This window comes from Micromonospora sp. NPDC047557, assembly GCF_043205095.1.
Classification (GTDB): Bacteria; Actinomycetota; Actinomycetes; order Mycobacteriales; family Micromonosporaceae; genus Micromonospora.
This window is the reverse complement of record NZ_JBIDDK010000003.1, coordinates 394281-451951: the sequence shown is the minus strand read 5'-3', so window position 1 is coordinate 451951 and position 57671 is coordinate 394281. Positions and strand designations below refer to the sequence as shown.

General features: G+C 72.4%; 48 protein-coding genes and 1 tRNA gene (2 of these 49 cut by a window edge). 20 read left to right on the top strand and 29 right to left on the bottom strand.

The window, feature by feature from the left end; genetic code table 11:
- From polA to ACGGAQ_RS12500, 8 genes are all read right to left on the bottom strand, one after another.
- A protein-coding gene (polA, locus tag ACGGAQ_RS12535) for a DNA polymerase I (RefSeq protein ID WP_393047772.1) crosses the window boundary here: on the bottom strand, positions 1–2158 show its 5' portion. Its footprint begins 542 nt before the window's first position; 2158 of the gene's 2700 nt are visible here — the first part of the coding sequence; the start codon lies at positions 2156–2158; its stop codon lies off the left edge, out of view.
- A gap of 135 nt (positions 2159–2293) precedes the next feature.
- Positions 2294–3007, bottom strand: a complete 714-nt coding sequence (locus tag ACGGAQ_RS12530; protein ID WP_393047770.1) for an ABC transporter ATP-binding protein — start codon at positions 3005–3007, stop codon at positions 2294–2296.
- Positions 2994–3935, bottom strand: a complete 942-nt coding sequence (locus ACGGAQ_RS12525) for an ABC transporter ATP-binding protein (RefSeq protein ID WP_393047768.1) — start codon at positions 3933–3935, stop codon at positions 2994–2996. The genes ACGGAQ_RS12530 and ACGGAQ_RS12525 overlap by 14 nt, the downstream gene beginning before the upstream one ends.
- Entirely contained in the window at positions 3928–5085 is a 1158-nt protein-coding gene (locus tag ACGGAQ_RS12520) for a branched-chain amino acid ABC transporter permease (RefSeq protein WP_393047765.1), read from the bottom strand. The genes ACGGAQ_RS12525 and ACGGAQ_RS12520 overlap by 8 nt, the downstream gene beginning before the upstream one ends.
- The gene (locus tag ACGGAQ_RS12515) at positions 5082–6065 is read right to left on the bottom strand and encodes a branched-chain amino acid ABC transporter permease (RefSeq protein ID WP_393047763.1); all 984 of its coding nucleotides are present in this window, start codon (positions 6063–6065) and stop codon (positions 5082–5084) included. The genes ACGGAQ_RS12520 and ACGGAQ_RS12515 overlap by 4 nt, the downstream gene beginning before the upstream one ends.
- Positions 6066–6131: 66 nt before the next feature.
- Positions 6132–7283: a branched-chain amino acid ABC transporter substrate-binding protein gene (locus ACGGAQ_RS12510; protein WP_393047761.1), complete on the bottom strand. Its 1152-nt coding sequence runs from the start codon at positions 7281–7283 to the stop codon at positions 6132–6134.
- A 355-nt stretch (positions 7284–7638) separates the two neighbouring features.
- Positions 7639–8826, bottom strand: coding sequence for a hypothetical protein (locus ACGGAQ_RS12505; protein WP_393047759.1), 1188 nt, complete (start codon positions 8824–8826; stop codon positions 7639–7641).
- Positions 8827–8884: 58 nt separating this feature from the next.
- The gene (locus ACGGAQ_RS12500; protein WP_234584542.1) at positions 8885–9508 is read right to left on the bottom strand and encodes an ANTAR domain-containing response regulator; all 624 of its coding nucleotides are present in this window, start codon (positions 9506–9508) and stop codon (positions 8885–8887) included.
- 83 nt (positions 9509–9591) lie between these two features.
- Between ACGGAQ_RS12500 and ACGGAQ_RS12495 the strand changes: the two genes are divergently transcribed.
- The 3 genes from ACGGAQ_RS12495 to ACGGAQ_RS12485 all read left to right on the top strand — a co-directional run bounded on the left by ACGGAQ_RS12495 (position 9592) and on the right by ACGGAQ_RS12485 (position 11267).
- A tRNA-Leu gene (locus ACGGAQ_RS12495) sits at positions 9592–9674 on the top strand.
- Positions 9675–9706: 32 nt separating this feature from the next.
- Positions 9707–10456: a transcriptional regulator gene (locus ACGGAQ_RS12490; RefSeq protein ID WP_393047756.1), complete on the top strand. Its 750-nt coding sequence runs from the start codon at positions 9707–9709 to the stop codon at positions 10454–10456.
- A 160-nt stretch (positions 10457–10616) separates the two neighbouring features.
- Positions 10617–11267 carry an NAD-dependent epimerase/dehydratase family protein gene (locus ACGGAQ_RS12485; RefSeq protein WP_393047754.1) on the top strand — a complete coding sequence of 217 codons (651 nt, stop codon included), beginning with the start codon at positions 10617–10619 and terminating at the stop codon, positions 11265–11267.
- Here the strand turns inward: ACGGAQ_RS12485 and ACGGAQ_RS12480 are convergent, their stop codons facing one another.
- The gene (locus ACGGAQ_RS12480; protein ID WP_393047752.1) at positions 11268–12446 is read right to left on the bottom strand and encodes a trans-sulfuration enzyme family protein; all 1179 of its coding nucleotides are present in this window, start codon (positions 12444–12446) and stop codon (positions 11268–11270) included.
- A gap of 83 nt (positions 12447–12529) precedes the next feature.
- Between ACGGAQ_RS12480 and ACGGAQ_RS12475 the strand changes: the two genes are divergently transcribed.
- Both ACGGAQ_RS12475 and ACGGAQ_RS12470 read left to right on the top strand, forming a co-directional pair.
- Positions 12530–13009: an Lrp/AsnC family transcriptional regulator gene (locus ACGGAQ_RS12475; RefSeq protein WP_393047749.1), complete on the top strand. Its 480-nt coding sequence runs from the start codon at positions 12530–12532 to the stop codon at positions 13007–13009.
- Between the two features lie 33 nt (positions 13010–13042).
- Entirely contained in the window at positions 13043–14065 is a 1023-nt protein-coding gene (locus ACGGAQ_RS12470) for an LLM class flavin-dependent oxidoreductase (RefSeq protein WP_393047746.1), read from the top strand.
- Between the two features lie 199 nt (positions 14066–14264).
- Here ACGGAQ_RS12470 and ACGGAQ_RS12465 read toward each other — a convergent pair whose 3' ends face one another.
- The gene (locus ACGGAQ_RS12465) at positions 14265–16550 is read right to left on the bottom strand and encodes a cellulose binding domain-containing protein (protein ID WP_393047744.1); all 2286 of its coding nucleotides are present in this window, start codon (positions 16548–16550) and stop codon (positions 14265–14267) included.
- Between the two features lie 240 nt (positions 16551–16790).
- On the opposite strand from ACGGAQ_RS12465, the gene ACGGAQ_RS12460 reads away from it, so the two are divergent.
- Entirely contained in the window at positions 16791–18230 is a 1440-nt protein-coding gene (locus tag ACGGAQ_RS12460; protein WP_393047741.1) for a pyridoxal-dependent decarboxylase, read from the top strand.
- Positions 18231–18417: 187 nt separating this feature from the next.
- On the opposite strand, the gene ACGGAQ_RS12455 is transcribed toward ACGGAQ_RS12460, so the two are convergent.
- Entirely contained in the window at positions 18418–19422 is a 1005-nt protein-coding gene (locus tag ACGGAQ_RS12455; protein ID WP_393047739.1) for a sulfite exporter TauE/SafE family protein, read from the bottom strand.
- A gap of 426 nt (positions 19423–19848) precedes the next feature.
- A complete protein-coding gene (locus tag ACGGAQ_RS12450; protein WP_393047736.1) occupies positions 19849–20313 on the bottom strand; it encodes an RrF2 family transcriptional regulator in 465 nt (154 codons plus the stop codon).
- 234 nt (positions 20314–20547) lie between these two features.
- Between ACGGAQ_RS12450 and ACGGAQ_RS12445 the strand changes: the two genes are divergently transcribed.
- Positions 20548–21210, top strand: coding sequence for a YceI family protein (locus ACGGAQ_RS12445; RefSeq protein ID WP_393047734.1), 663 nt, complete (start codon positions 20548–20550; stop codon positions 21208–21210).
- Between the two features lie 46 nt (positions 21211–21256).
- On the opposite strand, the gene ACGGAQ_RS12440 is transcribed toward ACGGAQ_RS12445, so the two are convergent.
- The 4 genes from ACGGAQ_RS12440 to ACGGAQ_RS12425 form a co-directional block, all read right to left on the bottom strand.
- Entirely contained in the window at positions 21257–22141 is an 885-nt protein-coding gene (locus ACGGAQ_RS12440) for an acyl-CoA thioesterase (RefSeq protein WP_393047731.1), read from the bottom strand.
- Positions 22138–23586: a pyruvate kinase gene (gene pyk, locus ACGGAQ_RS12435; RefSeq protein WP_393047728.1), complete on the bottom strand. Its 1449-nt coding sequence runs from the start codon at positions 23584–23586 to the stop codon at positions 22138–22140. The genes ACGGAQ_RS12440 and pyk overlap by 4 nt, the downstream gene beginning before the upstream one ends.
- 199 nt (positions 23587–23785) lie before the next feature.
- A complete protein-coding gene (locus tag ACGGAQ_RS12430; protein WP_393047725.1) occupies positions 23786–25168 on the bottom strand; it encodes an FAD-binding oxidoreductase in 1383 nt (460 codons plus the stop codon).
- A gap of 131 nt (positions 25169–25299) precedes the next feature.
- Positions 25300–25665 (bottom strand): YciI family protein, encoded by a 366-nt coding sequence (locus tag ACGGAQ_RS12425; protein WP_357576150.1) that lies wholly within the window; start codon positions 25663–25665, stop codon positions 25300–25302.
- Between the two features lie 296 nt (positions 25666–25961).
- On the opposite strand from ACGGAQ_RS12425, the gene ACGGAQ_RS12420 reads away from it, so the two are divergent.
- Both ACGGAQ_RS12420 and ACGGAQ_RS12415 read left to right on the top strand, forming a co-directional pair.
- Positions 25962–26276, top strand: a complete 315-nt coding sequence (locus tag ACGGAQ_RS12420; protein WP_393047721.1) for a hypothetical protein — start codon at positions 25962–25964, stop codon at positions 26274–26276.
- Positions 26273–26830: a hypothetical protein gene (locus tag ACGGAQ_RS12415; RefSeq protein WP_393047718.1), complete on the top strand. Its 558-nt coding sequence runs from the start codon at positions 26273–26275 to the stop codon at positions 26828–26830. Before ACGGAQ_RS12420 ends, ACGGAQ_RS12415 begins: the two co-directional genes overlap by 4 nt.
- Before the next feature lie 140 nt (positions 26831–26970).
- On the opposite strand, the gene ACGGAQ_RS12410 is transcribed toward ACGGAQ_RS12415, so the two are convergent.
- On the bottom strand, positions 26971–31011 hold the full coding sequence (locus ACGGAQ_RS12410; protein ID WP_393047715.1) for a CHAT domain-containing protein: 4041 nt from the start codon (positions 31009–31011) through the stop codon (positions 26971–26973).
- Between the two features lie 213 nt (positions 31012–31224).
- On the opposite strand from ACGGAQ_RS12410, the gene ACGGAQ_RS12405 reads away from it, so the two are divergent.
- Positions 31225–32097: an aldo/keto reductase gene (locus tag ACGGAQ_RS12405; RefSeq protein WP_393047712.1), complete on the top strand. Its 873-nt coding sequence runs from the start codon at positions 31225–31227 to the stop codon at positions 32095–32097.
- A 58-nt stretch (positions 32098–32155) separates the two neighbouring features.
- Here ACGGAQ_RS12405 and ACGGAQ_RS12400 read toward each other — a convergent pair whose 3' ends face one another.
- Both ACGGAQ_RS12400 and ACGGAQ_RS12395 read right to left on the bottom strand, forming a co-directional pair.
- A complete protein-coding gene (locus ACGGAQ_RS12400) occupies positions 32156–32965 on the bottom strand; it encodes an esterase/lipase family protein (protein WP_393047709.1) in 810 nt (269 codons plus the stop codon).
- Between the two features lie 505 nt (positions 32966–33470).
- A complete protein-coding gene (locus tag ACGGAQ_RS12395; protein WP_393047706.1) occupies positions 33471–34046 on the bottom strand; it encodes a TetR/AcrR family transcriptional regulator in 576 nt (191 codons plus the stop codon).
- A gap of 216 nt (positions 34047–34262) precedes the next feature.
- Between ACGGAQ_RS12395 and ACGGAQ_RS12390 the strand changes: the two genes are divergently transcribed.
- The 4 genes from ACGGAQ_RS12390 to ACGGAQ_RS12375 all read left to right on the top strand — a co-directional run bounded on the left by ACGGAQ_RS12390 (position 34263) and on the right by ACGGAQ_RS12375 (position 37959).
- The gene (locus ACGGAQ_RS12390) at positions 34263–35729 is read left to right on the top strand and encodes an MFS transporter (protein WP_393047703.1); all 1467 of its coding nucleotides are present in this window, start codon (positions 34263–34265) and stop codon (positions 35727–35729) included.
- Positions 35730–35829: 100 nt separating this feature from the next.
- A complete protein-coding gene (locus ACGGAQ_RS12385; protein ID WP_393047700.1) occupies positions 35830–36807 on the top strand; it encodes an SEC-C domain-containing protein in 978 nt (325 codons plus the stop codon).
- Positions 36808–37016: 209 nt separating this feature from the next.
- Positions 37017–37484: a nitroreductase family deazaflavin-dependent oxidoreductase gene (locus ACGGAQ_RS12380; RefSeq protein WP_393047697.1), complete on the top strand. Its 468-nt coding sequence runs from the start codon at positions 37017–37019 to the stop codon at positions 37482–37484.
- A gap of 67 nt (positions 37485–37551) precedes the next feature.
- Positions 37552–37959: a hypothetical protein gene (locus tag ACGGAQ_RS12375; RefSeq protein ID WP_393047694.1), complete on the top strand. Its 408-nt coding sequence runs from the start codon at positions 37552–37554 to the stop codon at positions 37957–37959.
- Between the two features lie 162 nt (positions 37960–38121).
- On the opposite strand, the gene ACGGAQ_RS12370 is transcribed toward ACGGAQ_RS12375, so the two are convergent.
- From ACGGAQ_RS12370 to ACGGAQ_RS12360, 3 genes are all read right to left on the bottom strand, one after another.
- On the bottom strand, positions 38122–38568 hold the full coding sequence (locus ACGGAQ_RS12370) for a hypothetical protein (RefSeq protein ID WP_393047691.1): 447 nt from the start codon (positions 38566–38568) through the stop codon (positions 38122–38124).
- 318 nt (positions 38569–38886) lie between these two features.
- Positions 38887–39150, bottom strand: coding sequence for a DUF6244 family protein (locus ACGGAQ_RS12365; protein WP_354861022.1), 264 nt, complete (start codon positions 39148–39150; stop codon positions 38887–38889).
- 318 nt (positions 39151–39468) lie between these two features.
- Positions 39469–39687, bottom strand: coding sequence for a winged helix-turn-helix domain-containing protein (locus ACGGAQ_RS12360; RefSeq protein ID WP_393047688.1), 219 nt, complete (start codon positions 39685–39687; stop codon positions 39469–39471).
- Positions 39688–39989: 302 nt separating this feature from the next.
- Between ACGGAQ_RS12360 and ACGGAQ_RS12355 the strand changes: the two genes are divergently transcribed.
- The 4 genes from ACGGAQ_RS12355 to ACGGAQ_RS12340 all read left to right on the top strand — a co-directional run bounded on the left by ACGGAQ_RS12355 (position 39990) and on the right by ACGGAQ_RS12340 (position 42448).
- Positions 39990–40211 carry a hypothetical protein gene (locus ACGGAQ_RS12355; RefSeq protein WP_355067187.1) on the top strand — a complete coding sequence of 74 codons (222 nt, stop codon included), beginning with the start codon at positions 39990–39992 and terminating at the stop codon, positions 40209–40211.
- 16 nt (positions 40212–40227) lie between these two features.
- Complete coding sequence (locus ACGGAQ_RS12350; RefSeq protein WP_393047684.1) at positions 40228–40842, top strand: hypothetical protein; 615 nt, start codon at positions 40228–40230, stop codon at positions 40840–40842.
- The gene (locus ACGGAQ_RS12345) at positions 40839–41309 is read left to right on the top strand and encodes a hypothetical protein (RefSeq protein ID WP_393047681.1); all 471 of its coding nucleotides are present in this window, start codon (positions 40839–40841) and stop codon (positions 41307–41309) included. Before ACGGAQ_RS12350 ends, ACGGAQ_RS12345 begins: the two co-directional genes overlap by 4 nt.
- Before the next feature lie 89 nt (positions 41310–41398).
- Entirely contained in the window at positions 41399–42448 is a 1050-nt protein-coding gene (locus tag ACGGAQ_RS12340) for a phosphotransferase family protein (protein WP_393047679.1), read from the top strand.
- 49 nt (positions 42449–42497) lie between these two features.
- Here ACGGAQ_RS12340 and ACGGAQ_RS12335 read toward each other — a convergent pair whose 3' ends face one another.
- Both ACGGAQ_RS12335 and ACGGAQ_RS12330 read right to left on the bottom strand, forming a co-directional pair.
- On the bottom strand, positions 42498–43496 hold the full coding sequence (locus ACGGAQ_RS12335) for a hypothetical protein (RefSeq protein WP_393047677.1): 999 nt from the start codon (positions 43494–43496) through the stop codon (positions 42498–42500).
- Positions 43497–43498: 2 nt separating this feature from the next.
- Complete coding sequence (locus tag ACGGAQ_RS12330) at positions 43499–46078, bottom strand: FtsK/SpoIIIE domain-containing protein (protein WP_393047674.1); 2580 nt, start codon at positions 46076–46078, stop codon at positions 43499–43501.
- A gap of 190 nt (positions 46079–46268) precedes the next feature.
- On the opposite strand from ACGGAQ_RS12330, the gene ACGGAQ_RS12325 reads away from it, so the two are divergent.
- Positions 46269–47810, top strand: a complete 1542-nt coding sequence (locus ACGGAQ_RS12325) for a M1 family metallopeptidase (protein ID WP_393047671.1) — start codon at positions 46269–46271, stop codon at positions 47808–47810.
- Positions 47811–48080: 270 nt separating this feature from the next.
- On the opposite strand, the gene ACGGAQ_RS12320 is transcribed toward ACGGAQ_RS12325, so the two are convergent.
- The 3 genes from ACGGAQ_RS12320 to gltB form a co-directional block, all read right to left on the bottom strand.
- Positions 48081–48620, bottom strand: coding sequence for a hypothetical protein (locus tag ACGGAQ_RS12320; protein ID WP_393047668.1), 540 nt, complete (start codon positions 48618–48620; stop codon positions 48081–48083).
- Between the two features lie 254 nt (positions 48621–48874).
- Positions 48875–50410, bottom strand: coding sequence for a glutamate synthase subunit beta (locus ACGGAQ_RS12315; RefSeq protein WP_393047665.1), 1536 nt, complete (start codon positions 50408–50410; stop codon positions 48875–48877).
- Positions 50403–55094, bottom strand: a complete 4692-nt coding sequence (gene gltB / locus ACGGAQ_RS12310; protein ID WP_393047903.1) for a glutamate synthase large subunit — start codon at positions 55092–55094, stop codon at positions 50403–50405. Before gltB ends, ACGGAQ_RS12315 begins: the two co-directional genes overlap by 8 nt.
- Positions 55095–55268: 174 nt before the next feature.
- Here gltB and ACGGAQ_RS12305 point away from each other — a divergent pair, with 174 nt between their 5' ends.
- Positions 55269–56105, top strand: coding sequence for a GNAT family N-acetyltransferase (locus ACGGAQ_RS12305; protein ID WP_393047900.1), 837 nt, complete (start codon positions 55269–55271; stop codon positions 56103–56105).
- Positions 56106–56190: 85 nt separating this feature from the next.
- Here the strand turns inward: ACGGAQ_RS12305 and ACGGAQ_RS12300 are convergent, their stop codons facing one another.
- Positions 56191–57378 carry an FAD-dependent monooxygenase gene (locus ACGGAQ_RS12300; RefSeq protein ID WP_234587996.1) on the bottom strand — a complete coding sequence of 396 codons (1188 nt, stop codon included), beginning with the start codon at positions 57376–57378 and terminating at the stop codon, positions 56191–56193.
- Between the two features lie 15 nt (positions 57379–57393).
- Positions 57394–57671, bottom strand: partial view of a prolipoprotein diacylglyceryl transferase gene (lgt, locus tag ACGGAQ_RS12295; RefSeq protein ID WP_393047662.1) — the 3' portion only. It continues 913 nt past the right edge of the window; only the last 278 of its 1191 coding nucleotides appear in the window; the start codon falls outside the window, past its right edge; it ends in the stop codon at positions 57394–57396.

The following is a 57671-nucleotide window of genomic DNA, read 5'->3' as shown; positions in this document are numbered from 1 at the left end:
TGACCTCGTCGACCGGCACGCCGAAGACCGACGAGGCGGTGGCGGCGTGGAAGTCGGCCCCGGAGTTGAACGCCTCGATCAGCGCGTCGTCCGAGGAGAGGTGCGCCATGATCCGCATTTCGATCTGGCTGTAGTCGGCGGTGAGCAGGCACTCGTACCCCTCACCCACCACGAAGGCCCGGCGGATGCGCCGGCCTTCCTCGGTGCGGATCGGGATGTTCTGCAGGTTGGGCTCGGTCGAGGAGAGGCGCCCGGTGGCCGCCACCGTCTGGTTGAAGGTGGTGTGGATCCGGCCGTCGTCGGAGACGGACTTGAGCAGGCCGTCCACCGTCGACTTGAGCTTGGCGACGTCGCGGTGGCGCAGCAGGTGCGCCAGCACCGGGTGCGGCTGCTGCGCGTAGAGCCACTGCAGGGCGTCGGCGTCGGTCGTGTAGCCCGTCTTGATCTTCTTGGTCTTCGGCAGGCCCAGCTCGGTGAAGAGGATCTCCTGCAACTGCTTGGGCGAGCCGAGGTTGAACTCTCGGCCCACCGCCTCGTACGCACCCTGCGCGGCGGTCTTGACCTCGCCGGCGAAGTGCGCCTCCAACTCGTGCAGGTAGTCGTTGTCGGCGGCGATGCCGGTGCGCTCCATGCCCGCGAGCACCCGCATCAGCGGCAGCTCCACCCCGGCCATCAGCCGCGCGGACTGCTCACCGTCACGGGACAGCTCGGCGTCGATCGCGTCGGCGAGGTCGAGGGTGGCGCGGGCCTGGAGCATGAGGTTCTGCTCGGCCACGCTCTCGTCGCCCAGCCCGTCGAGGGTGAGCTGCCCGGTCTCGGGCGCGTCCACCCGCAGCTCGCGGTGCAGGTAGCGCAGGGCCAGGTCGGTCAGGTCGTAGGACCGCTGGTCGGGACGGGCCAGGTACGCGGCGATCTGGGTGTCGCGGACGATGCCGGCCAGCTCCCAGCCGTGTGCGGCGCAGGCCAGCACCGCCGGCTTGCTGTCGTGCAGCACCTTGGGCCGCTGCGCGTCGGCCAGCCAGGCCGCGAGGGCGCTCTCGTCGGAGGCGTCGAGCCCGGTCGGGTCCACCCAGGCGGCCGCGCCACCGGCGCTGGCCAGCGCCAGGCCGGTGATCGAGGCGGTGTGCCGGCGGTTGGGGCCGGTGTCGAGCTTGACCGCGAGCCCGACCGGGGTGCCGGTCGGGGCGTGCGTGCCCAGCCAGGCGGCGAGCCCACCCGGCTCGGTGAGCACCTCACCGGTCAGGTCGAAGCCCGACTCGGCCTCCGGCTCGACGGCCTCCAAATATTGGTAGAGGCGGTCGCGCAGGATGCGGAACTCCAGCGTGTCGAAGACCTGGTGCACGGCCTCCCGGTCCCAGCCGGCCCAGCGGGTGTCCTCCGGGCGCAGCGGCAGCTCCAGATCGGACACGAGCCGGTTGATCTCGTAGTTGCGGATCACGTCGGCGAGCCGCTCGCGCAGGCTGTCGCCGGCCTTGCCCTTGATCTCGTCGGCGCGGGCGATCACGCCCTCCACCCCGCCGTACGTGGTGATCCACTTGGCGGCGGTCTTCGGGCCGACGCCGGGGATGCCGGGCAGGTTGTCGCTGGTCTCGCCGACCAACGCGGCCAGGTCCCGGTATTGCTGCGGCCCGACGCCGTACTTCGCCTCGATCGCCGCCGGGTCCATCCGGGCCAGGTCGGAGACGCCCTTGCGCGGGTAGAGGACGGTGATCTGATCGTCGACGAGTTGGAACGCGTCGCGGTCGCCGCTGCTGATCAGCACCGACATGCCCTGGTCGCGGGCCTGGCAGGCGAGCGTCGCGATGACGTCGTCGGCCTCGAAGCCCTCCATCTCGACCACCGGGATCTGCAGCGCCGCCAGGACCTCCTTGACGAGGCTGACCTGGCCCTTGAAGTCGGTCGGCGTCTCGCTGCGGCCGGCCTTGTACTCCGCGTACTTCTCCGTGCGGAAGGACCGGCGGGAGACGTCGAAGGCGACGACGATGTGGGTGGGCTGCTCGTCGCGCAGGACGTTGATCAGCATCGAGGTGAAGCCGTACACCGCGTTGGTCGGCTGACCCGTCGTGGTGGAGAAGTTTTCCACCGGCAGGGCGAAGAACGCCCGGTATGCCAGGGAATGTCCGTCGACGAGGAGCAGGCGCGGCGTCGTAGCTGTCACGGCAGCGACTCTAGTCCGTCGCACCGACAACCCCGGGTGGCGGCACCGCGCCGCCGGCGCGAAAACACCCACCACGGCACGTACGCCGACGGCCGGCCGCCCGCGAGGGGACGACCGGCCGCCGGATGCGGTGGCTCAGGCCACGCCGAGGTACGCCTCCTTGACCGACGGGTCGTGCAGCAGGTCCTGGCCGGACCCCTCCTTCACGATCCGGCCGGTCTCCAGCACGTAGCCGCGGTGTGCCCGGGAGAGCGCCTGCTGGGCGTTCTGCTCGACCAGCAGGATCGTGGTGCCCTGCTGGTTGATCTCGGTGATGATGTCGAAGATCTGCCGGATCACCAGCGGTGCCAGACCCATCGACGGCTCGTCGAGCAGCAGCAGCTTCGGACGGCTCATCAGCGCCCGACCGACCGCGAGCATCTGCTGCTCGCCGCCGGAGAGGGTGCCACCGGCCTGCTTGCGCCGCTCGGCCAGCCGGGGGAAGAGGGTCAGCACCCGTTCCAGGTCGGCGGCGATGCCGGCGGAGTCCCGCCGGGTGTACGCCCCCATGTCCAGGTTCTCCATGACCGTCATGCCGGGGAAGATCTGCCGCCCCTCCGGCGACTGACACAACCCCCGCACCACCCGCAGGTCGGCCCGGAGCTTGCTGATGTCCTCACCGTTGAACGTGATCTTCCCGGTGCTGAGCGCCCTGGTCCCGGAGATGGCCCGCATCGTGGTGGTCTTACCGGCGCCGTTCGCGCCGATCAGGGCCACCACCTCACCCTCGTTGACGGTGAGGCTGATCCCGTGCAACGCCTCGATCCGGCCGTACGCGACGGCGACGTTCTCGAGCTCAAGCAGGCTCATCGGCGGGCTCCCCCAGGTACGCGGCGATCACCTTCGGATCGCGGCTGACCTCCGCGGGCGCACCCTCGGCGATCTTGCGGCCGAACTCCAGCACCACGATCCGGTCGGTGACACCCATGACCAGCCGCATGTCGTGCTCGATGAGCAGGACGGTCAGGCCCATGTCACGGATCTTGCGGATCAGGGTGAGGAGCTCCTCCTTCTCCGCCGGGTTGAAGCCGGCGGCCGGCTCGTCCAGGCAGATCAGCTTCGGCTCGGTGGCCAGCGCGCGGGCGATCTCCAACCGGCGCTGGTAGCCGTACGGCAGGTTGCGCGCCTCGTCGTTGGCCCGGTCGGCGATCCCGACGAAGCGCAGCAACTCGAGCGCCTTGGCCTCCGCCGCCCGCTCCTCCAGGATGTGCCGGGACAGGCCGAAGATCTTCGCGGCCGACAGGCGCACCTGCTGCCAGGTCCGGGCGATCCCGGACGCGGCGGTGACCTGCGGCAGCTCCTCCGGCTTGGGTCGCACCCGGTAGAGCCGGAACAGCGCCCCCGGCACGCTTGTCTTGTGCCGGGAGTCCGTGCCGACCATGACGTTCTCCAGCGCCGTCATCTCCGGGAAGAGACGGATGTTCTGGAACGTCCGGGAGATGCCCAACTGGCTGATCTGGTGCGGCTTGCGGCCGGTCACCTTCTGGCCCCGGAACCGGACCGCGCCCGACGTCGGCTTGTAGACCCCGGTCATCACGTTGAAGCTGGTGGTCTTGCCGGCGCCGTTCGGCCCGATGAGGCCGAGGATCTCGCCCTCGTAGATCTGGAAATTGATCTTGTCGAGGGCGACCACGCCGCCGAAGCGGAGCGTGACGTCGTCGACTTCGAGAAGCACCTGCCGAGGCCCCGGCTGAGTCGGGATCTTCGGCGCTGACGTGCTGGTGGTCTGGTCAGACATGAGCGGGCACCTCCTCTGCCTCTTCCGCGCGGTCCTTGAACTCGCGGGCACGCCGCCGGCTCGGGACCAGGCCCTGCGGACGCAGGATCATCACCAAAACCATGGCCAGGCCGAAGACCAGCCACCGGTAGTCGGCGAAGTCGCGGAACCGCTCCGGCAGGTACGCCAGCAGCACCGCGCCGAGCGAGACGCCGATCATGTTGCCGGAGCCACCGACCACCACCATCGCGACGAAGAGGATGGACAGGTTCGCGTTGAACTGGGTCGGGTCGATGAACGCGTTCCGGCTGCCGAAGAGGAAGCCCGACAGGCCGCCGAGCGCCGCGCCGATGGCGAACGCCCAGAGCTTGAACTTGAACGGGTAGACACCCATCACCGCGGCGGCGTCCTCGTCCTCGCGCACCGCCAGCCACGCCCGGCCGACCCGGCTGTGCTCCAGCCGGCGAACCAGGAACACCATGATCAGCACGAACGTGATCGCCAACCAGTACCAGGGCTTCGCGTCGATCAGGCCGAAGACCTTGTTGTCCGGCGACGGCGCACCCTCCGGACCGGGGATGGCCGAGATGCCCACCGGGCCGTTGGTCAGACCGGTGGCGTTGCGGGCCACGATCCGGATGATCTCGCCGAAGCCCAGCGTCACGATGGCCAGGTAGTCACCGCGCAGCCGCAGCGTCGGCCAGCCCAGCAGCACCCCGGAGATCATGGTCAGCACGATCGCGATGAACAGGCAGATCGCCCAGGTCACCGCCCACGTCGGCGGGAGGTTGAACTCCTGCTGGATCCACTTCACCACCGGGGAGTTCACCGAACCGAACAACGCCACGCTGTACGCGCCGATGGCGAAGAAGCCGATGTAGCCCAGGTCGAGCAGGCCGGCGAGACCGACCACCACGTTCAGGCCGATCGCGACCAGCACGTAGATGGCGCAGACGAAGAGCACGCCCGCCCAGTTGTTGCCGCCCTCGATCGAGTCGGTACGCAGCCAGGTCAGGCCCGGAATGCCGAGGAGCGGCAGGTAGTAGAGGATCGCCACGAAGGCGGCCAGCCCGAGGGCCTGCTGCCACTTCGTGAGCGCCCGCCAGCGGTCGCCGATGCCGGTCAGCAGCGTCACCCGCCGCTGATCTGCGGAGCGAATCTTGTTGATCATGCGCGGGCCCTCCCGAGCGACTCGCCCAACAGACCGGTCGGCCGGAACATCAGCACCACGATCAGCACCACGAAGGCGATGACGTCCTCCCAGTTGGACGCGAAGAGCGTGGCGCCGTAGACCTCGACGATGCCGAGGAAGAGGCCACCCAGCAGCGCGCCGCGCAGGTTACCGATGCCGCCCAGGACCGCGGCGGTGAACGCCTTCAGGCCGAGCACGAAGCCGATGCTGTTCTGGGTGAAGCCGAACCGCATGCTCCACAGCAGCGCGGCCGCGCCGGCCATGATGCCACCCAGCACGAAGATCAGCATGATGACGCGTTCCTGGTTGACGCCCATCAGCGCGGCCGTCTCCGGGTTCTGCGCCACCGCGCGCACGCCCCGGCCGTACCGGGTGCGGTTGATGAACCAGTCGAGCAGCGCCATCATCACCACGGCCGCGACGAACACGATCACCTGGATGTTGGTGATCCCGGTGTTGCCGATGGTGAACAGGGTTTCCTGCTGGATGATCGTCGGCATACCGACGATCTGCCGGGGCCGGCCGAACACATCCGGCAGCGCGCCGCCCAGCAGCTTGGGCAGCACCTGCCCGAAGAGCTCCACGAACACCAGCGAAAGACCGATCGCGGTGATCAGGAAGATCAGCGGCGGCGCGTTCTTGCGCCGCAGCGGCCGGTACGCGACCCGTTCGAGCGCCAGAGCCGTACCGCCCGAGGCGACCGCCGCGACGATGAGGCCGAGCACCAGGAACAGGATCGCCTGGCCGACAGGGGGGTTATTTTCCACGCCGAGCTGGTTCCACAGGATCAGCACCGCGAAGGTGCCGACCATGAAGACCTCGGAGTGCGCGAAGTTGATCAGACGAAGGACGCCGTAGACGAGTGTGTAACCAAGGGCGATCAGGGCGTAGATAGCGCCCTTGGAAAGGCCATCGACCGTGTGCTGGCCGAGATGACCGATCAGTTCATCGAAATGCACCGGGGGTCTCCTTGAATCGAGTGCGGCCGGGGTGAGACACCCCGGCCGCACTCCATCGCCATGGCGTCAGCTGAGCTTGAGCTCCTGCAGCGGCTCGATGGCCTCGCCCTTGATCTGGTAGGCCCAGATGACGACCTTCGACGGGTCGACGTCGCCCTTGGAGTCGAACTTGATGTACTTCGACACACCCTGCTTGTCGTACGCCTTCACGTACGCCAGGATGTCGGCCCGGGTCTTCTTGCCGTCCTTGAAGGCGTCCAGGTAGATCTTGGCGGCGTCGAAGCCCTCCGCACCGTAGGAGCCCGGCGCGATGCCAAACTCCTTCTGGTAGTCGGCGGAGAAGGTGCCGCCAGCCTTGTCGGCCGGGAGGCACGGGCAGGTGATGATCGCGCCCTCGGCACCGCCGGAGGCGCCCTTCGGGAACGCCGGGTCGTACAGACCGTCCGGGCCGACGAACTTGGCCTGGACACCGGCAGCGCGCATCTGCTTCACGAGCGGGGCGGCCTCACGGGTGTAACCGCCGTAGAAGACGTAGTCCGCCTGCGCGGCCTTGATCTTGGAGATGGTGGCGTCGAACTGCGCCTGCCGCTCCTGGATCTTGTCCTTGTTGACCACCAGCGGGCCGAGCTGCTTGCCCAGCTCGTCGGTGATGCCGGCACCGTACGCGCTGGCGTCGTCGATCATGAAGACCTTCGCGGCGTTCTGCGCCTTCAGGTAGCTCGCCACCGCGCCGGCCTGCGTGCCGTCGTTGCCGACGACCCGGAAGAAGGACGTGTTGCCCTTCTGGGTCAGGTCGGTGCGGGTGGCCGACGGGGCCACCATCGCCAGGCCCGCGGCCTGGTAGATCGGCATGGTGGCATCCGACTCACCGGAGAAGTGACCACCGATGACACCGAGGAACGAGTTGTCACCCGCGATCTGGTTCGCGAACGGGGTCGCGACAGCCGGGTCACCCTGGGTGTCGAAATCCTGCATGGTGACCTTGCAGTTCGGGTTCGCCTCGTTGAACTGCTTCACGGCGAGCTTCGCGCCGTTGAGCGACGGGATCACCAGACCCGCGTTGTCACCGGTGAACGCGCCGAAGATCGCGATCTTGCCACCGCAGTCACCGGACGCGGTCCCACCGTCGCCGCCACCGGAATCCTGGCAACCTGCCGCGACCACCAGGGTCGCGGCGAGCGCAACGGTGCCCAGCGCCCGTACATAGCTTCGCCTCACGGCTTCCTGACCTCCTCCAGATGCGGACGCGACTGACCCGTAGTGACGGCGACAGCACGCAGACCGCAGATCCACCCACCCCGCAGGGACGCCCCCTGCGTAACGGCTCGTGATGGCGGAGCGTACCGACACCGCATACCGTCCCGGAAGGCCTGAACGCGGGGTCTGCGAAACCGTTACGAAGACGCGGGCAATCCTGTCGATGCGCGTAACAGGTGAATCCGTCGATCGGTCCTTAAGCCCACGGTCGGTCTGAGCGCCCGCCCACCCACCCGGACCGACGGAGCCCACCGAAAAGACAATCTGACCTGCGCAAACAATCCGACAGTCGGCCGCCCGGCCACCGGCCCCACCCTCAGGTGCCCACCCCGCCCGCCCACCACAACCCGGACCGCGAACCGTCGTCCACCGCCAGCCACCACCGGTCACCCACCGCGACCAGCGCCACGTCCCGGTCGGCACCCGCCGCCACATCGAGTGGCATCGCGGCCTCCCGCCACGATCCACCCCGATCCGTCGACACCCACACCGAGTAACGCGCACCGTCCGTCACTGCGGCGAACAGCCGATCACCGGAGGCCACCAGCGACGCCACCTGCGGCACCCCCGCCGCGGACCGCCGACCGAACGCCCCCGCCGCCACCCAGCCCGCCGCCTCCTGACGCCACGCGCCGAACGTCGCCCCCCGCAGCCCGACGGCCACCGGCACCCCGCCGGCCAGCACCACGCGCTGCAACTCCTCGTACTCCGGACCACCCGGCAACACCGTGCGCTGCCACGACCGCCCGTCCGGCGACGACCACACCGCCGGGTCCCGGTCGATCCGGCCCGCCGGCAGCAGACCACCCACGGCCAGCCAACCCGACGACGTCGCCGCCGCGTCGAACGCCCAGGTCACCCCTGTGCTGTCACTCGCCAGCCCCGGCGCGCCCTCCACCAGCGCGAACTCCGCCGCCTCCGGTGACGACACCCAGGAGGCCGCACCCGCCGAACGGTTGCCCACGATCAACCAACCCGACGGACCCGCCGCCAGGCGGGACACGTTCACCGCCTTCGGCCCGCCGTACGTCTCGAAGGACGCCTGCACCTCGACCAGCGCGCCGTCGGCCACCTGCCGCCATGTGCTCACCCGCGGGTAGCCGTGCGCCCCGCCGACCTTCGCGCCGATCACCGCCGCCCGGCCGTCGCGGCACGCCACCGACGACAGCACGTTCTGCTTGCCGTAGAACGAATCCGCCCGCACCGGCAGGACCGTCCACGCCGTACCGTCCACGCTGGTCCAGACCGCCGGGCGCGTGCCGCCAGCGGCGTCCGCGACCCCGCCGACCAGGAACCACCGGCCCGCGCACGCCGCCACGTCGCGTACCAACAGGCGGCCCGCGCCACCCGGCGGCGCCGGCAGCGTCAACGCCTGCCACGCCGGCCGCAGCATGGGCGCGGCGGCAGCGGACGACCGCTCACCGGTCGGCGCGGCCGGCCCGTCACAGCCGGCGAGCAGCAGCGCGAAGAGGCCGAACACCGCGATCACCCGTCGGACGGACACCCGTCGATGCTAACCACCGCCCGTCGTGCGCGGTGACCCCCGAGCTGGGCAGACCCGCTCAGACGGTCGGCTGCTGCGCCACCTCGCCGCCGGCGGTCTCCGCGAGGATCCGCTCGGCGACCTCCTTCATGGTCATCCGGTGGTCCATCGCCGTGCGCTGGATCCACTTGAACGCCTGCGGCTCGGTCATCCCGTACGTCGTCATCAGCGCGCCCTTGGCGCGCTCGACCGTCTTGCGGATCTCCAGGCGGTCGGTCAGGCTCGCGACCTCGGCCTCCAGGGCCGCGACCTCCGAGTAGCGCGACAGCGCGATCTCCACCGCCGGGACCAGGTCACTCTTCTGGAAGGGCTTCACCAGGTACGCCATCGCGCCCGCGGCCCGCGCCCGCTCCACCAGATCCCGCTGGCTGAACGCGGTCAGGATGATCACCGGAGCGATCCGGGCGCCGGCGATCCGCTCGGCGGCGGCCAGCCCATCCATGATCGGCATCTTGATGTCGAGGATGACGAGGTCAGGCTTCAGCTCCTCGGCCAGGCGCACGGCGGTCTCGCCGTCGCCGGCCTCCCCCACCACCTCGTAGCCCTCTTCGACCAGCATCTCGGCGAGGTCCAGCCGGATCAGCGCCTCGTCCTCGGCGATCAGTACGCGCCTGCGCTCGGCATCCGTCGGCATCTCAGCCACCAGCCCTACCCCCACCATCGATCACTGCACGGCTACCACCCATGCTCCCGCATGAGAGTAGTCGGGTACAGTAGGCGCCACCCGCCGGGATGGTGGAACGGCATACACGGAAGTCTCAAACACTTCTGCCCGAAAGGGCTTGCGGGTTCGAATCCCGCTCCCGGCACACTTGTCATACAGCTGTTCGACGATGTGGACGTGCATCCACCGCAGATGCGGGCACAGGCCCGCGCACTCCGCGTTCGCGGACACAGCATTTCTTCCGTAGCTCGGAAGCTCTCGTTGCCGTACGCAACCGTCTGGCACTGGTGCGTCGACCGACCCGAACCGGCGCGGCACGGCACGGAGCTGCGCTGCTTCCGATGTCGGCCGGATATCGACAATCCGACCAACCCCGCGGCCTACGCCTACCTGCTCGGTCTCTACTTGGGCGACGGCCACCTGGTGACGACGGCGCGTGTTCCGGTGTTGCGCATCTACTGTTCCAATGACTGGCCCGGGCTGATCGAGGCGTGCGATGTGGCCATGCGAGCCGTGTTGGCCTCGAAGGTGCAACGGGTCCAGAAGCAGGGTTGCGTGGGCGTACAGAGTTACGGCCTTCACTGGCCCTGCCTGCTCCCGCAGCACGGTCCTGGCAGGAAGCACGAGCGACCGATCGTCCTCGCCGACTGGCAAAGGCCGATCATCGAACAGCACCCCGGCGACTTCCTGAGAGGGCTGTTCCACTCCGACGGCTGCCGCGTCGCCAACCGGGTGACAATGCGCGGCAGGGACTACGTCTACCCGCGCTACATGTTCACCAACGAGTCGACCGACATCATGGGGCTCTGCCAGTGGAGCCTCGACCTGCTCGGCGTCGCCTGGCGGATGAACCGCCGCAACTCCCTCTCGGTGGCGCGGCGCAACGCGGTCGCCGCGCTGGACCGGCACGTAGGCCCCAAGTCCTGACCCGCCGCCAGGTCACCCGCCCAGCCCTGGTGATCATGAAGTTGTTGCGCCGACACGCCGACATCGAGGGCAATAGCTTCATGATCGACCGGCGGAGTGGGTGGCGGACGTGCCGTGCGTGGGAGCCTGTGCGGGTGTTGACGACGGAGGGCGGGTACTGATGCGGGTGGTCATCTTCGGTGCGACCGGGATGGTCGGCCAGGGCGTGCTGCGGGAGTGTCTGCTCGCCGAGGACGTGCGGGAGGTGCTCACCGTCGGCCGGAGGCCGACCGGTCGGCAGGATCCGAAGCTGCGGGAGCTGACGGTCCCCGACGTGGGTGACCTGGAGGCGGTACGCGCGGAGCTCACCGACGTCGACGCCTGCTTCTACTGCCTGGGCGTCTCGTCGCTGGGTCTGGACGAGGCGGCGTACACCCGGATCAGCTTCGACTATCCCCTCGCTGCGGCGCGGGTGTTTGCCGAGGTGAGTCCGCAGGTCACGTTCGTCTACGTCTCGGGTGTGGGGACCGACTCGACCGAACAGGGTCGGGTGATGTGGGCGCGGGTCAAGGGCCGTGCCGAGAACGCGATCATCGACCTGCTGCCCAACGGGTATGCCGCGCGGCCGGGCTTCATCCAGCCGACGCACGGGGCGGTGTCGAAGACGCGGTGGTACCGGTTGGGGTATGCGGTCACCCGTCCGCTGTTCCCGCTGTTGCGGCGCCTCTTCCCCAACCAGGTAACCACGACGGACGGGATCGGTCGGGCGATGCTGCGGGTGGCGCGGGAGGGCGCACCGACCCGGGTGCTGGGCAACCGCGAGCTGCGCTGATCAGGCGATCGTGTCGAGCGCCTGGGCGAGGTCGGCGCGCAGGTCGTCGGGGTCCTCCAGGCCGACGGAGAGGCGCAGCAGCGCGCCGTCGGGCTTCGCGTCGCCCTCGACGGGCCGGTGGGTGAGCGACGCGGGGTGCTGGATGAGGGTGTCCACGCCGCCGAGGGACACGGCGTGGGTGATCAGCCGGCAGGCGGCGGCGACGGTGGCGGCGGCGGGTGCGCCGCCGCGTACCTCGAAGGCGAGCAGGCTGCCGGGTCCGGACATCTGGCGTCCGACGAGCGCCGCCGGGTCGTACACCGAGGGGTGGTGCACCCGGTGTACGGCTTGGTGGTCGGCGAGCCAGCCGGCGAGTTTCTCGGCGGTGGCCTGTTGGGCGCGGACCCGCAGCGGCAGGGTCTGCAGGCCGCGGTGCAGGAGGTAGCCGCCGAGGGGGTGCAGGATCGCGCCGGTGACGGCGCGGACCTGGCGCAGTCGGACGGCCCAGTCGGCGTCGCAGGCGACGACGCCGGCGAGGACGTCGCCGTGCCCGCCGATGCTCTTGGTGGCGCTGTGCAGGACGAGGGTGGCGCCGTGCCGGGCGGGTTGTTGGAGCACGGGGGTGGCGACGGTGTTGTCGACGAGCAGGGGTACGTCGCCGGCGGCGGTGGCGAGGGCGGCGATGTCGACGAGGTCGAGGGTGGGGTTGGCGGGCGTCTCGATGACGACCAGTGCGGTGTCGGGGCGGACGGCGGCGGCGACCTGGTCGGGGTGGGCCCAGGTGACGGTGGTGCCGAGCAGGCCGGTGGCGAGGACGTGGTCGGTGCCGCCGTAGAGGGGTCGGACGGCGACGATGTGGCGGTGGCCGTCGCGGGTGGCGGCGAGCAGGGTGGCGGTGAGGGCGGCCATGCCGCTGGCGAAGGCGACGGCCTGGGCGGTGCCCTCCAGTTCGGCGAGGGCGGTTTCGAAGCGGGCGACTGTGGGGTTCCAGAGCCGCTGGTAGACGGCGCTGCCGTCGGCGGGGAGGGTGCCGCCGGTGGCGAGTTGTTCGTAGGCGTTGCCGCCGTCGTCGACCGACGGCAGTGGGTTGGTGGTGGAGAGGTCGATCGGTGGCACGTGCACACCGAGCGTGCGCAGGTCGTCGCGGCCGGCGTGTACGGCCCGGGTGTCCACCGTCGTCATGGCGGTAGCGTCGAACATCCGGCGCCGAGAGGGCAATGGGTTGGTGAATAATTCTGAGATGAGGGCTGGCTTCGTCAGGAGATTCGGTGGAGGATGCTCGGATGCCCCCTGAGCCGAACGAAGTGCGGCCGTATCCGGCCCTGGACGAGGTGGACCGCGCGATCCTCACCGAGCTGGCGGCGGACGGCCGGTTGCCGAACAACGCGCTCGCCGAGCGGGTGGGGGTGGCGCCGTCGACGTGTCTGACTCGGACACGGGCGTTGCGCGAGCGCGGGGCGATCCGGGGTTTCCACGCCGAGGTGGATCCGGCCGCGCTGGGCCTGCCGTTGCAGGCGCTGGTGTCGGTGCGGTTGACCGCGCACGAGCGGGCGGCGGTGGACGCGTTCCGGGCCCGGTCGGTGCGCCTGCCCGGGGTGGTGTCGGTGTTCCACGTGGCCGGCGCGGAGGATTACGTGCTGCACGTGCGGGCGGCGTCGGGTGACGCGCTGCGGGACTTCGTGCTGGATCATCTCGCGGTCGATCCGGTGGTGCAGCACACGCAGACCAGCCTGATCTTCGAGCAGGCCCGCGGGGTGGGGTGAGCGGCGGCCGGAATGAATGGGCAGGCCAGGGAGTTGGCACTGCGTGTGATCACCGTACCGTTGTCTGTTCTTGATCTTGCCCCGGTCGCCAAGGGCACCACCGCTGGCGCGGCCCTGCAGGCCACCACCGAGCTGGCCCGGCGCACCGAGGAGCTGGGCTACCACCGCTTCTGGGTGGCCGAGCACCACAACATGCCGGCGATCGCCAGCTCCGCGCCGGCGGTCCTGCTGGCGCACCTGGCGGCGAACACGTCGACGATCCGCCTCGGCTCGGGCGGGGTGATGCTGCCCAACCACGCGCCGCTGGTGGTGGCCGAGCAGTTCGGGACCCTGGAGGCGCTGCACCCGGGTCGGATCGACCTGGGCATCGGGCGGGCCCCGGGCACCGACCAGGTGACCGCGCTGGCGTTGCGCCGCACCATGGAGGGCCTGTCCGCAGAGCACTTCCCGCGCGAGCTGACGGACCTGATGGACTACTTCAGCGGGGAGAAGCCGGGGCAGATCATCGCCACGCCGGGTCGCGGTGAGCAGCCGGCCATCTGGCTGCTCGGCTCCAGCGGTTTCAGCGCCCAGCTCGCCGGCCTGCTCGGTCTGCCGTTCTCGTTCGCGCACCACTTCAGCTCGGCGAACACGCTGCCGGCGCTGGCGCTGTACCGGCAGAACTTCCGGCCGTCGCAGTGGCTGGACAAGCCGTACGCGATGGTGGCCGTCAACGCGGTCTGCGCCGAGACCGACGAGCGGGCCGAGTGGCTGGCCGGTCCGAGCGCGCTGTCGTTCCTGAAGCTGCGCTCCGGTCGACCGGAGCCGCTGTCGACGCCCGACGAGGCGGCGGCGTACCCGTACACCGAGATCGAGCGGGAGTTCGTGCTGGCGCGGCGTGACGGTCAGGCGCTGGGCTCGCCGGAGACGGTGCGCCGGCAGTTGACCGAGTTGCAGGAGCGCACCGGTGCGGACGAGCTGATGCTCACCACCCTGGTCTACGACGTGGCCGACCGGGTGCGGTCGTACGAGTTGATCGCCGAGCAGGTGGCGGGGGGTCTGCGCCGGGACGCGTGAAACACGATCTTCACGTCAGCGTCACCCCCGCGACCCGGACGGTGCCTAATGTTGGTGCCGGTGGTGGTACGGCATTCCCGGTCGGGACGGGTCGGGAATGCCGCGGTGTGGAGCACCGGGCTGCAGCTGTGCGGATTCCGCGGCTGCGGCCCGGTGCCTGCCACCTTAGGCGAACCCGATCAGGACCGCCAGAGTCAGATCAGCGTAGGTAGATGTTCGGGGTCGGTGGGCTAGCCATCTGGTCGCCAATGAAGAACCCCGGGTGTGGCGGCTGGTTGTAGGCGGTGTTCTGCCACGCGATCGCCACCCGGTACTGCGGGTCGTGCATCAGGGTGTAGATCCGGGTGCTGGTCGGAGTGGGCGTGCTGTAGATGCGCAGCGCCCGGCTGTCGGTGGTCCGCCAGATCACCTCCTCGCGCCAGTCGCCCAGGATGTCGCCGGAGAGCGCGGGCGTGGACTTGGTGCCGTTGTTGGACGCCACCCCACTGCCGTCGAGCAGCCGGGTCTCGCCGCTGGTGCCGTACTTGTCGATCTTCGTGGCGTCCAGCAGCTCGCGGACCGGGTCGCCGTCCCACCAGGCGAGGAAGTTCATCGACGACGGCTTGCGCCCCACGTTCTGCCCGCGCGTGTTGGCCAGGCCGGCAACCGCCGCCGACCACGACTCCGCGCCGGGGCTGCCCGCCCAGATGTCCGCGGAGACACCCCGGCCGTTGTCGCCGGAGGCCGGCGTGGACCACAGGATCTGACCGGTACGGGCGTCCGCGAACCAGGAGCTGGGCTTGCTCGCGTCCTCGTCGACCTTGAACACCTCCAGGCCGGCGCGGCCCGGGTCGAGGTCCCCGACGTGCAGGGCGTCGCCGTGCCCGTTGCCCGTCGAGTAGAGCAACCGACCGTTGTCGTCGATGGTGGCGGCGCCGTAGACGATCTCTTGGCGGCCGTCGGCGTCGACGTCGGCCACGGAGAGCTGGTGGTTGCCCTGGCCGGCGGCGGCGCCGTTGCCGGAGGCGTTCGAGTCGAACGTCCAGCGCTTGGTCAGCGTGCCGTTGCGGAAGTCCCACGCCGCGATGACCGCCCGGGTGTAGTAGCCCCGGGCCATGATCAGCGAGGGACGCTGACCGTCCAGGTAGGCGGTGCCGGCGAGGAACCGGTCCACCCGGTTGCCGTACGAGTCGCCCCAGGACGACACGGTGCCGCGCGGCGGGTCGTAGTTCACGGTGGATGCGATCGCGCCGGTCTGACCGTTGAACATGGTCAGGTACTCCGGGCCGGAGAGCACGTAGCCGCTGGAGTTGCGGTAGTCCGCCGACGACGAACCGATGAGCTGACCGGTGCCGGAGCGGGTGCCGTCGGCGGTCTTCATGGCCACCTCGGCGCGGCCGTCGCCGTCGTAGTCGTACACCTGGAACTGGGTGTAGTGCGCGCCGGCGCGGATGTTGCGGCCCAGGTCGACCCGCCACAACCGGGTGCCGGTCAGGGTGTACGCGTCGACGTAGACGTTGCCGGTGTAGCCGGACTGGGAGTTGTCCTTGGCGTTGGACGGATCCCACTTGAGCACGATCTCGTAGGTGCCGTCGCCGTTGAGGTCGCCGACGGAGGCGTCGTTGGCGCTGTAGGTGTAGCTCTCGCCGCTGGGGGTGGTCCCGCCGGCCGGCACCTGCAACGGCACGTCCAGGTAGCCGTTGGCGAACTGCAGGGCGGGCGCGGACGCCGCCTGCTCGGCGCCGCCCACCACGGCCCGCACGGTGTACGCGGACCCGGCCGCCTCGCCGCTGTCGAGGTAGCTGGTGGCGCCGGTGATCGGGTTGGCGTTGACCCTGGTCGAGCCCCGGTAGAGGTTGAACGCCACGCCGGAGGTCTCGGTGCCGAGCAGCCGCCAGGACACCAGGTTACCGCTGCCGGAGCGGACGCTGATCAACCCTCGGTCCAGGTTCTCCATCTGCTTCGCCCCGGCCGGAGGCGTGGTGGGTGGCGGCGTCGTCGGCGGTGGGGTGGTCGGGGGTGGCGTGGTGGGCGGTGGCGTGGTGGGCGGTGGGGTGGTCGGGGGCGGGGTGGTCGGGCCGTCGGTGCCCGCCGCCCCGGTGCACGTGACGCCGTTGAGCGCGAAGCTGGCCGGCGCCGGGTTGCTGCTCGTCCACGAGGCGTTGAACCCGAACGAGGCGGTGCCGTTGGTGGCGAGGACGCCGTTGTAGTCGACGTTGCGCGCGGTCACCTGGGTGCCGGACTGGCTGACGGTGGCGTTCCACGCCTGGGTGACCTGCTGGCCGGCGGCGTACGACCAGGTCAGGGCCCAGCCGTTGACCTCCTCGCCGAGGTTGGTGATGGTGACGTTGGCGCCGAAGCCGCCCTGCCACTGGTTGGTGACCTGATAGTCGACGCGACAGCCGACGGCGGCGGCCGAGGCGACGACCGTGCCGACGGCGCCGGCCACGACGGCGGTGGCCGTCGACGCGGCGAGCACGATCAGCCGTTGTCGTAACGGGTGCATGAACTGCCTCCGGAGGATCCGGTGATGACCGCTGTGGTCCACCTGCCCTGCCCGGGAAGCACGGTGAACGGCCCGCCGCCGCGGCGACGAACGGCGATCTGGTCGGGGTGAAACGCCCTGGAACTCGCGGATCCGGCTCAGCCGCATCGTAGGGCAAGCGCTTTCCGCTCCGCAATATCGATGGATGTCACGCCACGCGGCTCTTGACCCTCCCCCGCGCCGCCTGATCAACTCGTCCGGGTGAGCGCCCCGCACATGGACCCGGACGAGTTCCGCCGCGCCGGCCACGCCGTCGTCGACTGGATCGCCGACTACTGGACGACACTGCACGAGCGTCCGGTCGCCCCGGCCGACCCGCCCGGGACGGTGGCCAAGGCCCTGCCGAGCGCGCCACCCACCACCGGCGGCGAGCTGGTCGAGGCGGTCCTCGCCGATCTGGACGCGATCGTCCTACCGGGGCTGACCCACTGGCAGCACCCGAGCTTCTTCGGTTACTTTCCCGCGAACACCTCCGGCCCGAGTCTGCTCGGCGACCTGGTCAGTTCGGGCCTCGGCGTGCAGGGCATGCTGTGGGCCAGCAGCCCGGCCTGCACCGAGCTGGAGACGGTCATGATGGACTGGCTGGCCCAGCTGCTCGACCTGCCGCAGCGCTTCCGGTCGACAGGCGCCGGTGGCGGCGTCATCCAGGACTCGGCCTCCTCGGCGACCCTGGTGGCCACCCTGGCCGCGCTGCACCGCGCCAGCGCGGGTCGCTGGCGCGTCACCGGAATCGACAGGCGCTATCGCGCGTACACCTCCGTGCACGGGCACTCCTCGATCGAGAAGGCCGTACGGATCGCCGGGTTGGGCGGTGACGGGATCCGGCCGATCGACGTGGACCCGGACACCCAGGCGCTGCGCCCCGACGCGCTGCGGGCCGCGATCGAGGCGGACCTGGCCGCCGGGGACGTACCCGCCATCGTGGTCGCCACCATCGGCACCACCTCCACCACCGCCGTCGATCCGCTGCCCGAGATCGGGGCGATCTGCGCCGAGTACGGAATCTGGCTGCACGTGGACGCGGCGTACGCGGGCGCCGCCGCCGTCTGCCCGGAGCTGCGCTGGTCGCACGCCGGCCTGGAGTACGCAAACTCCTACTGCTTCGACCCACACAAGTGGCTGCTCACCGGCTTCGACTGCGACGCGTTCTGGGTGGCCGACCGCGCCGAACTGATCGAAGCGCTGACCGTGCTCCCGGAGTTCCTGCGCAACGCCGCCTCCGAATCCGGGGCGGTGATCGACTACCGGGACTGGCAGGTGCCCCTGGGCCGCCGCTTCCGGGCCCTGAAGCTGTGGTTCGTGCTGCGCTGGTACGGCGCCGAAGGGCTGCGGGCGCACATCCGCTCCGGCGTGGCGCTGGCCGCCCGGTTCGCCGACCGGGTCCGCGCCGACGACCGGTTCGAACTGGCCGCGGAGCACCCGTTCTCGCTTGTCTGCTTCCGGCTGCGCGCCGACGACGACACCAACGCCGAGCTGCTGGCCCGGGTCAACGGCACCGGACGCGTCCACCTGACCCACACCCGGGTGGCCGGCCGCTACACGCTGCGGCTGGCCGTCGGCGCACCGCAGACCACCGAGGCGCACGTCGACGAGGCGTGGGCGCTGCTCGCCGAGGCGGCGGACACGCTGCTGGCCCGCTGACCTACGGCCGAAAGCGCTGCCGGTCGTCGGGGGCCGCGGGAGCGCCGCTGGTCGGCGCCAGGTCGCCGGCATCGCGGCCAGCGCAGGGCATCACCCACGGAGCCGGGACTCGACTGAGCGATATACCTGTGAGTCATCAATATGACTCACAGGTATATCGCTCACCGGGGACAGTGCGCCCAGGGGGTCAGCGGGCGGCCGGGGTAGCGGCCGCAGTGAGCCCGACCGGCGCGTGAGCGTCCGCCTCGCCCGGCTTGGCCGTACCCGAGCCGGACGAGGTCGGCGCCGCAACGACTGCCGACGGTCCGGTGGCGGTCGCGGCGGTGGCGCGGGCTCGGCGGGTACGGCGTAGGGCCCGCACGGCGAAGACCAGCGCGGTCAGCCAACCGGCGGCCAGCAGGGCGTACAGGGTGGGGCGGAGCGGGCCGTCCAGCTCGGCGGACCGGATCAGGGTGCGAGCGTTGGTCAGCACGATCACGCCACCGACCGCCGCGCCCAGCAATTGGGCGGGCACGATGCGTACCAGCCAGGCGGCCAGCGGGGCGGCGATGAGCCCGCCGATCAGCAGGGCCACGACGGTGGGGAGGAGGAACCCCTCCGTGCCCAGCCCGATCAGGAACCCGACGCTGGCGGCGCCGGCCACGACGAACTCGGCGGTGTCGACCGAGCCGATCACCTTGCGGGGCTCCATGCGACCGGAGACCAGCAGCGCCGGGGTGGCGACCGGGCCCCACCCGCCACCGCCGGTCGCGTCGACGAAGCCGGCGACCAGGCCCAGGGGGCCGAGGAAACGCCCGCGCAGCCGCCCGCCGGCCCGGTCGGTACGCAGCGGTCGGGCGAAGCGCAGCAGCAGGTACGCGCCCAGGGTGAAGAGGATGGCGGCCATCCACGGCGCGGCTGACTCGGTGGAGATCGAGCTGAGCAGGGTGGCCCCGGCGAACGCGCCGATCGCGCCGGGCAGGGCGATGCGGGTCATCACCCGCCAGTCGACGTTACCGAACCGCCAGTGCGCGACCCCGGCCGCGAGCGTGGTGCCGATCTCGGCCAGGTGCACCGACGCCGAGGCGGCAGCGGGAGCGACCCCGACGACCAGCAGCAACGTGGACGAGGTCAACCCGTACGCCATACCGAGCGAACCATCGATCAACTGCGCGACGAGCCCGACCAGAGCGAGGACCAGCAGCTTGCGCACGAGCGCCCCCTGACTTTTCGGCATCTCCTATCGACTTGGTCGACAATGCGGTACGGGGCAGCCGGGGTCAAGCCCTCGACCGGGGGATGGGACGCCATCGCGAGGCGCGGCCGGGCCGGACCGCCACACGACGTACCCCGGCAATGCGACGCATTCCCGCAGACCAACCGCCCGGACGCGCCCCCGCGCGGCGTCGCGACCGCGCACGCTCCTGCACCACGGCAAGATCTTGGACAGTTTCCGTTCAGCGCAGACGGAAACTGTCCAAGATCTCGCGGAAGCAGTGGTATCGGGCCCGGGATCGGCCGCGCTCAGGTGCGGGCGCGCGGGTCGGCGGCCAGCTCGGTGACGCGGGCGGGCAGAGTGCAGGCGCGCGGGCCGGCGGCCAGCTCGGTGACGCGGGCCGGCAACGTGCCGGCTGCCAACTCAGATCCAGGCGCGCGGGTCGGCGGCCAGCTCGGTGACGCGGGCCGGCAACGTACCGGCGGCGACGTCGGCGACGCTGACCAGTTCGAGGATCTCCCGCTCGCTGGCGCGCAGCGCGATCCAGACCTCCTGCAGGGCACGGGCCGGGCCGTGGTAGCCGAGCTGTTCGGGGCGCTGCCCCCGGACGTGCGCGAGCGGCCCGTCGATCACCCGGATCACCTCCGCGAGGGAGATCTCCTCGGCCGGACGGGCCAACCAGTAGCCGCCCTCCGGGCCGCGCTGGGCGTGCACGATGCCGCCCCGACGCAGTTGCAGCAGGATGCTCTCCAGGAACTTCGGCGGGATCTCCTGCGCACGCGCGATCTGGTCGGCGGTGACCGGCCGGCCCCGCCCGGGGCCACTGGCCATCGCGGCGAGCTCGGCGGCCGCGCGGAGGGCGTAGTCGACCCGGGCGGAGAGACGCATGCCGGCAAGGTTAGCCCGCAGGTCATCCGGCCGGGTCGGCGACCCTCGGCGGATCGGTCACGCATCGACGATTAGCCAATAACGTCGGACGCCGTGATCCACTACCCGGTGGGGCCCGGAATGCTGATTCGGCGCGTCCTTATGCTGGGCGGGCGGTATTACTGCCGGACTGGTTACGAGGGCTCGGCAGGACATTGATAAACACCCGGTTCCACCCGGGGGGAAGGCAACACGATGACCGATGTCGCCACACGCACCTGGGATGGCATGACCATCCCGATCGCCGGCACCTATCGCCTCGATCAGGCGCACAAGCGGATCGGTTTCCTGTCCCGCCACATGATGGTGAGCCCGGTCCGCGGCGAGTTCGCCGAGGCGAGCGCGGAGATCTTCCTGGCGGAGGATCCGCTGCGCTCCGGCGTGACCGCCACCATCGCGGCGGCGAGCATCTCCACCGGGAGCGTCGACCGGGACACCCACCTGAAAAGCGCCGACTTCCTCGATGCGGAGCGTTATCCCACGCTCGAATATCGAAGCACGGGCATTAACTGGCAGAGCAACGAGGACCCGATTTTCTACTGGGCCCGCCTGCGAAACCACCGATTCGGCGGACGAGGCAGAAGTCACAATCCCCCGCCGCAGTCCGAGCCCAATCGATTTGTGCTCACCGGCGAATTGACGGTAAAGGGGATCACTCGCGCGGTGGACCTTCAGGTGAATTTCGGCGGCGCCCGTCGTGACCCGTACGGTCAGAACATCTTCGGATTCAGCGCGACCGCCGAGATCAACCGGGAGGACTACGGCCTGCTCTGGAATGTGGCTCTGGAGAGCGGCGGCGTTCTGGTCGGGAAGACCGTGCAGATCGAAATCGCCGGCGAGGCCATCCACGCGGCGTGACCGGGCCGCCGGCCCCGAGGGGGGCCGACGGCCCAGGGCCGACGGATCAGGCGCCGACGCGGCGCAGCAGACCCTCCTGCACGGCGCTGGCGATCTGTCGGCCGTCCGTCGTGAACATCCGGCCGGTGGCCAGCCCTCGCGCGCCGGACGCCGACGGGCTCCAGCAGTCGTAGAGGAACCACTCGTCGGCGCGGAACGGCCGGTGGAACCACAGCGCGTGGTCCAGGCTCGCGCCGACCACACCGCCCGGCCCCCACACCTCACCGTGCACGGAGAGCACCGAGTCGAGCAGGGTGAGGTCCGAGGCGTACGTGAGCGCGCACGCGTGCAGCAGCGGGTCGTCGGGCAACTTGCCGTCGATGCGCATCCAGACCCGCTGGTGCGGGTCGGCCGGCCGGTCGCCGGGGCGGACCCAGCCGGGCTCCCCCACGTAACGCACGTCGATCGGGCGGGGGATCTGCCCCCAGATGCCCAGACGCTCCGGGTAACGGGAGAGCCGGTCGGACATCGTCGGCACGTCCTGCGGGGCAGGCACGTCCAGCGGCGCGGGGGCCTGGTGGTCCAACCCCTCCTCGGCCCGCTGGAACGACGCCGACATGAAGAAGATCGGCTTGTCGTGCTGGAGGGCTACCGCCCGGCGTACCGAGAAGGACCGGCCGTCGCGGATGTTCTCCACCTGGTACTCGATCGGCTCGACCGGGTCGCCGGGGCGGACGAAGTAGCCGTGCAGCGAGTGCACGAACCGCTCCGGGTCCACCGTGCGGCCGGCTGCGACCAGCGCCTGACCGGCGACCTGGCCGCCGTACACCCGCTGTGGGCCGACCGGGGGGCTCATCCCCCGGAAGGTCATCTCCCCGGTCGGGTCGAGGTCCAGCACTTCCAGCAGCTGGTCGACCGCTGCCTGGCCGATCGCGACCCGATCGTCGCTCACTGCAGCGCCCGCGCCGACGCCGCGTCGACCAGCGAGCCGAGCTGGTGGACGCGCAGAGTGTTGGTCGAGCCGGGGGTGCCGGGCGGGCTGCCCGCCACGATCACCACGTAGTCACCCGGGTTGGCCCGGCCGAGGCCGAGCAGCGCCTGGTCGACCTGGCGGAACATGTCGTCGGTGTGCTGCACGAACGGCATGAGGAAGGTCTCCACGCCCCAGGTCAGGGCGAGCTGGTCACGCACCTCGGGGACCGGGGTGAACGCCAGCAGCGGCAGGTCGCAGTGCAGGCGGGAGAGCCGCCGGACGGTGTCGCCGGTCTGCGAGAAGGCGACCAGCGCCTTGGCGTTGATGGCCCGGGCGATCGACGAGGCGGCCACGGTGAGCGCGCCGCCGTGGGTACGCGGGTCGTGCTGCAGCCGCGGCACGCCGATCGAGCCGGCCTCGGTGGTCGTCACGATCTTGGCCATGGTGCTGACGGTGAGCACCGGATACTTGCCGACGCTGGTCTCGCCGGAGAGCATCACCGCGTCCGCGCCGTCGAGCACCGCGTTGGCCACGTCGGAGGCCTCCGCCCGGGTGGGGCGGGAATTCTCGATCATGGAGTCGAGCATCTGGGTGGCCACGATGACCGGCTTGGCGTTTTCCCGGCACAGCTGCACGGCCCGCTTCTGCACCAGCGGGACCTCGTCCAGCGGCATCTCCACGCCGAGGTCGCCACGGGCGACCATGACGCCGTCGAAGGCCAGCACGATGGCCTCCAGGTGGTCCACGGCCTCCGGCTTCTCGACCTTGGCCAGCACCGGCCGGAACACGCCCTCCTCGGCCATGATGTTGTGGACGAGCTTGATGTCCTCGGCCGAGCGCACGAAGGACAGCGCGACCAGGTCGACGCCGAGCCCCAGGGAGAAGCGCAGGTCCTCGGCGTCCTTGTCCGACATGGCGGGCACGCTGACCGCCACGTTGGGCAGCGACACGCCCTTGTTGTTGGAGACCGGGCCGCCCTCGGTGACCAGGCAGCGGATGTCGTTGCCGGTGACGTCGCTGACCTCCACGGCGACGCGGCCGTCGTCGATCAGCAGGCGGTCACCGGGCTTCACCTCCTGCGGCAGCTTGCGATAGGTGCAGGAGACCCGCTCCTTGCTGCCGAGGATGTCGTCGCCGGTGATCACGACGGAGTCGCCGGTGCGCCACTCGTGCGGACCGTCGGCGAACCGGCCGAGCCGGATCTTGGGCCCCTGCAGGTCGGCGAGGACGGCTACCGGCTTGCCGGCCGCCTCGGACGCCTCCCGGACCAGTCGGTAGACCGCCTCGTGGTCGGCGTGGCTGCCGTGGCTGAAGTTGAGCCTCGCCACGTTCATGCCGGCCTCGACGAGGCCCCGGATGCGTTCCGGGGACGAGGTGGCGGGACCAAGAGTGCAGACGATCTTCGCGCGGCGTGTCACGCCCATCAGGCTAGTCTCTCCTTCAGGTCGGACTCGGGGCCGACCCCTTGCAGGCAGCGGAACAGGTGTCCAACAACGCGCGGTGCGCGTCGGGCCGGCGGGCGGAACCGCACCGGGAACGTTGTGGCGACGGGCAACGGCGACCGCGCGCCGGGAATCGTACGCCTGTCGCGGCGGGCGGTGTCGGGGCGCTCCCGGCGCACGCTCACTCCGGGTGCTCCGACGGCGGCAGCGTGGGCACGGCGGTGAGCAGGTCACGAGGGTCGTAGTGCCGCTTGGCCCGGCGCAGACGCGCCCAGTTCGCGCCGTACGCGAGCCGGACCCGTTCGGTCTCGGTCGGGGCGAGCAGGTTCGGGTAGCCCCCGGGCAGGGCGAGCGGGGCGAGCGCCGCCGACGTCTGCTCGGCCCACGCGAGGTGCGGTGCGGCCTGGCCGCCGGGCGCCCACACCGCGATGATCTCGGTCAGCAGGTGCTCGGCGCGCAGGCCGAACGCCGTGTCGCCGAGCCGGACCCGGGTGGCCGCGCCGTGGAAGTGGTGCAGGGCCAGCGCGGAGAACGGCGAGGTGACCTGCCGGGCGGCGTCGACCAGCACGTCGACCGCGCCGTCGGCGAGCGGTGGCAGCCAGCGGGTACGCAGCAGGTAGTGGTTTCCGTCGACCATCCCGCCGTCGAACATCCGCAACGCGTCCGCGTACGGCAGCGGGTCGACCTGGTCGACCAGCGGGGTGCCCAGCGCCCGCAGCCGGTCCAGCCACGGGCGGCCGGCGTCCAGGTCCGGGCCGCTGTAGAAGGGGCACACGAAGACCACCGGTTCGCCGGCCGGGCCGGGCAGGAACCCGGCCATGACGGTCAACTCGTCCGGGGCGTCAGCGAGCAGCGCCGCGTAGCCGCGCAGCACGGCCGGCGCCTCGGCCAGTGCGAACATGATCATGCCAGCGAGCACTGCGGGCAGCTGGTGCGCCCGGTACCGCAGCTCGGTGACCACGCCGACGTTGCCGCCGCCGCCGCGCAGCGCCCAGTACAACTCCGCGTCGTGGCGCGGGTCGGCGGTGACCCGACGACCGTCGGCGAGGACGACCTCCGCGCCGAGCAGATTGTCCAGGGCCAGGCCGAACCGCCCGCAGAGCGGGCCGTACCCGCCGGCCAGGGTCAGCCCGGCCATGCCCACGTCGCGGACCACACCCGTGGGCACCACCAGGTCGTACGGGGCGGCGGCGGCGAGCAGGTCGGCGGCGCTGGCACCGCCGGCCACCGTCACCGTGCCCCGGTCCGGATCGACCCGGACGGTGCGCAGGCCGGTCAGGTCGAGCACCAGGCCACCGTCGCGCAGTGCCCGGCCAGCCCAGTCGTGCCCGCCGGAGCGGACCGACACCGGCAGGTGACACCGGGCGGCGACGCGAACCGCCGCGGCCACCTCGTCGGCGTCCAGGCAGTGGGCGACCAGGGCAGGCGTACGGTCGACGGCGGCGTTCCATAGGCGGGTGGCGGTGTCGAACCCGGGTTCGCCCGGCTCGTGGAGGCGGTCACCGAGCAGGGCACGCAGCCGCGCGGCGGCGGACGCGACATCGGGGGTGGCGGCGGAGCTCATGGCGTCTCCTCGACCGGGCCCGGCCGATGACGCCGGGTGCGCCCCGACCGCGATCCTCGGTGCGCGCGACCGTAGCACCGGGGGACGCCGCAACGCCGTCACCATCACGACACCCGTCGCTGGACCGACCGTCAGCTCTCGGCCTTGACCAGCGGAAACTCCAACGAGCCGGCCGGGCAGAGGAAGGTCAGCACGTCCACCCGGTAGAGGCCGGCCTGCACCGCGGGGTCGGCCTCCAGCACGCTGCGCACGTCGTCGACGCTGCCGGTGCGGGCCAGCCCGAAGCCGATCGGCGGCTCCGGCGTACGGGCCGGGCCGTCCACCGAGCCCGCGACCAGGATGATTCCGCTGCGCTGCAACGCCTGCATGTGCTCGGTGTGCTCGGCCTGCAACCGCTGCACGGTCTCCGGGGGCAGGGCCCGTCCGGCCGCGCCGGGATAGATCACGATGCACTCATACGTGTCGAGCGCGAAGTCGACCTGCGGCACTCCCGCCATGGTGCTCCCTCCGCCGTCGCGCCGGCACGCACCGGGCCGGCCGCCCGAGCCGGCGTCACCGGCACGCGCCCAGCGTCGCACGCCGACGACGGCGGTACCTGTCGCTCCGCGCAACTGCCCCCGGTCAGTCCACGGGTCGACGGCGACACGGCCACGGTCGGTGCTGGCGTGGCCGGGCGGCAGTCCGCCGCCCCGCCCGCCGGAATCCCGGCCGGCGGCGACCCGGCACGTCGGTCGGCCCGGGTGCCGGCACCGACTACGGTGGACGGTCCGGGTATCGGTGGTGGGAGGTCGGGATGCGCGACGACGAGCCGGTGTCGAGCCCACTGCCGTACGTCGAGGTGACCGACGAGGCGTACGCCACGCAGGCCGCGGTGGGCTTCCGGCCGCAGCAATTCGAGTTCGCGGTGGTGCTCAGTGGGCGGTGCCCCCGGTGTGGCCACCCGAGCACGACGACGCTCGTCGACGAGGCGTACCGCAAGGACGTTCCGCCCCCCGATCCCGGTTACCGCCCGCTGATGTGCGAGTGCGAGGCCGAGCACCCGGGGCGTCCCGCCGGGCTGCGCGGCTGTGGGGCGTACTGGACGCTGTGGCTGGAGGGCGAGGCGTGATCCGGCTTCGCCCGGGGCCGCCCGCGACCGTCGCCGACCTGCACCGCGCCCAGCAGCTGGCCGGCCTGCTGCGCGGCGAGCTGGAGCGCGTCCGCGCGGCGGCGGTGGCCTGGCGCAACGGGCTGGGTGGCCTGCTGGTGGCGCTGGTCGGGTTCAGCCTGATCCGGGGTCGCACCGACGTGACCACGCTCGCGGCGGGCTGGGGCGCGCTGGTCGGGGTCCTGCTGCTCGCCGCGCTGGCCGCGGGCGTGGCCGGGGCGCTCGCGCTGCTCCGCGCGGCGCACGGCCGGTTGACGGTGACCCCGGTGGCGGCTCTGCCGCCGGCCCCGCTCGGCGACCATCTGGAGGCCCTGGCGGCGGTCCGCTCCCTGCGGACCGGAGTGGGTCTGGTGCTGCTGTGCACCGCGCTGCTGGTCGCGGCCGTCGGCGTGACCTGGTACGCCCCCGCCCGCCCCGCCCCCGCGGCCGTCAGCTCCCCGGCCGTCAGCTCCCCGGCCGTCAGCTTCCCGGCCGTCAGCTCCCGGGCCGTCAGCTCCCCGCCGTCGACTCGCTAGCGCGCGGTGCGGCCAGCGCCCCGGGCCCGGCGGTCCGGCACGGCATCCGCAGCCGACAGCCTGCCCGCGGGTCGCCCCGAGCCCGCCCGTCGAGCGCGCTGTGCGCCTGCGCGGACACCATCAAGCAGGTCGGGCGGCCGTCAGGGGCCGAGGTGGGCGTAGCCGGCCCAGGTGTCCGGGTGATCCGGCAGGGCCTCGCGGAGGTGGCGGACCGCCGCGTGCAGGGCCACGGCCGCGCGGTCCGGCGCGATCCCTCCGGGCACTGACAACCCGTCGTACAGGTCCTTGCAGAGCCGCACGGTCAGCGTGTCCGAGATGGACCACAGCGCGCCGATGACGTGTCGGAAGCCGACCAGTTGGAAGGCCGTGCCGAGCGTGAGCGCCTCGTCGGGCAGGGCCGCCCCGCCGCGTACCGTCTCGCAGGCCGAGAGCACCGCCAGCGCCGCCGGGTTGCCGGCCGGCCGCCACAGGTCCCGGACGTGCAGCGCGCCGCCGGCCAGCTCCAGACGACCCCAGGCCGGGGCGCGCAGGTCCTGCGTGCCGTGACAGGACAGGTGGGCGACCGGCTGGTCGGGCAGGGCGGCGAGCACGGCCGCCGGGGTGGCCACCGGGCCGAGCAGTGAGCGGACCCGAGGCACGTGCTGACGGACGATCTCCTCCTCCCGCGCGACGCCGGGCAGGTCGGCGAGGCCGGGCGTCTGGGGCATGCCGACGAACACCGCCGAGTCGACAGGTTCGGGCCGGGCCGGGACGCCCCGGCGCGCGTGCGCCAGCGCCCGCAGCGACGCCGTGTACGACGGGACCACCCGGTCCAGCACCCCGTCGCCACCCTCGATCGGACCGGCCGCGTGCAGCGGCAGCAGGGTGAGCACCCCGGTGGGACACCACCACAACCGAGGCCACTCCCCCACCGACCCGCCCACCCCGGACGACGGCACGGCGGACGGTTCGGCGTCCGCCGGCGGCGGGGTGGGTGAAGGCCGGTCGAGTACGGGTGCGGCGACGACCCGCCACAGCCAGTCCAGTGTCTGGGCGACCTCGGCGCGGGCCGCCGATCGACGACGCTGCACCTGCGGCTGCGGGAGGTCCGGCGCCGCCGGTCCGGTGAGCACCTCGATCGCGGCCAGGAAGCTCGCCGTCCGGACGACCAGCTCGTCCAGGGTCAGCTCCGGCAGCGGCACCACGCTGACCAGTCCCTCGGCGACGACCAGCGCGTCGCAGCGCCGGGCAGCCACGTTGACCAGCACCACCGGACCGTCGGCGGCGGCCCGGGCCAGCTCGTCGAAGGGCGGTGGACGGAGGAAGTCGGCGAAGCCGGGCCGGTCGCGGATCTCGGTCAGCAGCTGGCGTCGGCGGGTGGCGAGGTCGTACCGCTGCTCCGGGGTCGGCCCGGCGGTCGCTGTCAGCCCGGCCGCCGCTGCCACCCCGGCCGGCGTGGGGAAGTCGTCGAGGGCGTCCTGGAGTTCGGCGAGGCGGGCGGCCAGCCGGGGGGCCTGCGCGCGCAGAGCGGCCAGGTCGGCGCCCGCGTCGTGGGCGCGGGTGAGCAGGACCCCGCGGCCGTACTCCAGCAGCTCGACCGCGCGCTCCGGGTTGTCGAGGGCGATGGCGACCGCCGCGGCGTCGCTGGCCAGCCCGGGGAAACGCCCGAGCAGGCGGGTCTGGTCGTCGGGGTCCATGCCGTGCCAGGCCACCAGGTCGATCAGCTCGATCGCGGTGGCGTACCCGTCGAGCGCGGCCGGAAGGTCGCCGGCCTGGGCGACGTGCGCCGCGTACCTGCTGGCGGCCACCGCCCGCAGCAGCGATGGGGCGGACTCGACGTCGGCGGCGGCGCGCAGCGCGGCCGCCGCCTCGGCGAGCGCGTCGGAGCCGCCGACACCGGCGGCCCCCGTCGCGGCGGAGCTGGGATCGGAGGTGGCGACCTCGGCCACCGCCTCCAGGGCGGTGGCGAGATTGCTCAGACACATGGTGCGGGCCGGATGCTCGGGGGGCAGCTCGTCGACCGCTGCCCGGTACGCGGCCAGCATGGCGGTGGCGTCGGCGTGACCAGCGCGGTAGCGCAGCAGCAGGGCGTTGGCGAGGTTGGTGAGGATCCGGTAGCGGTCCGCGCCGACCGACTGTCCCTCGCTCAGTCGCCGGAGCAGTCGAATCGCCGTGTCGAGCGCCGGCAGGTCGCCGTGCAGGCGGTGCCGCAGCAGGTGGGCCAGCGCGTGGGTGCCGAGCGTCTGGGCGTACTCGCTGGGGGTGGCCTCCTGTTCGGCCAGCTTGGCGGCCTCGCGCAGGGCGGCCACCGCGGCGTCGGAGTTCCCGGCGACGCCGGCCGCGACCTGGTCGGCGGGCTCGCCGCCGGCGGGCAGTGCGCCGTCGAGGAAGAGTTCGACCCGGCGGTTCAGGGCGGCGCCGTAGTTGGTCAGCGCCGGCAACCGGTCCGGGTGCCCGGGTGGCGTCGTGTCGATCACCTGCGCCAGCACCTGGATCGCCTCGGTCAGGGTCGCCAGGTCCTGGGTCGAGGCGAACAGCGCCTGCAGCACCAGGCCCAGGTTCGAGCGGTACCGGGGCAGGGACGCGGCGTCCGGCCCGGCGGCGGCCACGGCCGAGCGCAGCGCGACCGCGGCCGGCTCCAGCAGCGCCGGCTCTCCGGCCAGGTCGGAGAGTTCGCGCAGGGTGTTGCCGAGGTTGTTGAGCACATGGTGACGCAGCGGGTCGGTACGCGGAAGCAGGCGTTCCGCCTCGATCAGCGCGTCCCGCGCGGCGCGCAGCGCGCTCACCCCGCCGAGGTCGGCGTGGCCGAGCGCGAGCGCGTAGCCGAGATCGGCGAGCCGACGCACCCGTTGGCCGGGGTCCCGGGCGGCGGCCACGCCGGCGCGCAGCACCCGTACCGCCTCGGTGACGTCGTCGGCCCGCCGCCGCAGCTCGTAGCGTGTCGTCAGCAGGCCGGCCGTGGCGTGGCGCAGCTCTTCGCGATCCATCCCGCCGGGTGTCGACCCGGAACCGGCGGCGGCCCGGTACGCGTCGATCGCCGCGTCGAGGTCGACCGGATCGGCGGCGGCCTGGTGCCGGTCCGCGAGCAGGGTGGCGAGCCCGACCTGCGCGGTGCCGGCCAGCTCGGGGTCGAGCCCACCGAACCCGGTCAGCGCCGACCGGTACGCCTCGATCGCGGAGTCCCGGTCGGCGGGCGTCCGGCCGCGCAGGAACCGCTCGGCGAGCGCCGCGCCGTGCAGCGCGGCGACCCGGGGATCGCCGCTGCCCCGAGCCGCGGCGAAGGCGTCGATCGCCTCGTCGAGGTCACCCGGGCGCCGGTGCAGCCGCCACCTGTCGCGCAGCCGCTGGCCGAGATTGATCCGCGCCATCGTGCGCACCGGCGTGCCCGTGGCGGCGGCCCGGGCCGCGTCCCGCAGCACCGTGATCGACTCATCCAGCGCGGCCGGGTCGCGGTCGACCTCGTACGTGTCGCCCAGGACGTTGCCGAGGTTGAACAGCCGCACGGGACGTTCCGGATCGCCGAGGCCGGTGGCCTCCAGGCTCTCCCGGTGCGCCGTCACGGCCGCCGGGAGGGCCCTTCGTCGGTCGAGGTGCTGGAACTGGTCGCGGTGGACCTTGCCGAGGGCGGACAGGTAGTGCAGGCGCTCCGGCGCACCGGCCGGCGTACCGTCGAGGGCCTGGCGCAGCAGGGACTCGGCCCGGTCGGCCGCCCGGTAGTCGCCGCTGGTCTCCGCGGCGGCCATCAGCATGACGGCCTCGACGTAGCGGGCGCCGGCGGCGTCGGCGCCCGACCCGGCCGACCGCAGGCCGGACCGGGTCGGCGGCGCGTCGGCGCGTGGGGCGCCGCCGCTGGCCGGTCGGTGCGCGTGCAGCAGGGCCAGCATTGCCGGCGACACCCGCTGCGGGGCGAAGCGCAGCAGGAACTGGGTGAGCCCGAGCGCCTGGCCGAGGTCGTCGGCGTCCTCGCCCGGGGGCAGCAGTTGGTACCGGTACCAGTGCAGGCAGGCCAGGAGGAACACGCCCTCGGCGACCCGCTCGGGCAGCGGCCCGTCCGTGGGCGTCGCGGTCACCAGGTCGACGACGGCCTCGGCGTCGCGGATCGCGCCGGAGTCGAGGACCGCCCGGTGGTCGCCTGTGGTGTCGAAGCGGTCCAGCCGCTCCCGCAGCCGACCGACCGGGTCGGGTCTGAACCGTCGCCACATCGCGCCTCCCCCGGCCGGCCGCACCGACTCGGATCAGGCGTAGCAGACCGGACAGCACGGGCGCTAGCGGCAGGACGACAGTGGTCGCGTGCTGCCGTGTCGACGCACACAATCGGGCGAGCGGCGGCATGATGGCCCGCTCCCGGGGGATGATCACGAGGTGGTGGGTTGTCTGTCTTGCCCGCCGCGACGAAGACGATTGGGGATGCGCGTATGGCCACCGACATCAGCAAGCAGCCCGCGAAGGCGTCCGGCACGTACCGGATCGGGGGCGACGTCACGGTCAACCGGCTCGGTTACGGGGCGATGCAGATCACCGGGCCGGGTGTGTGGGGTGATCCGAAGGACCCGGCCGAGGCGCTGCGGGTGCTGCGCCGGGCGGTCGAGCTGGGCGTGACGTTCATCGACACCGCCGACTCGTACGGCCCGTTCGTGTCCGAGCTGCTGATCCGCGAGGCTCTGCACCCGTACGCCGACGACCTGGTCATCGCGACCAAGGCCGGGCTGACCCGCTCCGGCCCGGGCGACTGGCGTCCGGTGGGCCGGCCGGAGTACCTGCGTCAGCAGTGTGAGCTGAGCCTGCGTCACCTGGGTCTGGACAGCATCCCGCTCTACCAGCTGCACCGGATCGACCCGCAGGTGCCGCTGGCCGACCAGTTGGGTGAGCTGGCCCTGTTGCAGCAGGAGGGCAAGATCCGCCACATCGGGCTGTCCGAGGTGAGCGTCGAGCAGATCGAGCAGGCCCGCGCGATCACCACGATCGCCTCGGTGCAGAACCTCTACAACCTCGCCAACCGCAGTGCCGAGGACGTCCTGGAGTACTGCGAGCGCAACGACCTCGCGTTCATCCCGTGGTTCCCGATCGCCACCGGCGAGCTGGCCCGGCCGGGCGGCCCGCTGGACGCGATCTCCACCGAGCACGGCGCGTCGCCCGCGCAGCTCGCGCTGGCCTGGCTGCTGCGCCGCTCGCCGGTGATGCTGCCGATCCCCGGCACGTCCTCGGTGGCGCACCTGGAGGAGAACGTGGCCGCGGCCGACGTGCGGCTCACCGACGACGAGTTCGAGGCGCTGACCAAGGCGAGCTGACCAAGCGAGCTGAGCGAGGCCGTGCGGGTGGTCCCGGCCGGGACCACCCGCACGGCTCTCAGACCGCGAGGCAGTTGGGTCGCACCGGGCCGTCGGTCAGGGCGCCGCGCACGATGGTGTACGCGGTCCCGTCGAGCACCAGGCTGAGGTGCCCGACCAGCCGCAGCGGGCAGTACGCCTGGATGAGGACGTTCGTCGCCCCGTCGTTGACGGCGGCGTTGCCGGTCGGACGGACCAGCTCGTCCTGGAGTGTGCGGACGGTGGTGTAGCGCACCGAACCCGGGGTGTCGTCCCCGGCGTTCAGGTCGGCGAGAAATGCGGAGCCGATGGTCATCTGTTGGCAGGCCACGATGCCGGCGCAGCTGCCGAGGCCGAGAAACGCCACGATGTTGGCGACGTAGGTGCCGTACTGGGGCGAGCCCAGACTGACGTACCGGCCGATGTTGGCGGTGCCGCCCAGGCGCTTGAGGTAGTAGCGGCTGACCAGGCCGCCCTCGGAGTGGGCGACGAGGTCGATGGTCGCCGCGCCGGTGCTGGCACGCACCTGCTCCACGTAGCCGGCGAACGCGCGGGCCGAGGTGGGGATGTCACCGAGGCCCAGCCCGGGCAGCTGGTAGATGAAGGTGCGGTAGCCGTCGGCACGCAGCCGGGCGGCGATCGGCTCGTACGCCACGGCGACGCCGCTGAGCCCGCCGACCACGATGACCGGGTTGGCCGCGGCAGCGGCAGCGAAGGCGGCGGTGGAAGCCGGGGCGCTGGCAGCCGGGGCGGCGGGGGCGGTGGGGGTGGCGGCCGTCGCGGTGCCGGCGGACGCCAGCAGCGCGGCGGTGGCCAGGGACACGACGAGGACGGTCTTTCGGAGCAGCATGGCTGCACCTCCGGGGGGAGGCACCCGGCGAACCGGGCAGGTGGGTGGGGGTGTCCGGTCGACCGTGCGACGATGATGCACGTCACAATTCAGAAACGTCAATGACTTGTTACGCGCCGGTAACCCGTTGTTCCACCGACGGCGCAAACCGGCAATTCGATTCCGCTCCACAGCGGACACCCGCCGCTGTGGGCCTACCCCGCCTCGCAAAAGCGTCGGCGCCCTCGACCAGGCACATCGGGACCGGGGGCAGGCGCACGCGGAGCCGGTGGCCGAGGCCGCGCAGCGCCATCAGGACCGGCAGTCCGGCGCAGCCGAACGCCGCCTGATCGAGCTCTACACCCGGGCCGTCGAGCTGCTCGGCAACGACAGCGCGGCCCGGTCGCCGGCGGGCAGCATCGTCGAACGGCTCGACGAGGAGTCGCTACTGCTCGTCGACCGCCGACCCGCGCTCAGCGCACGGCCCGCTGACGCGCGCTCAGCGGACGGTCGCGCTGACGGGTTCTCAGCGGACGGTCGCGCGCAACCCGTCCAGGGCGACGCCGAGCACCCGGTCACGCTGCTCGGGTGCGGGGAACTGGGCCATCGTGAGGCCGCTGATCAGGCGCACCACATCGTCGAAGCCGACGTCGTCGCGTACCACACCGGCAGCCTGGGCGCGGCGCATCAACGGCTCGCCTGCGGCGTAGATCTCCGTCCGGCAACTGGCGAAGATCTCCGAGTCGTGCAGCAACTGCTCGGCGAGCGCCCGCTTCGTGGCGACGTACGCGACGAAGCGGTGCAGCCACGCGACCAGCGCGTCCCACGGAGGCAGCTCGGCCAGGTCGGCGGCGGAGGCGCTCAACGCACGGACCTCCTCGACGTAGACGGCCTCGAACAGGTGCCGGCGGGTCGGGAAATTGCGGTAGAGGGTGCCGATGCCCACCCCGGCCCGGCGGGCCACGTCCTCCAGGGAGGCAGCCGCGCCGTTCTCGGCGAACGCCTCGCGCGCCGCGGTGACCAGGGCGTCGTAGTTGCGCCGCGCGTCGGCCCGCTTGGGCCGCTGCGCGAAGACCTCGGGCATCTGCCCCGCGCTGGTCATGACGTGCGTCACCTCACCTTGGTTGCATCCGGAGGCACCCCTCCGCTAGCTTAGTGGAGGCACCCCTCCGGACATGCCGGAGGACAGCCTCCGCTTAGCTTACCTCGGAACCCGCCCGATCCGCCTGGCCACCCGATCGCCCGGACCCGACAGATCTGCCCGCCTCCGACGACGGGCGACAAACCTCCTTCCGTACCACATCAGGAGTTTTCTCTCGTGTCAGTGACATCCCGACGCAGCTCGCGTCGGCTCACCTTCACCGTGCTCGCGGCGGGCGCCGGGTTCTTCGCGATGCTCCAGTCGTTGATCACCCCGGTGCTGCCGACCATCCAGCAGGACCTACACACCTCGCAGAACACCGTGACGTGGGTCCTGACCGCCTACCTGCTCTCCGCGTCGATCTTCACGCCGATCCTCGGACGGGTCGGCGACATGGTCGGCAAGGAGCGGATGCTTGTCGTCTCGCTCGCCGCCCTCGCCCTCGGCTGCCTGGTGGCCGCCATCGCGCCGAACATCGGCGTGCTCATCGTCGCCCGGGTCGTGCAGGGCATCGGCGGCGCGGTCTTCCCGCTGTCGTTCGGCATCATCCGCGACGAGTTCCCCGCCGCGCGGGTCGGAAGCGCCGTCGCCGCCATCTCGGCGATCGTCGCCGCGGGCGGTGGCCTCGGCGTCGTGCTCGCCGGCCCGATCGTGGCCGCGCTGGACTACCGCTGGCTGTTCTGGATTCCCATGGTCGTGGTCGGGCTGACCGCCGTCGCCGCGCACCTGTTCGTGCCCGAGTCGCCGGTGCGAACCCCCGGTCGGATCGACTGGCGTGCCACCCTGCTGCTCTCCGGCTGGCTGGTCGCGCTGCTCCTGCCGATCAGCCAGGGCGCGGCCTGGGGCTGGACCTCCACCCGGGTGCTCGGCCTGCTGGTCCTCGCCGTTGTGCTGCTGATCGGCTGGCTGACCGCCGAGGTGCGCTCGACCAACCCGCTGATCGACATGCGGATGATGCGCCTGCCCGGCGTGTGGACCACCAACCTGGTCGCCCTGCTCTACGGCGCGTCGATGTTCTCCGTGTACGCGTTCCTTCCCCAGTTCGTGCAGACCCCGACCGCCGCCGGCTACGGCTTCGGCGCCAGCATCAGCCAGGCCGGCCTGCTCATGCTGCCGATGCTCGTCGCGATGTTCGTCGCCGGTCTCGTCGCCGGCCGGCTCCAGGCCGTGTTCAGCGCCAAGGCGCAGCTCGCCACCGGCGCCGCGTTCAACGTGGCCGCCTCCGCGATGCTGGCCGCCGCGCACGACACCCGCTGGGAGGTCGCCATCGCCGGTGGGCTGGTCGGTCTCGGCATCGGCCTGGCGTTCGCGTCGATGGCCAACCTGATCGTCGGCAGCGTGCCCGCCAGCCAGACCGGCGTGGCGACCGGCATGAACGCCAACATCCGTACCATCGGCGGCGCGATCGGCGCGGCCGTGGTCAGCGGCGTGATCACCGCCCACCCGCAGGCCAACGGCCTGCCCCGGGAGGCCGGCTTCACGATGGGGTTTCTCGTCCTCACCGCGATCGCCCTCGCCGCCGCGCTCGCGGCCTTCGCCGTCCCGTCCGCCCGGCGGGCGTCGGCCGGTCGCCGGCCGTCCACCGCGACGATCGTCGAGTCCGAGCTAGCCGGCGAGTTCGCCACCATGCCCGCGACCCGCTGAGGTTCGCCGGCAAGTCGGAGCCCGGGCGGTCCGCCGCCCGGGCTCCGGCATGCTTCGGGGGTACGCTGGCCGCTCCCTTTGTCGTTTTCAGGATGAGCTGATGCCCGAACTGCTGACCACCGACCGCATCGAGGAGATCGGCGCCCTGGGCGTCAAGAGCCCGGACCCGGCCGCGCTGGTCGCCGAGCTGGTGAGCGCCGTCGACGAAGGACGCCTCGCCGACCCCGACGACATCGGGTACGCGCTGCTCGTCGCCGCGGACATCCTCGATCAGGCGGGTGACCTGGCCGACGCGCTCGCCCTGGCCACCCGCGCCATCGCCGAACAGCCCGACGAGGACGCGTACGCCCGGTCGGTGCGCGGTGGTCTGCTGCTGCGCCTCGGCCGCTCGGACGAGGGCATGGCGGAGCTGACCGAGCTGCGCCCGTTGCTGGAGACCAACCCCAACGCGACCTACCTGGTCGACGAGCTGGCCGAAGCCGGCCACACCGACCTGGCGCTGGAATGGCTGACCGGGGCGCTCGACACGATCCTGGAACGCACCCGGACCCAGCAGCACGAGTCCGAGGACGCGCAGGACGAGGCCGCGGCCATGATCTACGGGCTGACCCAGCGGCGGCACCACCTGCGCGAGGAGATGGGCCTTCCGCACGACGAGTACGACAACCTCGCCGACCGGCTGCGCGCCGCGAGCACCCACGCCCTCGACGCGCTCGACGACGGCCCCGCGACGCTGCTGTACTGGCCGGAGGCCGAGTTCAACGCGTTGCTGATGCGCTGGCCCGGGCTTGTCGACAGCTACCCGAAGACGTGGGACGAGCACCGCACCCAGATCGAACGCGCGCTCGCCGAGGCCGCCAGACTGGGCGGCGCGGACCTGGGCGTCGTCGCCGGCACCGTCGCGGGCCTGGCGGCCTTCGCCGGCGACGACCCCGTCGACGAGGAAACCCTTGACGAGTACGCCGACAGCCTCGACGAGGTGGGCCTGACGTCCTGGCCGCCCGGGCGCAACGACGCCTGCTGGTGCGGATCGGGCGCGAAGTACAAGAAGTGCTGCCTGCCCCGCTCGCGCGACTGACCCGCACGGGTGCCGGGGCACTTTCCCCGGAGAGACGTATACCTGTGAGTCATATTTATGACTCACAGGTATACCGCTCTCACCCCCGTCCGCACGGACGACCTTCGTACCCGCCGCATCGATGGTCGTGGCCGGTCCAGCGCGTGGCATTCCGCGTACGATCGACACCTCCGCTTCAGCCGGGCGGATTCGGCGATGGAGGCGATGGCGTGACCGCGCAGGAGCAGCACGAGACGATCGAGGACAGTCCGGTCGGCTGGGTGGCCAAGCACATTCGGCGGTATGTGGAGACCGACGGCGCCGAAGGCGGCACCTTCCAGGGCTACCCCGCGCTGCTGCTCACCACGCGGGGACGCCGCTCGGGCGCACTCCGCCGAACCGCGTTGATCTATGGCCGCGACGGGGACGACCACCTGGTGGTGGCGTCCAACGGCGGCGCGGCCACGCACCCCGCCTGGTACCTCAACCTGAGCGCCGACCCGACGGTGGAGGTCCAGGTCGGCGCGGAACGGTTCGCGGGTCGCGCCCGGACGGCGTCCACCGAGGAGCGGGCCCGGCTGTGGCCGGTGATGACGAAGGTCTTCCCGACGTACGCCCGCTACCAGAGGGACACCGACCGGGAGATCCCCGTCATCGTCATCGAGCGGACGTCCCCGCAAGACTCGACGATCCATTGATCCGCGTCAGCGCCGCAGAGGGCTATGGTGACCGCAGGTAAGCACCTACTCCGATAGGAGAGCCGCCGTGCGCCGCATCACCACCACCATCGCACTGCTCGGGCTGTCCCTGTTCGCCCTGTTGACGCCGTCGCCGGCGAGCGCGGCGAGCACCGTCGAGGTCACGTCCGCGACCCTGGTCGCGAAGGGTGTCGCCGTGGACCTCACCCTCACCGTGACCTGCGACGCTGGCCTCTCCGGCGGCGCGGAGCTGATCCTGCGCCAGCGCTCGGGCAACCGGGTGGCCTACGGATCGGGCTGGGCGCCGGTCAGCTGCACCGGCCAGCCGCAGGCAGTGACCGGACGGGTGTACGCGGAAGGCGGCGGCTTCGCCTTCAACCGCGGCGTGGCGCTTGCCAGCGGCGGCTTCGAGCTGTGCGGCCAGGACGTGTGCGACTACCCGCGCTTCGAAGACGAGGTCCGCATCACCCGCTGAACCGTGCCGTCGCCATGCAGCGCCGGCGAACAGGTCAGGATAGGGAAGATCACCGCTGCGGACGACAACGTGATCGACATTGATGTCGGCGTCTTGTCACCCGTGTCGACCAGCGAGCTTTGCGGCCCAAGTTACGTGTGCGGGACGGATCAGGCACGCCCGTCACCCCGCCGCCTCCATGGCGGCCCAGATCTCATCGAGATAGTCCCACCAGCGCTGGTCATCGAGCCGGAAGCTCGTGAGCAGAAATCCACCGACTACGAGGATGTTGCCGACGACATCCGCGCGGGCGGTCGAACTGGCAACAATGTTGCCGCTGGTGGCTGCGGCTAGGAGCCTGGCCAGATCTTCACGTCGACCGAGGTCAACCCATGGGGACTCGCTGGCGATGATCTTGTCGGCCAATTCCGATAGCTCAGCCTCGGTCGCGCCGTTGCGGAATACATCCTTGACGATGAACCCGACGACGAAGACGGCATAGCGCACGGCCATTTGAGCCTCGTCCTCGTTCAGTCCTGCGAACGCCGCCGCGAGACGGTCACCGTCCTTTGCGATGACAGCACGGTAAGCCTCTCTTACCGCCCCCTCCACACGCTCGTCAACCTGCATCGCCGTTCCTCCGCTTCTGACGCCTGTCCCACCAGGTCGTGACTGTATCGACAGTGGATCCGAGTATCACGAGGCCAACACCCACGATCTTGTTCGGTGCCACCAGCACACCGAGCATGCCGCTGGTCAGCCCGACTCCCTGCGGTGAATAGGCGACGACTGCATCTACCCGGCGCTCCCATCGAGGAGCTTCAGAATCCTGCTCGCGCGGTTGGAGGGCGTCCGGAGATGGACGAGGAGGTCGGCCGAGCCCTGGCTCAGGCGGTGGAACTGCTGGTCGCACGGGTGGCAGGTGGGTTGCGCTACCACCACCCGTGGTCAATTTCCCAGCGCGCGGACCTTGGCGATCGTCTCCTGGACGTGCTGCTTGGCCGGCTCGCCACCCTGGGACGCCTGCGCCAGAGCCTGGCGGTACGCGTCGATCATGCCGACCAGCGGCCCGGCGGCGACACCTTCCAGCGCACCGGCGACAAGGGTTCGCGCCTCGGCCGCGTCCTGCGCTGCCGCTGCGGTCTTGGCCTTCGCCTCATCGAGCTTCTGCGACGCCGCCGCCAACTTCGCGATGATCTGCGCTGCGCTCACGCGCACCCTCCCCCTGGTCGACCATCGCCTCCGCCACCGCACCGGCGGAGACCACAAGGGAGCGTACGAGATCCGCGCACCCAGCGCGACCGCTCGATCGCCCAATCATGATGTGCGAGGTGCCCCCGCCGCCGCCTGGCGAAGATCACCTGACGCTGACCAGTCAGGGCAGGCCCTCGGCAACTGGTACGCATCAAGTGATCAAGGATTGGACGACGAACCCCAGCCGGAATCTCTAGATCTTGGACACTTTCCGTTCTCGGCTAACGGAAACTGTCCAAGATCTGGCCGGGTTCACCGAGACCGGGGCGCGACCGATCAGCGGTCGGCGACGAACACGCCGAGGCCGTGCACGCCTTCGACAAGGCCCTGAGTTTGCAGGACGAGAATCGCTTGCCGCACGACACCAGCCGAGACGCCATGTTCAGCACGAAGCTGGGCGGTGGACGGGAGCTTGTCCCCTGGGGCGAGTTCACCGGACGCGATCTGCTCTCGGATTTGATCCGCGAGCTGCGCCCACTTGGGCTTGGCGGGCATCTTGTCTCCCTGGTCTGCACCGCCATTTGATCACACCCCACTAGTCAGGACAAGAACGGACTAGTTTGTCGTTGACTTATACATACTAGTGTGGCAAAGTTCGGTCCTGCTGGCTCCCTGGTCTGCAAACCCGGAGTTGGTTCTTTCCACCGCGCAGGAAGCGCCCGGTCGGCCGGTCCCCCCGTCCGGCCGGGCGTGCCGGGGCGTGCCCGCACGCCGCCCCACCGCATCGCCGCCTGGCGGCACGTGCCGCCACGAGCAACGCCCTGACCAGCAAGGAGACGACCGGACGGGAGCACCCGATGCCCGATCGACCCGACGACCAGCCCACCGACCCACCCTCCCGACACCCGCCAGCCCAGCGTCTCGTGTCCAAGCAGGACGTCGAGGACGCCGACGACACCCTCTTCGCCCATCCGCCGCGCGTGGTCCGTAGGTGGGTCTGCGGCTGTGGTAGGGACTACCCGTGCACCGACGTGCTCTTCGCCCGCCTGGTCAAGGCCACCGCCGAGGCGGAGCAGTGAACTGCCGAGGCCGCCGTTGAACGCGGATGATCTGCGCGACGCCTGGCTGGCCACGATCGCCGCCGCCGACCGGGCCGGTGCGCACCTGCACGGTGCGGGGCCAGCCGGCCGGAGGCTGCCCTGGCAGGAGGCGGTCACCGAGTGTTGGCGGGCGCTCAGTTCGGTCTACGCCGGCCTGGCCGCCGATCGGGCATCGCCGGTGACCGCGACAGCGGGTGAGCTGCTCGCCGGGCTGCGCGCGGCTCGGGTCGACGCTGACCGGGCGGCCGCGCTGGCCGCCCGTACCCGGTGGCGGTTGGCGGCGGCCGAGGACCGGCTGCGGCGTACCCACATCGTGGCGGACGCGGTCGCGGCCCGGCACTTCGCGGCGGCCATCACCCGGTTGGACCTGGTCGTCACCCGGCTCGCGATCGGCGGCTGCCGCATCGACCGCTCGGTGGCGGCGTTGACCGGCGAGCCGGCCGCCCCCGCGCCCCACCCGCCAAAAAGGACCGCCAGCACCAGCACCAGCACCAGCACCAGCACCAGCACCAGCGAGATCGCACACGGCTGCCGGGTGGCGAGCGGCCTGGTGACCAGGCGACATCGACGGAAGAACCCACTCACGATGATCAGGGGGCGACAGTGGTGAACGACCCGCACGCAGCGCTGCGCGGCCTTCTGGCGGGACGGCTGCGCGGGCACGAACGGCGGCTGCGCCGGTTCACCGAGGCGGACTGGCGGCGGTACGCGGACCTGCTCGCCGGGGCGCTGTTGGTGGCGGTCCGGCGGCGGTTCGTCGCGGGCCAGGACCGGGCGCCGGTGATCCGGTTCGTGGCGTCCGCGCGGGAACGCTACGACGTCACCGGCATGGACGTCGAGCCGGCGCTGGCCGAGGCGTTGGTGTGGGCGGCGCTCGGTGAACGCCCTCCGGTGCCCGACGACGCGCCGGCCATCGTCGCCCGGACGGTGCTGCTGCTCGGCCTGCTGGAGGACGAGGGCTGCACCGACCAGGAACGGGACGCCGTCCTCGCGGCGGCGGCGCACGCCGCCGACAACGCCGCACCGGGCGGGAATGAGCACCAGGCCGGAGCGCGAGACCAGCAGGAGACCCGCTAGGAAGCCGCTGCGCAGGGAACCAGGACAACAATTGTCCGACGACTCTGGCACTCTGGCGGGCATCACGGCGGGGAGGAAGGGACCACGGGGTGGAAGGGCTCGGCCGCACCCAGCGGCCACTGGACCACGACCAGGTGCAGCGCTTCGTCGCGGCGTCGTTCGGCGCGGACCGCCGGGTCGTCGACTGCGGGCCGATCCTGGGCGGCAGCTTCGCTACCGTGTGGTGGGTGGCGCTCGACGACGGGCGCGAGGTCGTGTTGAAGGTGGCACCACCGCCCGACGCGCCGCTGCTGCGTTACGAGCGTGGCCTCGCCGCCGCCGAAGCCCGGTACTTCCGCCTCGTGTCCACGCACGCGCCGCAGGTGCCCGTGCCGCCGCTGCTGCACCATGGCAACGATCCGGAACTCGGCGAGTGGCTGGTCAGCGGCCTGATTCCCGGCCGCTCGCTGTGGGAGTGGGCCGAGGGCGAGCAGCACCTCGACGACACCCCGGCCCGCTACGACTTCGGCGTCGCGATCGCCGCGCTGCACCGGGTCAGCGGCGACCACTACGGGTACGACGGCGGCCGGGCGAGCGGCACGACGTGGCGTGCGGCCTTCGCCGCCATGCTCGACGACGTGCTCGCCGACGCGGCGGACTGGGACGTGCGACTCCCCACCTCGCCGGATCGGTTCCGGGAGTTGCCCGAGCGGTACGCGTCGATCCTGGACCAGGTACGACGGCCGGCGCTGCTGCACTTCGACGGCTGGGACGGCAACGTACTGGCCGAGCCTACGCCCGGCGGCAGCCTGGGCCTGCGCGGGATCGTCGACGGTGAACGGTTCCTCTTCGGCGACCCGCTGATGGACCTGGTGTCGCCCCTGATCTACCGGCGGGCGGAGGACGAACCGGATAACCCGTTCCTGCGGGGCTATCGGGCCGCCGCGCCCGATCCGGTGGTCTTCGACGAGGCCACGCTGCGTCGGCTCAGCCTCTACCGCCTGCACCTGTACCTGCTGATGACTGTCGAGATGCCCAGCCGGGGCATCACACGCCAGACCAGCCCGGACCGGTACGAGCGACTGGCCGACCTGCTGGACCACGAGCTGACCGAGCTGCGGCGTCCGAGCCCGTCGGCTCTCGCGGGCGGTACCGGCTGACGTTCTCCTAGGAGGTCGCGCAGCACGCCTGCCGACGCGCGGCCGGGGCTCAGCGGAGGGCGCGGAACAGCAGCAGGTAGGCGCAGTAGCCCAGCGGCACCAGCAGGAAGCAGATCAGGAACCCGAGCGGCAGGTAGCGCGGCGGGGTGCCGGCGACCATCGCCGGCCTCCCCCACCGGCCCAGCACCAGGTAACCCCCGAAGAACGCCAGCGCCGGCAGCCCGGCACAGATCCACGCGCCGAGGGTGAAGCCGTCGACCAGGCCGACCCCGGAGGCGAGCACGAGGGTCAGCATGAGCACCCCCGCTGCCGCTCCGCACGCGGCGTAGACGGCGACCGCCCGCGCGAGCGGCGACCACGTCGGCAGCAGCGCGGGCCGCTGGGCCAGCAGCTCGGCCTGCTGCCCGTGCCGGTCCGCCTCGTCGGCCATCCGCCGGGCCAGCTCCAACTCCACCACCGGGTCGACCGCCGCCGCACGCTGCGCCGGCACCCCGGCGCCCGCCGGGCCCAGCGCCGTCGGCAGCGCCAGCCGCGCCTGCAGCGCCGGCACTTCGGGGTACGCCCCGACACCCGCCCGCCCCGGCACGCCGGCTGCGCCGGCGGACCCGCCGTCCCCCGATCCGCTCACCATGGGCGAGCCGGACCCCGCCGGCGGACCAGGCCAGGTGGCGGGGTCACCGGCCGGGCCGAACCCCGCGGGCGGCGAGCCGGGCCGGGTGGCCGGGTCACCGGCCGGGCCGGTCGCCGGCGGCGAGCCGGGCCAGGTGGTGGCCGGCCCGTTTGCTGGCGGGCGGGGCGGGCCGCCTGCACTCGATCCCGGCGCGTGGTTGCCCGGTGCGGCGGTCGGGCCGGCCGGTGGCTGCTCGATGCCGATCGCGCGGCCGAGCTGGTCGAGGCGGTGGCCCTGGGCGGTCAGCCGCTGGTGCAGGTAGTCGGCGGCGGCGTGCAGGTCGCGGCGGCGCTCGGACTCGGCTGCGGCGTCCCGCTCGCCCGCGCGGCGGTGCTCGGCGAGCTGTCGGGCCAGCGCCGCGTACTCCTCGAAGGACACTGTCAACGCTCCCCGTGCGGCTCGTGCCCGTCGCGGGCGAACGGCACGATCAGCCTGGTGCGCTGGTCGTGCCGGTCGACCAGCAGCGCCCGGTCGGCGCGCGGTGTGTAGGCCAGGTCGTGCACCCCGAGGTGCAGGGCCAGCTCGGCGCCGGGCACGTTGAGCGCGACGAGGCAGGCGACGTCGTCGCGGTTCTGGGTGCCGCCGAGGTCGTCGGAGAGCCGCCGCAGGCCGCGCCACCAGCCGAGCAGGTGCACGCCCTGGGCGGGGCCGTGGCGCAGCAGCGTACGCAGGTCGTCCAGGCCGGAGCGGAACGTGACCGGGTCGGCCGCCCCGAGGACCGGAGCGGCGGCGTCCATCCCGAACACCACCAGGTATTCGCGGCCGGCCGGCTCGGCGGCCAGCGTGGCGATCCGGTCGCGCAGCCCGGCCGCGTCGAGGCGGTGCACCGGGTGACCGGCGGCCCGCAGCGCGGCCTCGGTCTCGGCCGCGATCGGGTCCGCGGCGGTGACCAGGGAGGCCACCTGGAACCGGGCGTCGCCGGGGGTGTGTTGGCGGGCCACGCTCAGCGCGGCGGCGCGCAGCACGTCCGCGCCGGCCGGTGCGGTGCCCACCACGGCGAGGTGCCGGCCGGGGGTGGAGTCCATCAGGAACAGCGCCGTGGTGCCGTGCACGTCGACCGTCCGGCCGACAAGCGCCATGGGGCGTCGGCCACCGGGGCGCAGCCCGGCGAAGGTGGGATCGTCCTCGACGCGCGCCGCCTCGTACCCCTTGAAGACCGCCGGGGCCCGCGAGCCCGGCGGGCGGGCCTGCCACAGCTCGTGGCGCAGCGCGGCGAGGTCGGCCGCGGCGGCGTGCGCGTCGGGGAAGCGCAGCACGGTGTCGGCGCCCACCGCGCCGGCGGCGGTGTTGACCACGGCGGAGCCGATCGGCAGGGCCGCGGCGGCGTCGTTGAGCTGGTCGAGGACACCGCCGCCGCCGGGCAGCGCCACCCGCAGCGCGAACTGCCCGAAGATCGCCTCGGCCCGACCGTAGAGCGCCTCGATGCCGGTCATGCTCTGACTGGCCAGCACCAGGTGGATGCCGTACGAGCGGCCCTTGCGGGCCAACTCCTCCAGCAGGTCGACCGATTCGCGGGCCAGCGCGTCGTTGCCGGCGAGCAGCACGTGGAACTCGTCGATGACGGCCACGATGCGCGGCAGCGGATTGTCCCGCGGCAGGTCGGCGAGCTTGGTGACGCCGTGCCGCTTCAGCGCGGTGGCCCGGCGCTGTGCCTCCCGGCGCAGCTCGCGCAGCACGGCGAGGCCGTACTCGCGGTCGGATTCGATGCCGACGGCACGAGCGTGCGGCAGCCAGGACGGGTCACGCCCGGTGGGCACGAACTCGGTGAAGCTGACGCCCTCCTTGAAGTCGAGCAGGTAGAGCTGCAACTCGGCCGGCGAGTAGCGCGCGGCCAGCCCGTAGAGGACGTCGAGGAGGAAGACGGTCTTGCCGGCACCGGTGCGGCCGCCGACCAGCCAGTGCGGGGTGGCGTCGTCGAAGGCGACCGTCAGCGCGGTGTCGAAGGCGACCGTCAGCGCGGTGTCGAAGGCGACCGTCAGCGGCGCGGGGCCGGCCCGGCCGACGACGGTGCGCAGCCCGTTGGCCGCCGACTCGGCCCATCGTCGCTCGGGCAGCAGCTCGGCGAAGGGCAGCGCCTCGGCGCGGCGGGCGGCGGCGCCGAGGTGCTCGGCGAGCGCGCGGACCGAGGCCGGCGGCGGGTCGCCGTCGAGCAGCACCGGGGCGGCGAGGCCGCTGCCGTCGGCGCTGAACGGAACGCCGGGCGGGTCGCCGACGTGCGCGTACCCCTCGCTGACCCGCAGGGCGGTGGTGCTGCCCAGCGGCGGCGCGGTCTCGCCGGGCAGCCGGGACGGATGGCCGGCGAGGAGCACGCAGACGGCGGCGGCCGGGCCGGCGTGGGTGAGCGCGGCGAGCCGCGCCAGCTCGCGCGGCGGCGGGGCGGCGGTGGCGACCACCAGCAGCAACTGCCGGGTGGAGGGATCGGCGTGCTGGGCGGCGCGGGCGTGCCGTTCGGCGGCGGTCAGCAGGGCGGCCACCTCGGCCTCGCTGGTGGCCGGCGGGTCGAGCACGCCGGCGTCGAGCAGCGGGCGCAGCGGGCCGAAGGTGGCGCCCAGCGCGGCGGTGTCGATGCCGGTGACCCGGACCCGACCGGGTGGCGCGGTGGCGACCAGCCGCAGCACCAGCGCCCGCAGCAGCGCGGCGACGCGCCCGTCCCGGGCGTCGGTGTCCAGTGCCAGGTGGTGGCCGCCGCCGAGCGGCAGCAGGACCGGGAAGCCGCCGTCCGGAGTGGACGCTTGGCCAATACGCACCGCGGCCGGTGTGTCGGTAAGCGCGGTGGCGCCGGGGGTCGGGGTGGCCAGCGCGCCGCCGAGGCGCGCGAGTCGGGCCACGAGGTCGCCCCCGCCCGCCTGCGGCGGCGGAGCAGGTGCCGCGCCGAGCACGCCTCGGGCGGCATCCAGGTGTACGCGGGCCGCCCGGTGGGCGGTGACCGCCTGCCCGTACGCCGACGCGAGCCTGCCCACGCTCTGCCTCCCACGCCACGGCCGTCCGGTTCGCCGAAACCCTAACGGACAGCGGTGACACCGGGACAGTAGCGACCCGCGCTTTCGCGACGGCCGACGCCGTGACACGCCCGCAGCGCGCCGGGCCAGCGACGTTCACAGTTGTCGATTAGGTTTGCGGTGCGTACACCCGATGGAGGGAGTCCACCTCGTGCGACGAGTCCTCACGGCGGCCACCGCCGCCCTGACCCTCACCACCGCCGGCACCATGCTCACCGGCGCACCCGCCCCGGCCGCCCCGACGGGCTGGGGCCGGCCCGTCGTCTCGGTCGCGCCGCAACCCGGCGCTCCCGGCCTGGGCGACACCTACTTCCCCGACTACGGCAACGGCGGCTACGACGTCTCGCACTACGACGTCCGGCTGCGCTACGACCCGGCCACCGACCGGCTCACTGGCACCACCACCATCCTCGCCACCGCGACGCAGGACCTCTCGGCGTTCAACCTGGACTTCCTGCTCGACGTCGAGTCGGTGCGGGTCAACGGCTGGGAGGCCGGCACCGCCAAAGCGGGGGCGCACGAGCTGGTGGTCACCCCGGCCCGCACGATCACCCGGGGCCAGCAGCTCACCATCGTGGTGCGCTACAACGGCATCCCGTCGGAGACGCTGGTCGGTGGCTACACCGGTTGGACACGCACCGACGACGGGGCGCTCGCGGTCAACGAGCCCGAGTCGGCGTGGTGGTGGTTCCCGAGCAACGACCACCCGCTGGACAAGGCCACCTTCGACATCTCCGTCTCGGTGCCCACCGGCGTCGAGGTGATCAGCAACGGCGTGCAGCCCCGCCCGCCGGCGGCCGAGGCCGGCAACCGCACCCGGTGGATCTGGCGGACCACCTCCCCCACCGCCACCTACCTGGCCTTCATGGCGATCGGTCAGTACGACATCGTCACCGACACCACACCGGGCGGTCAGCCGGTGATCAACGCGTACAGCACCTCGCTGGGGGCGCTCGGGCCGGCCGCGCGGGCCAGCATCGAACGGACCGGCGAGATCGTCGACTGGGAGAGCGGGATCTTCGGCCCGTACCCGTTCGAGGCGCGAGGTGGCGTGGCCGGGCCGGTGGACGGCATCGGCTTCGCCCTGGAGACGCAGACCCGCCCGGTGTACGGCCCGGGCTTTTGGCGTCGCGGCGCCAACACGTACGTGGTGGCCCACGAGAACGCCCACCAGTGGTTCGGCGACTCGGTCTCGGTGGCCGACTGGCGCAACATCTGGCTCAACGAGGGCTTCGCCTCGTACGCCGAGTGGCTCTGGTCCGAGGAGCAGGACGAGGGCACCGCGCAGGAGGTCTTCGACTTCACCTACGCCAGCTACCCGGCCGATGACGAGTTCTGGCAGGTGCTGCCCGGTGACCCGGGCGCGGACCGGGTCTTCGACAACGCGGTGTACGACCGGGGCGCGATGACCCTGCACCAGCTCCGGCTGGCCGTCGGCGACGACGCGTTCTTCGCGATCCTGCCTGCGTGGACGGCCGAGCACCGGTACGGCAACGGCACCATCGAGGAGTTCCAGGCCCTGGCCGAGCGGATCTCCGGTCTGGACCTGGACGAGCTGTTCACCACCTGGCTGTTCACCGCGGGCCGGCCCGACGTGGCCAGCGCCGCCCGCAAGGCCGCCCCGCCGGCCGAGCCGAAGTCCTGGGCCAAGATCCGCGAGTCCCACGAGGCGCACCGCCTGCTGTCGCACTAGCAGCAGTCCTCACCCGCAAGGCCCGTCGCCCCGGCGGCGGGCCTTGCGGCGTCCCCGCTGGTCCCGCCGCAGCGATCTCACCCACCACCGCTGCGTCCGCCGTCGCCCTCCCGCACGCGTCCTTTGCTCTGCTTCAACGGACGCAACACCGGTTGTCCGACTATCGGACGCGCGGTGTTGCGTGGAGTGAAGCAGAGCAAAGGACGCGTGGGGGGAGGCTGGCCTCCGGGCCAGAATCGTCGCCAGCGGTCGGAGTCAGGTGGGCGGCTCTCAGGACGCCGACGCCGCCGAACCGCCCACGGTCGCCGGGGACCCCGCCGCCTCGGCCGTGCTGGCCTCGACGGCGCGGATGTGCCGGTAGGCGAACCAGAGCGGCGGGAACGCCCCGACCGCGAAGGACAGGTCGATGAGCGTCCAGAACCACGGGATGTCCCGGATCGGGCCGCAGATCAGCGCCAGCGGAACGATTCCCGCGCAGGCGATCATGCCGACCTGCACCACCCAGACGTTGCGCACCGGGTCACGCAACGGCCCCCAGAACGCCACCGCAAGCACCAGGTGGGCGAAGGCCAGCCAGTCGGTGCCGTAGAGCAGGAACGGGTAGTCCTGCCCCGCCGTCACGAGTCCGGTGTGGACCCGCTCGATCCAGTCGACCAGCGCCGGCATCTGGCCGGCGAGCGGGTCCAGCGCGCGCAGCAGCCAGCGCACCTCGATCTCCAGCGGGAAAGCGGTGGCACCGCTCAGGAAGAGGCCGATCAGCACGATCCACAGCCACCGACGCGTACGCCGCAACCGCTCCTCGATGTCCATGACCGCAGCGTAACGATGATCTTGGCACCGCTTCGTCCCGCCAGCGGTGACCGCTGTCTCACCGGCGTGGGGGGGGGGGGGGGGGGGGGGGGCCCCCCCCCCGCCCCCCCGCCCGCGCCCCCCCCCCCCCGCCCCCCGCCCCCCCCCCCGCCCCCCCGCCCCCCCCCCCCCCCCCCCCCCCCCCCCCCCCCCCCCCCCCCCCCCCCCACGGCTCCGGAAACTCCTCAGCGAACGGCGAGTCAGCGAACGGCGGGTCAGCGAACGGCGAGGGGCTGCGCGGCCGGGCTGACCGGCGCCGGCAGGGCACCGGCGCCACCCAGGTAACCGTGGATCGCGGCGGCCGCCGCGCGCCCCTCGGCGATGGCCCACACGATCAGCGAGGCGCCCCGGTGCATGTCACCGGCGACGAACACGCCGTCGGCGGCGGTCTGCCAGTCGTCGCGGGCGTCGATCGCACCCCGCGGGTTGCGGGTCACCCCGAACTGCTCCAGCAGCGGCTGCTGCTCGGTGCCCTCGAAACCGATCGCCAACAGCACCAGGTCCGCCGGCAGTTCCCGCTCGGAGCCCGGGACGACGGTGACCATCCGCCGGCCGTCGCGCTTCTCGACGGTCACCTCGGCGATCCGCACCGCGCGCACCTGACCGGCGCCGTCGTCCACGAACTCCTGCACGGCCACGGCGAAGACCCGCTCGCCACCCTCCTCGTGCGCCGGGTAGCTGCGCAGGATCCACGGCCACGTCGGCCACGGGTCCCGGGCCTCGTCGCGCTCCTGCGGCGGCTGCGGGTACAGGTCGAGCTGGTGCACGCCGGCGGCGCCCTGCCGGTGGGCGACGCCCAGGCAGTCGGCCGCGGTGTCCCCGCCACCGATGATCACCACGTGCTTGCCGGCCGCGTCGATCGGGGTGCCGTCCGGCAGCACCGCGCGGGCCGCCCGACCCTCGCCGGTGACCGCCACGCCAGGCCCGCCGCCGGCCGCCGTGGCGACCGCGCGATTCGCCGCGACCAGGTGCGCCATCGCCTGGTGTACGCCCCGCAGCGCCCGCCCCGGGGTCTCCGGGGTGTCCCGGCCCTGCAAGGCCCCGCAGGCCAGCAGCACCGCGTCGTGCTCGGCGCGCAACTGCTCGGCGGTGACGTCGACGCCGACATTCACGCCGGTGCGAAAGCGCACCCCCTCGGCGGCGAGCTGCGCCAACCGGGCGTCGATGTGCCGCTTCTCCAACTTGAAGTCGGGGATGCCGTACCGGAGGAGGCCGCCGATCGCGTCGTCGCGCTCGTACACCGTCACGGCGTGACCGGCGCGGGCCAGTTGCTGGGCGGCGGCCAGGCCGGCGGGCCCGGAGCCGACCACGGCGACCGACCGGCCTGACGGCGCCGGCACCGGACGCGGGGTGAACCCGCGCGCCGCGGCCGCGTCGGCGATCTCCACCTCGACCTGCTTGATGGTGACCGGCTGACCGCCGGCGATACCCAGCACGCAGGCCGCCTCGCAGGGCGCCGGGCAGAGCCGGCCGGTGAACTCCGGGAAGTTGTTGGTGGCGTGCAGCGACTCCACCGCGGCGTCCCAGTTGCCGGTGCGGACGAGGTCGTTCCAGTCCGGGATGCGATTGCCCAGCGGGCAGCCGTCGTGGCAGAACGGAATGCCACAGTCCATGCATCGCGTGGCCTGCTCGCGGATGAGTTCCTCGCCGGCCGGCGGGTACACCTCCCGCCAGTCGCTGATCCGCACCGGCACCGGGCGGCGGGCCGGCAGCCGCCGGTCGTAGCGCAGGAAACCGTTCGGGTCAGGCACGTGCCACCTCCTGGGCAGCCACCCGCGGGGCGGGCGGCACCGGCATCGCCGGCACAGCGGGCGCGGTCAGTTCTGTCATGACCGCGTCGTCGACATCGCGGCCGGCTGCTTCGGCGGCCCGCATGATCTCCAGCACCCGGCGGTAGTCGCGGGGTACCACCGCGGTGAACTCGGACACCGCCTCTGGCCAGCGCTTGAGCAGCTCCTCGGCGACCGCCGACCCGGTCTCGGCCACGTGTCGCTGCACCAGCTCGTGCAACAGCGCCTGCTCCTGCTCGCCCAGCGGCGCCAGGTCGACCAGTTCCGTGTTGACCCGCGCGGTGTCCAACAGGTGCACGAACGCCGTCCCGCCGGACATGCCGGCGGCGAAGTTGCGGCCGGTCGCGCCGAGCACCACCACCGTGCCGCCGGTCATGTACTCGCAGCCATGGTCGCCGACGCCCTCGACGACGGCGACCGCGCCGGAGTTGCGGACCGCGAACCGCTCCCCCACCCGGCCGCGCAGGAAGACCTCGCCCGCCGTGGCCCCGTACAGGATGGTGTTGCCGGCGATGATCTGATCCTCCGCGCGCTGCCCCGGCTCTGCGTCGGGGTCGAGGAACGGCGCGGCGGCGTCCGGACGGACGATGAGCCGGCCCCCGGAGAGGCCCTTGCCCACGTAGTCGTTGGCGTCGCCGTGCAGACGCAGCGTCACCCCGCGCGGCAGGAACGCGCCGAACGACTGCCCGGCGGTGCCGTGCAGCACGAACTCGACGGTGTCGTCCGGAAGGCCGCCCCCGCCGAAGCGGCGGGTCACCTCGCCGCCGAGCATCGCGCCGACGCTGCGGTGCTCGTTGCGCACCGCGACTTCGACGCGGACCGGCGCGCCCTCGGACAGCGCCGGCCGGGCGAGCGCGATCAGCTCGTTGTCCAGAGCGTGCTCCAGGCCGTGGTCCTGGGCGCGCACCCCGCGGCGGGCAGCGCCGGCGGGCAGTTCCGGCAGGTGCAGGACGGGTGCCAGGTCGAGCCCGTGGGCCTTCCAGTGCGACACCGCCGGGGCCACGTCGAGCAGTTCGGTCTGCCCGATGGCCTCCTCGATGGACCTAAAGCCCAGCTCGGCCAGGTACCCCCGAACCTCCTCGGCGAGGAACAGGAAGAAGTTCTCGACGAACTCCGGCGTGCCCGTGTACCGCTCGCGCAGCACCGGGTTCTGGGTGGCGATGCCGACCGGGCAGGTGTCCAGGTGACAGACCCGCATCATCACGCAGCCCGAGACGATCAGCGGCGCGGTCGCGAAGCCGAACTCCTCCGCGCCGAGCAGTGCCGCGATCAGCACGTCCCGGCCGGTCTTGAGCTGGCCGTCGACCTGCACGGTGACCCGGTCGCGCAGCTTGTTGAGCAGCAGGGTCTGCTGCGCCTCGGCCAGCCCCAGCTCCCACGGGGTGCCGGCGTGCTTGAGCGAGTTCATCGGGGACGCGCCCGTGCCGCCGTCGTGGCCGGAGATCAGGATGACGTCGGCCTTGAGCTTGGCCACACCGGCGGCGACGGTGCCCACACCCACCTCGCTGACCAGCTTGACGTGCACCCGGGCGGCCGGGTTGACGCACTTCAGGTCGTGCACGAGCTGGGCGAGGTCCTCGATGGAGTAGATGTCGTGGTGCGGCGGCGGCGAGATCAGGCCGACGCCCGGAGTGGCGTGCCGGGTCCGGGCGATCCACGGCCAGACCTTGTTGCCGGGCAGTTGGCCGCCCTCGCCTGGCTTCGCGCCCTGGGCCATCTTGATCTGCAGGTCGTCGGCGTTGACGAGGTATTCGCTGGTGACACCGAACCGGCCGCTGGCGATCTGCTTGACCGAGGAGCGCCGCAGCGGGTCGTGCAGCCGATCAACGTCCTCGCCGCCCTCGCCGGTGTTGGACTTGCCGCCGAGGCGGTTCATCGCGATGGCGAGCGTCTCGTGCGCCTCGGCCGAGATCGAGCCGTACGACATGGCGCCGGTGGCGAACCGCTTGACGATCTCGGTGGCCGGCTCGACCTCCTCGATCGGCACCGCCGGGCGGACCCCGGTGCGCAGGGTGAACAGCCCGCGCAGCGAACCGGCCTGCGCGGCCAGCGCGTCGACCTTGGCCGTGTACTGGCGGAAGACGTCGTACTGGCGGCTGCGGGTGGCGTGCTGGAGCAGGAAGACCGTCTCCGGGTTGAACAGGTGCAGCTCACCCTCGCGGCGCCACTGGTACTCGCCGCCGACCTCCAGCCGGTCGGAGCCGGCGGTGCCGGCCGGCGGCCAGGCCAGCGCGTGCCGGGCGGCCACCTCGGCGTGCACACCGGCCAGCCCGACGCCGCCGATCCGGCTCGGGGTGCCCCGGAAGTAGCGGTCGACCAGGCGGGTGTCCAGCCCGACCGCCTCGAAGACCTGCGCACCGCAGTACGACGAGACCGTCGAGATGCCCATCTTCGACATGATCTTCAGGACACCCTTGCCGAGCGCCTTGGCGTAGTTGCGCACCGCTGCCACGGGCTGCACTCCGGCCAGCGTGCCCGTGGTGATCATGTCCTCCACGGACTCGAACGCCAGGTACGGGTTGACCGCCGCCGCGCCGTAGCCGATCAGCACCGCCGCGTGGTGCACCTCCCGGCAGTCGCCGGACTCCACGATCAGCGCCGCCTGGGTACGGGTCTGCTCCCGCACCAGGTGCTGGTGCACGGCGGCGGTGAGCAGCAGCGACGGGATCGGCGCGAGATCGGCGTTGGAGTCCCGGTCGGAGAGCACCAGGATGCGGACGCCGTCCTCGATGGCCTCGGAGACGTGCCGGCAGATCTCGATCAGTCGCGCCTTGATCCCGGCGGCGCCCTCGCGGATGCGGTACAGCCCGGAGACCCGCACCGCCTTGAAGCCGGGCAGGTCGCCGTCCTCGTCGATGGAGAGGATCTTCGCCAGCTCGTCGTTGTCGATGATCGGGTGCGGCAGCACGATCTGCCGGCAGCTCGCCGCGCCCGGGTCGAGCAGGTTGCCCTCCGGCCCGATCGTCGACGCCAGGCTGGTCACCAACTCCTCGCGGATGGCGTCCAGCGGCGGGTTGGTGACCTGGGCGAAGAGCTGGTGGAAGTAGTCGTAGAGCAGCCGCGGCCGGGTGGACAGCGGCGAGATCGGGGTGTCCGTGCCCATCGAGCCCAGCGGCTCGGCGCCGGTACGGGCCATCGGCGCGAGCAGGACCTTCAGCTCCTCCTCGGTGTAGCCGAAGGTCTGCTGGCGGCGGCGCACCGAGTCGTGGGTGTAGACGGTGTGCTCACGGGGCGGCAGGTCGTCCAGCTCGATCAGCCCGGCGTGCAGCCACTCGCCGTACGGCTGCGCGGCGGCCAACTCGGACTTGATCTCGTCGTCGTGCACGATCCGCCCGGCCACGGTGTCGACCAGGAACATCCGGCCCGGCTGGAGGCGCCCCTTCGCGACCACGTGGGCGGGATCGAGGTCGAGCACGCCCGCCTCCGAGCCGAGCACCACGAGGCCGTCGTCGGTCTGCCACCAGCGCCCCGGGCGCAGCCCGTTGCGGTCCAGCACCGCGCCGACGATCTCGCCGTCGGTGAAGGCCACCGACGCCGGACCGTCCCACGGCTCCATGAGGCTGGCGTGAAAGCGGTAGAAGGCCCGCTTGGCCGGATCCATCCCGGGGTCGTTCTCCCACGCCTCCGGGATCATCATGAGGACCGCGTGCGGCAGGCTCCGCCCGGCCAGGTGCAGCAGCTCCAGAACCTCGTCGAAGTTCGCCGAGTCGGAGGCGGCGGGGGTGCAGACCGGGAAGACCCGCCGGATGTTGCCCGGCACGTTCGGCGAGCGCAGGAGCGCCTCGCGGGCCTGCATCCAGTTGCGGTTGCCCCGGATCGTGTTGATCTCGCCGTTGTGGGCGATGAACCGGTACGGGTGCGCCAGCGGCCAGGACGGGAAGGTGTTGGTGGAGAAGCGGGAGTGCACCAGCGCGATCGCGCTCTCCACCCGCTCGTCGCGCAGGTCGGGGTAGAACGCCGGCAGCTGGTCGGGCGTGAGCATGCCCTTGTAGACCATGGTGCGGCTGGACAGCGACGGGAAGTACGCCGGCACGCCCCGCTCGGCGGTCTCCCGCTCGGCCTGCTTGCGCAGGCAGAAGGCCACCCGGTCCAGGTCGATGCCGCTCAGGGCGGAACCGGCCGGCCCGGCGGGCGAGTCGGTGAGGCGGTGGGCGGCCACGAAGACCTGCCGCACCCGGGGCATGGCCGCGAGGGCGGTGTCGCCGAGCCCCTGCGGCTCGATCGGCACGTCCCGCCAGCCGAGCAGGTCCGCGCCCTCGACCAGCGCGTACTTCTCGACCACCCGGCGGGCACGGGCCTCGGCAGCGTCGTCGTCGGGCAGGAACACCAGGCCCGTGGCGTACTCGCCGGCCGGTGGCAGCGTGACGTCGGCGACCGCGCGCAGGAACGCGTCCGGGATCTGGATCATGATGCCCGCGCCGTCGCCGGTGTTGGGCTCCGCGCCCCGGGCACCCCGGTGGTCCAGGCGGCAGAGCGCACCGAGCCCGTTGGCGACGACCGCATGGGACCGTCGGCCGTGCATGTCCGCCACGAAGGCCACCCCGCAGGCGTCGTGCTCCTGCGCCGGGTCGTAGAGGCCCTGGGCGGGCGGATGGGGGCCGGGCGTCGGGGACGCCTGCGGGCTGTGCGGGTGCGGCTGTGTCACGTCCGCGTACGGCTGAGCCACCGGGCCTCCTGTCGTCACTCAGGTTGGATCATGGTGGGGACGACGTCGGCCCGTGGGTCTATTGAGTCTACGTTAGGGCTGGGGGCACAAGGCCACTCAAGATTGATCACACCGTCCAGAGTCTGGGACGTGTAGTCTCGCGCGGTGGATTCGGTGCACAAGGACATCTTCGACCGGTTGGAACGTTTCTACGACGCGGTGCCCCGCGACGTCGCCGGTGCCGAGGAGCACGGCGGGTTGGTGCTGTTCGTCCGCGAGGGTGCCGGTTGGCCGTTCTACGCCCGGCCCCGCATCGGCGCCACCGAGGCACCGTCCCTGGCCGACGTGAGCTCGGTGCGGGAGCGCCAGCGGGAGCTGGGCCTTCCGGAGGCCTTCGAATGGGTGCACGAGACGACCCCGGAGCTGCTGGCGGTGGCCCGCTCGGCGGGGCTGAACGTGCTGGAGGCCCCGCTGATGGTCCTGGACGAGACCGCGCTGCCCGACCCGGCGACGCTGTCCGACGTACCGGTGCGGGTGCTGGCGGCGGACTCACCCGACTTCGCGGCCGACGTGGCCGCCCGGCGGGCGGTGGCGGCCGTGGCGTTCGGCGCCGCCGGCACCGCCCCCGGCCCGGCCGGGCCGGCCGAGCGCGACGCGGCGGTCACCGAGTTGGAGCTCGCCGCGCTGGATGAGGAGCGGGCCCGGATCGCCGACGGCCGGCGGATCTCCGCGCTGGCCGGGACGCCGACCGAGGGCGCGCTGGCCAGCGGCATGGCGATGCGGGTGGACGACGTCGCGGAGATCGCCGGGGTAGCCACCCTGCCGGCCGCCCGCCGTCGCGGCATGGGCGCCGCGCTGACCGCCACCCTCGCCCGCGAACTGCTCGCCGCCGGCACCGACCTCGTCTTCCTCTCCGCGGGCAGCGAGGAGATCGCACGGGTCTACCTGCGGGTCGGCTTCCGCCGCATCGGCACCGCCTGCATCGCCGAACCCGCCGCCCTGATCCCCTGAACCGCACGGTTTCCCAGAGCCACGGGGTTTCGCAGAGCCACGCGGTTTCGCAGAGCTACGCCGTTTCGCGGCGCCACGCGGACGGTCAGGCCGGCGGACGCCACTGCGCCGCGGAGGCGGCGGCGCTGGAGAGCAGTCGCGAGTTGATGGTGCCCAGCGCGGCGTCGCGGGCGCGCAGCGCCAACCGGCCCCGGGTCTGGAGCACCGCCGACATGCGCCGGGTCTGGCGGACCACGGTCGCCGCCCGGGGACGGCGCACCCGGTCGTACGTCTGCACGGCGTCGGGCAGGCGGGCCTCGCGCAGCAGCGAGGCGAGCGTCGCGGCGTCCTCGAAGGCGAGGCAGGCGCCCTGGCCGAGGTGCGGCGGCATGGCGTGCGCCGCGTCGCCGAGCAGCACCACCCCGCCCGGCCCGACTCCGAAGCCGTAGGCGCGGGGCAACGGGCGCAGCTCACGGACCTCCTGCTGCACCAGGTCGCTCGGGTCGGTGGCGTCGAGCAACGCGGCGATCGGCGCCGGCCAGCCGGCATACCAGCGGCGCAGGAGGGCGAGCTGGGTCTCCGGCGGCTCGGGGCGGGGAGCGCCGGCGGCGGTGGCCACCCAGTAGATGCCACCCCGGCTGGAACCGCCCGAGGAGCCACGCTCGCCCAGCGAGGCGGCCACGAACCGGTAGCCCGCGCCGAGGACCTCGCCGGCGATCGGCTGGTCGGCGGGCAGCCGGGGCGCCCGGTACCAGGGGATGACCGCGCGCCAGGCCGCGCAGCCGGAGCTGACCACACCGGACTCGGGGGCCAGTTGGCGACGGATGACGCTGTCCGTGCCGTCCGCGGCGACCACCAGGTCGGCCTCGATGGTGTGCCGTCCGTCGCTCACACCCGGGCGTTCGCCCGGCTCGACGCGAACGTGGCGCACGGTCACCCCGGTACGCAGCTCGACCCGGTCACCGAGGCCGGCGATCAACGCGTCGTGCAGATCCTCCCGGTGCACCACCACCGGCATCCGGTCGGCCGGCGTCGGCCGGGGTTGCACCAGCCAGTGCCCGTCCGGGCGGCGGACCCCACCGTCGGGCAGCGGGGTGGCGATGGCGGCCAGACCGGCACCGAGGCCGAGGGCCTGCAACGCGCGGACGCCGTTGGGCCAGAGCACCACGGCGGTCGGCTCGGGGCGGACCCGCTCGGCGCGGTCCAGCAGGGTGACCTGCCAACCGGAGCGGGCCAGCGCGCCGGCGACCGCGAGGCCTCCGACCCCGGCGCCGACCACCACCGCGCTTCGCATCGGTGCCGCCCCCGCTCAGCTGTCCCGGTCGGCGGGGCGCACGCCGGCGGCGTCGGCCCGGTCCTCGTCGCGCGCCTCGCGCGGGTCATCCACCGGCCCGTCGGCGCGGGCGCTGGCTGCCTCGTCGTCGGTCGCCTCGTCGTCGAGCGGCTCGGCGCCCTCGGGGCGTACGTCGTCGGCCGCCTCCGGCGGCGCCACGCCGGTGTTCCGCCAGGTGTCGTACTGCTCCTCGCTGACCACCCGGTAACCCTCCGGGGCAGCGGCGCGCGCGCCGGTCTGGCCTTCGGAGAGGT

Excerpts from the sequence above, each read along its gene's own strand:
- ACGGAQ_RS12530 (WP_393047770.1), bottom strand. The coding sequence starts at position 3,007 with ATGAGCCTGCTTGAGCTCGAGAACGTCGCCGTCGCGTACGGCCGGATC.
- ACGGAQ_RS12525 (WP_393047768.1), bottom strand. The coding sequence starts at position 3,935 with ATGTCTGACCAGACCACCAGCACGTCAGCGCCGAAGATCCCGACTCAG.
- ACGGAQ_RS12520 (WP_393047765.1), bottom strand. The coding sequence starts at position 5,085 with ATGATCAACAAGATTCGCTCCGCAGATCAGCGGCGGGTGACGCTGCTG.
- ACGGAQ_RS12485 (WP_393047754.1), top strand. The coding sequence starts at position 10,617 with ATGCGGGTGGTCATCTTCGGTGCGACCGGGATGGTCGGCCAGGGCGTG.
- ACGGAQ_RS12480 (WP_393047752.1), bottom strand. The coding sequence starts at position 12,446 with ATGTTCGACGCTACCGCCATGACGACGGTGGACACCCGGGCCGTACAC.
- ACGGAQ_RS12475 (WP_393047749.1), top strand. The coding sequence starts at position 12,530 with ATGCCCCCTGAGCCGAACGAAGTGCGGCCGTATCCGGCCCTGGACGAG.
- ACGGAQ_RS12465 (WP_393047744.1), bottom strand. The coding sequence starts at position 16,550 with ATGCACCCGTTACGACAACGGCTGATCGTGCTCGCCGCGTCGACGGCC.
- ACGGAQ_RS12450 (WP_393047736.1), bottom strand. The coding sequence starts at position 20,313 with ATGCGTCTCTCCGCCCGGGTCGACTACGCCCTCCGCGCGGCCGCCGAG.
- ACGGAQ_RS12445 (WP_393047734.1), top strand. The coding sequence starts at position 20,548 with ATGACCGATGTCGCCACACGCACCTGGGATGGCATGACCATCCCGATC.
- pyk (WP_393047728.1), bottom strand. The coding sequence starts at position 23,586 with ATGGGCGTGACACGCCGCGCGAAGATCGTCTGCACTCTTGGTCCCGCC.
- ACGGAQ_RS12430 (WP_393047725.1), bottom strand. The coding sequence starts at position 25,168 with ATGAGCTCCGCCGCCACCCCCGATGTCGCGTCCGCCGCCGCGCGGCTG.
- ACGGAQ_RS12425 (WP_357576150.1), bottom strand. The coding sequence starts at position 25,665 with ATGGCGGGAGTGCCGCAGGTCGACTTCGCGCTCGACACGTATGAGTGC.
- ACGGAQ_RS12420 (WP_393047721.1), top strand. The coding sequence starts at position 25,962 with ATGCGCGACGACGAGCCGGTGTCGAGCCCACTGCCGTACGTCGAGGTG.
- ACGGAQ_RS12410 (WP_393047715.1), bottom strand. The coding sequence starts at position 31,011 with ATGTGGCGACGGTTCAGACCCGACCCGGTCGGTCGGCTGCGGGAGCGG.
- ACGGAQ_RS12405 (WP_393047712.1), top strand. The coding sequence starts at position 31,225 with ATGGCCACCGACATCAGCAAGCAGCCCGCGAAGGCGTCCGGCACGTAC.
- ACGGAQ_RS12400 (WP_393047709.1), bottom strand. The coding sequence starts at position 32,965 with ATGCTGCTCCGAAAGACCGTCCTCGTCGTGTCCCTGGCCACCGCCGCG.
- ACGGAQ_RS12395 (WP_393047706.1), bottom strand. The coding sequence starts at position 34,046 with ATGACCAGCGCGGGGCAGATGCCCGAGGTCTTCGCGCAGCGGCCCAAG.
- ACGGAQ_RS12385 (WP_393047700.1), top strand. The coding sequence starts at position 35,830 with ATGCCCGAACTGCTGACCACCGACCGCATCGAGGAGATCGGCGCCCTG.
- ACGGAQ_RS12370 (WP_393047691.1), bottom strand. The coding sequence starts at position 38,568 with ATGCAGGTTGACGAGCGTGTGGAGGGGGCGGTAAGAGAGGCTTACCGT.
- ACGGAQ_RS12360 (WP_393047688.1), bottom strand. The coding sequence starts at position 39,687 with ATGCCCGCCAAGCCCAAGTGGGCGCAGCTCGCGGATCAAATCCGAGAG.
- ACGGAQ_RS12355 (WP_355067187.1), top strand. The coding sequence starts at position 39,990 with ATGCCCGATCGACCCGACGACCAGCCCACCGACCCACCCTCCCGACAC.
- ACGGAQ_RS12320 (WP_393047668.1), bottom strand. The coding sequence starts at position 48,620 with ATGGACATCGAGGAGCGGTTGCGGCGTACGCGTCGGTGGCTGTGGATC.
- ACGGAQ_RS12300 (WP_234587996.1), bottom strand. The coding sequence starts at position 57,378 with ATGCGAAGCGCGGTGGTGGTCGGCGCCGGGGTCGGAGGCCTCGCGGTC.